Annotated in this window: 44 protein-coding genes and 1 tRNA gene (2 of these 45 only partly in view); 14 read left to right on the plus strand and 31 right to left on the minus strand. The window is 53.9% G+C overall.

Annotation, left to right across the window (positions count from 1 at the left end):
* Both F454_RS0102400 and F454_RS0102405 read left to right on the plus strand, forming a co-directional pair.
* Positions 1 to 946: the 3' portion of a hypothetical protein gene (locus F454_RS0102400; RefSeq protein WP_156817097.1), read on the plus strand. The gene continues 167 nt to the left of window position 1, outside the view; only the last 946 of its 1,113 coding nucleotides appear in the window; the start codon falls outside the window, past its left edge; its stop codon occupies positions 944 to 946.
* 94 nt (positions 947 to 1,040) lie between these two features.
* Positions 1,041 to 2,333 carry a hypothetical protein gene (locus F454_RS0102405; RefSeq protein ID WP_018969023.1) on the plus strand — a complete coding sequence of 431 codons (1,293 nt, stop codon included), beginning with the start codon at positions 1,041 to 1,043 and terminating at the stop codon, positions 2,331 to 2,333.
* Between the two features lie 22 nt (positions 2,334 to 2,355).
* On the opposite strand, the gene F454_RS13885 is transcribed toward F454_RS0102405, so the two are convergent.
* The 7 genes from F454_RS13885 to F454_RS0102440 form a co-directional block, all read right to left on the minus strand.
* Complete coding sequence (locus F454_RS13885) at positions 2,356 to 2,922, minus strand: DUF4234 domain-containing protein (RefSeq protein ID WP_169334298.1); 567 nt, start codon at positions 2,920 to 2,922, stop codon at positions 2,356 to 2,358.
* Between the two features lie 22 nt (positions 2,923 to 2,944).
* On the minus strand, positions 2,945 to 3,478 hold the full coding sequence (locus F454_RS13890; protein ID WP_156817098.1) for a hypothetical protein: 534 nt from the start codon (positions 3,476 to 3,478) through the stop codon (positions 2,945 to 2,947).
* A 227-nt stretch (positions 3,479 to 3,705) separates the two neighbouring features.
* Complete coding sequence (locus F454_RS0102420) at positions 3,706 to 4,077, minus strand: hypothetical protein (RefSeq protein WP_018969026.1); 372 nt, start codon at positions 4,075 to 4,077, stop codon at positions 3,706 to 3,708.
* Positions 4,078 to 4,181: 104 nt separating this feature from the next.
* Complete coding sequence (locus F454_RS0102425; protein WP_018969027.1) at positions 4,182 to 6,143, minus strand: response regulator; 1,962 nt, start codon at positions 6,141 to 6,143, stop codon at positions 4,182 to 4,184.
* Between the two features lie 22 nt (positions 6,144 to 6,165).
* Positions 6,166 to 7,305: an FIST signal transduction protein gene (locus tag F454_RS0102430; RefSeq protein WP_018969028.1), complete on the minus strand. Its 1,140-nt coding sequence runs from the start codon at positions 7,303 to 7,305 to the stop codon at positions 6,166 to 6,168.
* Positions 7,306 to 7,488: 183 nt separating this feature from the next.
* Positions 7,489 to 7,920, minus strand: coding sequence for a septal ring lytic transglycosylase RlpA family protein (locus tag F454_RS0102435; protein ID WP_018969029.1), 432 nt, complete (start codon positions 7,918 to 7,920; stop codon positions 7,489 to 7,491).
* Between the two features lie 39 nt (positions 7,921 to 7,959).
* Positions 7,960 to 10,551: a DNA topoisomerase III gene (locus F454_RS0102440; protein ID WP_018969030.1), complete on the minus strand. Its 2,592-nt coding sequence runs from the start codon at positions 10,549 to 10,551 to the stop codon at positions 7,960 to 7,962.
* Positions 10,552 to 10,730: 179 nt separating this feature from the next.
* On the opposite strand from F454_RS0102440, the gene F454_RS0102445 reads away from it, so the two are divergent.
* Positions 10,731 to 12,431: a 4-alpha-glucanotransferase gene (locus F454_RS0102445; protein ID WP_018969031.1), complete on the plus strand. Its 1,701-nt coding sequence runs from the start codon at positions 10,731 to 10,733 to the stop codon at positions 12,429 to 12,431.
* Here the strand turns inward: F454_RS0102445 and ligA are convergent.
* The 8 genes from ligA to F454_RS15475 all read right to left on the minus strand — a co-directional run bounded on the left by ligA (position 12,428) and on the right by F454_RS15475 (position 19,892).
* Complete coding sequence (gene ligA, locus F454_RS0102450; protein WP_018969032.1) at positions 12,428 to 14,644, minus strand: NAD-dependent DNA ligase LigA; 2,217 nt, start codon at positions 14,642 to 14,644, stop codon at positions 12,428 to 12,430. The genes F454_RS0102445 and ligA overlap by 4 nt on opposite strands.
* A 171-nt stretch (positions 14,645 to 14,815) precedes the next feature.
* The gene (locus F454_RS0102455) at positions 14,816 to 15,346 is read right to left on the minus strand and encodes a DnaJ domain-containing protein (RefSeq protein WP_018969033.1); all 531 of its coding nucleotides are present in this window, start codon (positions 15,344 to 15,346) and stop codon (positions 14,816 to 14,818) included.
* Between the two features lie 23 nt (positions 15,347 to 15,369).
* Positions 15,370 to 16,167, minus strand: a complete 798-nt coding sequence (gene tcdA / locus F454_RS0102460; RefSeq protein WP_018969034.1) for a tRNA cyclic N6-threonylcarbamoyladenosine(37) synthase TcdA — start codon at positions 16,165 to 16,167, stop codon at positions 15,370 to 15,372.
* Positions 16,168 to 16,187: 20 nt separating this feature from the next.
* A complete protein-coding gene (locus F454_RS13895) occupies positions 16,188 to 17,210 on the minus strand; it encodes a class I SAM-dependent methyltransferase (RefSeq protein WP_018969035.1) in 1,023 nt (340 codons plus the stop codon).
* A 20-nt stretch (positions 17,211 to 17,230) separates the two neighbouring features.
* Positions 17,231 to 17,737 carry a hypothetical protein gene (locus F454_RS0102470; protein ID WP_018969036.1) on the minus strand — a complete coding sequence of 169 codons (507 nt, stop codon included), beginning with the start codon at positions 17,735 to 17,737 and terminating at the stop codon, positions 17,231 to 17,233.
* Entirely contained in the window at positions 17,734 to 18,663 is a 930-nt protein-coding gene (gene xerA / locus F454_RS0102475) for a site-specific tyrosine recombinase/integron integrase (protein ID WP_018969037.1), read from the minus strand. The genes F454_RS0102470 and xerA overlap by 4 nt, the downstream gene beginning before the upstream one ends.
* Positions 18,664 to 18,681: 18 nt before the next feature.
* On the minus strand, positions 18,682 to 19,107 hold the full coding sequence (locus tag F454_RS0102480; RefSeq protein WP_018969038.1) for a Fur family transcriptional regulator: 426 nt from the start codon (positions 19,105 to 19,107) through the stop codon (positions 18,682 to 18,684).
* A 59-nt stretch (positions 19,108 to 19,166) separates the two neighbouring features.
* Positions 19,167 to 19,892 carry a biosynthetic peptidoglycan transglycosylase gene (locus tag F454_RS15475; RefSeq protein ID WP_018969039.1) on the minus strand — a complete coding sequence of 242 codons (726 nt, stop codon included), beginning with the start codon at positions 19,890 to 19,892 and terminating at the stop codon, positions 19,167 to 19,169.
* Positions 19,893 to 20,050: 158 nt separating this feature from the next.
* On the opposite strand from F454_RS15475, the gene bioA reads away from it, so the two are divergent.
* Entirely contained in the window at positions 20,051 to 21,394 is a 1,344-nt protein-coding gene (bioA, locus tag F454_RS0102490; protein ID WP_018969040.1) for an adenosylmethionine--8-amino-7-oxononanoate transaminase, read from the plus strand.
* Between the two features lie 85 nt (positions 21,395 to 21,479).
* Positions 21,480 to 21,556, plus strand: a tRNA-Cys gene (locus tag F454_RS0102495).
* 554 nt (positions 21,557 to 22,110) lie between these two features.
* On the opposite strand, the gene F454_RS0102500 is transcribed toward F454_RS0102495, so the two are convergent.
* The 12 genes from F454_RS0102500 to F454_RS0102555 all read right to left on the minus strand — a co-directional run bounded on the left by F454_RS0102500 (position 22,111) and on the right by F454_RS0102555 (position 39,065).
* On the minus strand, positions 22,111 to 23,577 hold the full coding sequence (locus tag F454_RS0102500; protein WP_018969041.1) for a DUF2130 domain-containing protein: 1,467 nt from the start codon (positions 23,575 to 23,577) through the stop codon (positions 22,111 to 22,113).
* A gap of 115 nt (positions 23,578 to 23,692) precedes the next feature.
* A complete protein-coding gene (locus F454_RS0102505; RefSeq protein ID WP_018969042.1) occupies positions 23,693 to 24,361 on the minus strand; it encodes an HAD family hydrolase in 669 nt (222 codons plus the stop codon).
* A gap of 564 nt (positions 24,362 to 24,925) precedes the next feature.
* Positions 24,926 to 25,819 carry an HNH endonuclease gene (locus tag F454_RS0102510; RefSeq protein ID WP_018969043.1) on the minus strand — a complete coding sequence of 298 codons (894 nt, stop codon included), beginning with the start codon at positions 25,817 to 25,819 and terminating at the stop codon, positions 24,926 to 24,928.
* Positions 25,820 to 25,838: 19 nt separating this feature from the next.
* Positions 25,839 to 26,528, minus strand: coding sequence for a DUF6998 domain-containing protein (locus F454_RS0102515; RefSeq protein ID WP_018969044.1), 690 nt, complete (start codon positions 26,526 to 26,528; stop codon positions 25,839 to 25,841).
* A 26-nt stretch (positions 26,529 to 26,554) separates the two neighbouring features.
* Positions 26,555 to 27,499, minus strand: a complete 945-nt coding sequence (locus tag F454_RS0102520) for a nuclease-related domain-containing protein (RefSeq protein WP_018969045.1) — start codon at positions 27,497 to 27,499, stop codon at positions 26,555 to 26,557.
* Positions 27,500 to 27,723: 224 nt separating this feature from the next.
* Positions 27,724 to 30,669 carry a type I restriction endonuclease subunit R gene (locus F454_RS0102525; RefSeq protein ID WP_018969046.1) on the minus strand — a complete coding sequence of 982 codons (2,946 nt, stop codon included), beginning with the start codon at positions 30,667 to 30,669 and terminating at the stop codon, positions 27,724 to 27,726.
* Positions 30,670 to 30,707: 38 nt separating this feature from the next.
* On the minus strand, positions 30,708 to 31,718 hold the full coding sequence (locus F454_RS0102530; RefSeq protein WP_018969047.1) for a PDDEXK nuclease domain-containing protein: 1,011 nt from the start codon (positions 31,716 to 31,718) through the stop codon (positions 30,708 to 30,710).
* Between the two features lie 33 nt (positions 31,719 to 31,751).
* Positions 31,752 to 32,084: a type I restriction endonuclease gene (locus tag F454_RS0102535; protein WP_018969048.1), complete on the minus strand. Its 333-nt coding sequence runs from the start codon at positions 32,082 to 32,084 to the stop codon at positions 31,752 to 31,754.
* Between the two features lie 18 nt (positions 32,085 to 32,102).
* Positions 32,103 to 35,240 carry an RNA-directed DNA polymerase gene (locus tag F454_RS15480; RefSeq protein ID WP_018969049.1) on the minus strand — a complete coding sequence of 1,046 codons (3,138 nt, stop codon included), beginning with the start codon at positions 35,238 to 35,240 and terminating at the stop codon, positions 32,103 to 32,105.
* 24 nt (positions 35,241 to 35,264) lie between these two features.
* On the minus strand, positions 35,265 to 36,512 hold the full coding sequence (locus F454_RS13910) for a restriction endonuclease subunit S (protein ID WP_083912858.1): 1,248 nt from the start codon (positions 36,510 to 36,512) through the stop codon (positions 35,265 to 35,267).
* The gene (locus F454_RS0102550; protein WP_018969051.1) at positions 36,499 to 38,067 is read right to left on the minus strand and encodes a type I restriction-modification system subunit M; all 1,569 of its coding nucleotides are present in this window, start codon (positions 38,065 to 38,067) and stop codon (positions 36,499 to 36,501) included. Before F454_RS0102550 ends, F454_RS13910 begins: the two co-directional genes overlap by 14 nt.
* Before the next feature lie 410 nt (positions 38,068 to 38,477).
* The gene (locus F454_RS0102555) at positions 38,478 to 39,065 is read right to left on the minus strand and encodes an outer membrane protein (RefSeq protein ID WP_018969052.1); all 588 of its coding nucleotides are present in this window, start codon (positions 39,063 to 39,065) and stop codon (positions 38,478 to 38,480) included.
* 174 nt (positions 39,066 to 39,239) lie between these two features.
* On the opposite strand from F454_RS0102555, the gene F454_RS0102560 reads away from it, so the two are divergent.
* On the plus strand, positions 39,240 to 40,208 hold the full coding sequence (locus F454_RS0102560; protein ID WP_276199828.1) for a helix-turn-helix transcriptional regulator: 969 nt from the start codon (positions 39,240 to 39,242) through the stop codon (positions 40,206 to 40,208).
* Positions 40,209 to 40,904: 696 nt separating this feature from the next.
* Here F454_RS0102560 and F454_RS13915 read toward each other — a convergent pair.
* Positions 40,905 to 43,427, minus strand: a complete 2,523-nt coding sequence (locus F454_RS13915; protein ID WP_018969054.1) for a M16 family metallopeptidase — start codon at positions 43,425 to 43,427, stop codon at positions 40,905 to 40,907.
* 111 nt (positions 43,428 to 43,538) lie between these two features.
* Here F454_RS13915 and F454_RS0102570 point away from each other — a divergent pair, with 111 nt between their 5' ends.
* From F454_RS0102570 to gcvP, 8 genes are all read left to right on the plus strand, one after another.
* Positions 43,539 to 44,972 (plus strand): ABC transporter permease subunit, encoded by a 1,434-nt coding sequence (locus F454_RS0102570; protein WP_018969055.1) that lies wholly within the window; start codon positions 43,539 to 43,541, stop codon positions 44,970 to 44,972.
* Between the two features lie 7 nt (positions 44,973 to 44,979).
* Complete coding sequence (locus tag F454_RS15485; protein ID WP_018969056.1) at positions 44,980 to 46,575, plus strand: ABC transporter permease subunit; 1,596 nt, start codon at positions 44,980 to 44,982, stop codon at positions 46,573 to 46,575.
* A complete protein-coding gene (locus F454_RS13925; protein WP_018969057.1) occupies positions 46,572 to 48,752 on the plus strand; it encodes an extracellular solute-binding protein in 2,181 nt (726 codons plus the stop codon). The genes F454_RS15485 and F454_RS13925 overlap by 4 nt, the downstream gene beginning before the upstream one ends.
* Complete coding sequence (locus F454_RS0102585; protein WP_018969058.1) at positions 48,745 to 49,740, plus strand: ABC transporter ATP-binding protein; 996 nt, start codon at positions 48,745 to 48,747, stop codon at positions 49,738 to 49,740. Before F454_RS13925 ends, F454_RS0102585 begins: the two co-directional genes overlap by 8 nt.
* Positions 49,741 to 49,742: 2 nt before the next feature.
* Positions 49,743 to 50,750 (plus strand): ABC transporter ATP-binding protein, encoded by a 1,008-nt coding sequence (locus F454_RS0102590; protein ID WP_026292656.1) that lies wholly within the window; start codon positions 49,743 to 49,745, stop codon positions 50,748 to 50,750.
* Between the two features lie 193 nt (positions 50,751 to 50,943).
* On the plus strand, positions 50,944 to 52,032 hold the full coding sequence (gene gcvT / locus F454_RS0102595; protein WP_018969060.1) for a glycine cleavage system aminomethyltransferase GcvT: 1,089 nt from the start codon (positions 50,944 to 50,946) through the stop codon (positions 52,030 to 52,032).
* Positions 52,033 to 52,148: 116 nt separating this feature from the next.
* Positions 52,149 to 52,529: a glycine cleavage system protein GcvH gene (gene gcvH, locus F454_RS0102600; RefSeq protein ID WP_018969061.1), complete on the plus strand. Its 381-nt coding sequence runs from the start codon at positions 52,149 to 52,151 to the stop codon at positions 52,527 to 52,529.
* A 106-nt stretch (positions 52,530 to 52,635) separates the two neighbouring features.
* Positions 52,636 to 55,479: an aminomethyl-transferring glycine dehydrogenase gene (gene gcvP, locus F454_RS0102605; protein ID WP_018969062.1), complete on the plus strand. Its 2,844-nt coding sequence runs from the start codon at positions 52,636 to 52,638 to the stop codon at positions 55,477 to 55,479.
* A 90-nt stretch (positions 55,480 to 55,569) separates the two neighbouring features.
* Here the strand turns inward: gcvP and F454_RS0102610 are convergent, their stop codons facing one another.
* From F454_RS0102610 to F454_RS0102620, 3 genes are all read right to left on the minus strand, one after another.
* Positions 55,570 to 56,256, minus strand: a complete 687-nt coding sequence (locus tag F454_RS0102610; protein ID WP_169334303.1) for a PEP-CTERM sorting domain-containing protein — start codon at positions 56,254 to 56,256, stop codon at positions 55,570 to 55,572.
* 242 nt (positions 56,257 to 56,498) lie between these two features.
* Positions 56,499 to 57,200 carry a PEP-CTERM sorting domain-containing protein gene (locus F454_RS0102615; RefSeq protein ID WP_083912862.1) on the minus strand — a complete coding sequence of 234 codons (702 nt, stop codon included), beginning with the start codon at positions 57,198 to 57,200 and terminating at the stop codon, positions 56,499 to 56,501.
* A gap of 250 nt (positions 57,201 to 57,450) precedes the next feature.
* Positions 57,451 to 57,671, minus strand: the final stretch of a protein-coding gene (locus tag F454_RS0102620; RefSeq protein ID WP_018969065.1) for a hypothetical protein. The gene runs 490 nt beyond the window's last position; the window shows 221 of its 711 coding nt (coding positions 491-711); the start codon falls outside the window, past its right edge — the gene reads right to left on this strand; it ends in the stop codon at positions 57,451 to 57,453.

Consider the following 57,671-nt stretch of genomic DNA (forward strand, 5'->3'; position numbering starts at 1 on the left):
GCTGCTGATGATGCTGGGTGGTGAGAGTGTGGCGATACCGATGTTGTTGTTCATGATTCCATTTGTGGCAGTGGGGGTGGGGATGCTGTATTTCGGTATTCGCAAGATGCTGATGGAGTCGCTTTTGGTGGTTCATGCGAGCGAGGTCTGCCTGATTCAGAAAGTGTTTGGAAAGGTTAAGCAAAAGACCTTGAAACGAGGTAGCAAGATCTACGTAGAGCGCTATGTAGCCTACAGTCAGAATGAGCAACCTGTCTACGGACTGCACCTGCATACGCCGAATGGTGAGGAACTGAAGTTTGGTAGTCGCCTGAGCCGAGATGAGGTGGGCTGGATGCTGACTCAGCTGAGAGAGGAGCTAAGTGAGCCAGTGGATGCTCAGGCTCCTCAGGCCTCAGCTCCTGGGTACGCAGGGGCTGCGTTGCTGGAGGATCAAGCCCCCTTGGAGGAGATCGAGCACAAGGCACTCACCTTGAAAGCGCTGCCTAGCGGTGGCTTTCAACTGATGGTGAAGAACAAGCTCGGGCTGATGTTTTTACTCATTGGATTAACTTTCACTATGATCATGAGCTTGTTTGTGTTCGCCGACTCGCTGGGTATTGAGAATGCAGACCCGGTACCTGCGTTTCTGGCGGTCATTTTCTATATGGTGGGCATTGGCTTGATGATCGTGGGCTGGGGGAGGCTTGGCCGAATCAAGTATGTCGAATTTACAGATTACGCCGTCAAAATCCACCATACCAAGTTTGGCAACGCGCGAGGCTATCAGGAATATTCAAAGTCAGATTTTGATCAATGCCAGATGAGCCACAGCGGGAGTGTCAACAACCAGCCAAGATATCAAGTGTCCCTTTTGGGGGAGCACCACAAAGTTAAGTTGTTGCATTTTGAAACGATTCAACATGCTAGCCAAGTCGAGGCATGGGTGCAGCAATGGTTAGGCTGATGTTGAGGAGTTTAGAAAAATCTCAATCTTACCATTATAATTCATGTGCTGTTCTACCATTGACCCTTCGCAAGTCTTTTGTTGTTAGTGTTACATGCTAGATAGTCTCCAACAATTTGGTTATGATAGAGCATATGAATTGCTCAGAGCGAAGAGGGCGTATTGCCCTGAGTGCGGGGTGCTTTTGAACCTGCCTACGAAATTTCCTGGTGAAGCTGAGATGATTGTCTGTCACCACTGTAGCTGGCGTGGTGAGGCCTTGAGCTTGCTGGATTTTTTGGGTAATGAGAAAGAGCTCCGTGATCAGCCTGAGGGGTCGAAAATTCAGCGTAGAGATGAGGCAGACGGTTCCGTAGCTTGGTTGATGCCTGCGAGTAATCGAGCCAATGCCTTGTTGGTATTGGGCATCGGGTGGAGTAGCTTTGTAGGCTATTTGGTTTATGCCATGCACCACACGGGTGAACTACCAGACTCCGCATTGCCGTTTGCCATTCCGATTGCTGGGATTGGTCTGGTATTGGCATGTTTCGGCGTGCGCAAGATGTTGATGGAGTCGCTGATTGTGCTCAGCAATCAAGAGATTTGCTTGATTCAGCGGGTTTTTGGGAGAGTCAAACGCAAGCAGCTAGATCGTGAGGCTGAGTTGAAGGTTGAGCGTTATCTTGCCTATGCCTCGAATAATCGGCCGGTTTTCGGGGTCAGAGTGTATGATTCCAATGGCAGTGATTTAAAGTTCGGGGTGCGCTTGAGGAAGGATGAAGTGAGCTGGATGGTCTCGCAGCTCAAGAGTGCGCTGGCGCGGCAAAGCACGCAGGTGGCATCAAAGAAGCCCGTAGTAGACAAGCGCAGTACGACAGTACCTCAGGAGAAGCTGTCATTCCCTAAGGGGATTGACACGCGTGATCTCACGCTTCGAAACCTAGGAGATGGAGGCTTTAGTATTAGCTCCAAAGAAAAGCTCGCTGGGATGTTCCTCTGGGTGGCGCTGATCCTGGCGGTGATGGTGAGCCTTGTGTACTTTGCGAGTGACTTAGGTATGGAGGACGCGGATTCCATGTCGCCCATTGTCGCCTCGATTTTTTATTCCGCGTCATTCCTGTGCTTGATCGTTGGATTCATTCGGCTAGGGCGAAGGTATTATTTTGAGTTTTCCGGTGCTACGGTAAAGTCTAGCAGAAGCAAATTTGGCCGCAGCTATGGCGTCAGAGAATTTAGTAAATCTGATTTCCACAATTGCAGCATCACGCATTGCGGCCGGGTGAACAAAGAATCGCGCTACAGAGTGATGCTCGAGGGTGCAAACAGATCACTCATGCTGGCGCACTTTGAAACCTTCGAGCACGCCACAGAAATTGAGAGTCGCGTGCTCGAGTGGATGACGCGATGAGGCTGTGAAGATTCAGCTAGGATTAGGCCAAGGGAGGTGACGTGGTGGGTTCCGTGTCGAGGGGGGGCTGGGCAGGCTCAGCGGCATTGCGAGCAGCGAGCTGGTTCACCTTGTAGTTGAAATAGAAATACTGGAACAAGAAGGTCCAAAAACCATGAAACCACCGAGTGTTACCTTTAAACTTATGTGCTCCTATCAATTTGTTCATTCTATTTCGTGCTTTGAATGCCCAAATGACGAATAAAAGACTAAAGAGATTATTTAAAGTATTATACAATTGATCGATTTCAGAACTAACATCCATCAGTGAGTAGGGGATAAGAGCTACTGTTGATAGATAAGAGAAGGCGAGTATCGTCTTTGTGAATGTTTCAGAGAGGCGCTCTTGAGCCTCCAGGTGCGTGTTCAGAACCTCTGTTTGTTTGACCATGTAATGGGCTCCATAGATACCAAGGGTGATGGTGCTAAGAAATAAGAGTCTCCATGTACTTTGGCTCTTTAAGTCGGTGATTACATCATGAGATTCTGAGACTTCACTTGCTAGAGTCACGTCGGTCATTGGAGCTGCATAGAGGTCGTTGTCGTGCATATCATTTAGTTGATTGGTATTATTAGGTGATGGCATAGCATATGGCCGCAATCAGGCTGAGTAGAACGACAATGAGGACTACCCGGGTGAGCTTTGAGGTTTTGTACTTTACCTGAGGTGTGGTCTCAATGACTTCAGCATATTCAGGAGAAAAGACCATGGAACCCTTTTTTCCGCAGATCAGATACAGGATGTAGCCGTTGATTAATGTGCCAATGGGGAACCACAATAAGCCTAATCCAGCAACAATTGCAGCTGGAATTCTAACCCAGCGCTTCAACTTTCTGAGATTGATACCGATGAAACATTGCACAGTGGCGATCACAAAACAAATAAGCCCATAGATCAGCATTCCAGGCCTTAAATCATAGTCGATGCTTACAAGTTGTCCAATGGCGGTCATGCCCATGACACATGCTCCTAAAAGGTAAAGTAAACCCACTGACTTTATCGATGCTTCGTGCTTGATGTGTTCCTGACGAATGACTTCGTGAGTTTCCTGTTGCGTCGCACTGCTAAGGGCAGCTTCCGGCGTTTGATAGGGGTTTTTTGTCATCAATGAAACAGAGGAGTAAAGGTGAATAGGTATTAGTAATCCCATGGAAAGGTATCACAATGGGTGTGCTAACAGGATTTCAATTAGTTATCATTTAGTTATTTTTATGGATAGTATAAAAAATGATTCTTTTTTAGGTGACTGGGTATGGGGATTGATTGAGCCAGTCTTGTGGAAACGAAACGGCAGTGCCTCAGCGGCGGGGAGCTTGCTCGAAGTTTTCTCTGTTAGAGTGGAGCTGAGCATATTGCCCATCCCAGTGTGAGCGTGAGGATGAGGGAGAGAGACAGGCCGGAATAGAGGAGTGCTTTCCAAGCTTTTGCTTGGGTCTGAAACATGACGACTGAGTAGACGTTTAAGTAGGCTCCCAGTGTGTACATCATGTTCGCACCCAGACCGTAGATGATGCACGCGATGAAGAGCGGCAAGAACGGGGCTGAACTTAGGACCAAATAAAGAAAAAAACCACCACCAACGAGCCCCAGTAAGGTATTGTAGAGCATGCGCTTGCGTTCCCAGAATCGAATGATCTCCATTAGCTCATCTTTGATCTCGATGGGGGCACCCATTGCTTCGGGCGCTTTGTAGATATTTTCCATTAAGAAGATAGTATAACAAAGAACGGGGCGGTCATATGACATCATTCAAAATAATGATGGTCCACACGCGTTCTGATCTGCTGCAGATGGGCTCTTCCTTGTGTTTATTGTTCGTCCAAGATGCCTTTCGCTCGCTCTAATGCCTTGAAGAGTACTTCGGTGACGATGGGCTTGGTGAGGTAGTCGTCCATCCCGATCCTGTAGGCGCGCGCGCGCTCATCAGTGAGGGCGTTGGCGGTGAGGCCCATGATGAGTGGTTGTTTCGGGAGCTTGGCTTTACGAATGGCTTCAGTGGCTTGGTAGCCGTCCATGTGTGGCATTTGAATATCCATCAGGATCACATCGGGGTGGTGCTCTTGGACGTACTCGAAGGCGAGGGCTCCGTCCTCACAGAATTCGGCCTCGATCCCCATTCTTTTGAGCATCAATTGGACTAACCTTTGGTTGATTGGGTTGTCCTCAGCCACGAGGACGCTGTAGGGGTAGGAATCGAAGATGAGCTTCTGCTCGGGCGCTACTTTAGCTGGCTTCCCCTCGAATCCGAGATTGCTTAAGTGGGAGATCAGGTCGCTGTAGCGCAGTGGCTTCACGGTGCAAATGGTGCGTGGCAGGTTGATATTGTTGACCGGAACCGAGGAAATGAGAAGGGCCTTCATCTTTTGGTTGTGCTGCTCTGATTGGGTCATGAGCTTGTCGATCAATTCTTCACCGTGGATACCTGGCATTTCTTGGTCACTGATGAGAAGGTCGGGGAGACCGTCTTGCTCCACGCGGTCGATGAGATCTTGGAATTCTAGGAAGGTTTCAGGATGAGCATGCAATTGGTTGACGTAGCGTTTGAGAATTTTGAGGTTGGTTTCGTTGTCATCAATGATGAAGACCTTCTTGCCCTCGATCCACTCGAGCTTTTCGTTTGTTTTCTTGATCACATGCTCTGGCTCTACGGGCGGCAGGCTAAAGGTGAAACTAAACACCGACCCGACCCCTTGAGTGCTCTCAGCCCAGATCTCACCACCAAATTCTTCGACGATCCGTCGTGAGATCGCTAAGCCCAAGCCTGTACCCCCTTGGGTCCTTAGCTCAGCGGCTTTTGCCTGATAAAAGACCTGAAACAAGCTACCTAGCTCTGACTCGGGGATACCTGGGCCGGTGTCTCGGACGCGCACTAGCCACTCGCCTTTACGCTCGGCGAGCTTGTTACGACTTACTTCGACCACGATTTCACCAGTTTCGGTGAACTTCGAGGCATTTCCTAGCAAGTTGGTGATGACTTGGCGGAATCGAGTTTCATCTCCGAGGAAGTAATGATCACCCGGTTCCTGGAGATCGAAGAGCAGATTCACTTTCTTTTGTGAGACGATGTAGCGCAGCACATCGATGCAATCCTCGACGGCCTTGTTGATCGAAAAGGGTTGCTGTTCAAACACCATCTCACCAGCCTCGATCTTGCTATAGTCTAGAATACCATCAATGAGAGACAGGAGAGTCTCACCGCAGGTTTGGATGGTCTCCACGTACTCGCGTTGATCGTGGGTGAGCTTGGTGCCTTGCATCAGCTCAGCCATGCCGATCACGCCATTGAGTGGGGTGCGAATCTCGTGACTCATGGCGGCTAAAAAGCTAGATTTGGCAGCACTTGCAGCGTCTGCTTGGATTCTGAGCTCATCGGCAAGGGCGCGGCCTTCTTCGGTCTCATTGACCAGTGCCTGCCACGTTTCAGCGAGGTCTTCGAACTGGCCTATCAGGCCTGTGACTCCTCCGCCTGCAGATTCTCTACAGACGATTTTATCTGGGTAGGCGGCTACCAATTTGTCCATTTGCTCGCGCATCAATACGAGAGCCTTTTGCATGTCGCGGTTGACTAATTTGATCTGAGCGAGTGCTTCGTTGGCTTCTTCGGTGCTCTGGAAGAGTGCGCGATTGAGGCGTTCGTGCTGCAGCTCAAACTCGTCATAGCTACTGCTGACTTCTTTGATGAATTGTTCCCATTCGTCTTCGTTAGGCAGCTTTTTTGCCAAGCCCATGCGCTTGAGCTGCAGTCGAAGTAGGGGGTTAGGGCGATCCATGGACATCGGGCCGAGCGTTATGTTAGGATTCTTTGAAGAACACCACAGTCATGGTTTGGTTGTGTAGGTCATAGCCGACACCATTGCCGCTGGGGCCAATTTCCCCGTAGGAGTGGAAGCCACATAGAAATGCGTCTTCTGGCAGCACCTCACGCACGGCCTCGACTTCGAGGTCGGTGTAGCCACCCATGGCTAATTTACGGCCCACGCAGCTCACACAGAGTGCCGCTTGGGCCTGCCCCACGCCCTTGGCTGCCTTGGTGGCTGCTTCGCGTGCGCCATCTACCAGATAGTTATAGCTGGCATTCATGAGGCGCACGCTGCTGCCTTCGAGGATGTCGCCGGCAAAAGTGAGAGTGCCCTTGTCTTCATCCACCGCGAGTAGGGTGCGGATCACCGAGTCTTCCACGGCATCGTGGTGGACTTCTAACGGGTAGAGTAGTCCGGAGAATGGGAGGTTTTCTGCCTCCTCACCGAGGTAGGAAGAGTAGATTTTAAGCGCAGATTCTCCATCGAGCTCTTCGACCACATTGTGCTGAGACTTGGTGACTTTTCTGAAGGGACCGAATGGTTTCCAGCCAGAAACTGAAGCTGAGCTGGAATGGAACTGGCTGCCGTAAAAGCCGACCGCGACAATCGCATTGCTCATTGCCTTGCCCTCTGCAACGACCACGGTTTTGTTGAAGTCTGCGCCGTCGCCAGCCAGACCACCGGAGAAGTCGCACACGTCCTGGAGCGGCACGGCGAGGCCATCGACGAGCATGCTGCCGTTCACTGCCAGACCATCTGAGAAAATCATGACATAGCTGAGGTCCTCACCTTGAGCGTTCATTTGCTCGCCTATCTTTTGTCCACAGTCATGGGAGTTCTCGCTATCATCAACATTGAAGACATTGATCTGTACCTGAGTCTTATCCAAAGCAAGGTGGGTGAGCACGGCACAATCACCGAGCGCTTGATCGTCCGCCATCTCTCCGGCACTCGAGCAGCCAACGATGGAAGTGCCGCTCGGGTAGGCAGCGGAAACTCGCTGCATGAAGTCTTCATCTTCAATCCATTCACGTGGAGCAAAGAGGAGTAGAAGGTTGGCACTCTCTCCCATAGTGACAGTGGGAGCTATCGGTTCATGCTGTCCTGTGACAACAAGTTGATGGATGTTCATTGTTTCAGAAATACCAGAGCATTCTGTTAGCGTCTACAAGTATTTCATTGAACAGCAACACTTTGAGCTCTCGGCTAGGTGCCAGCAGGCAAGGGAGTCGCAGTGGCGCCTCCTTCTAGAAAGCCAGACTATTTAGTTTCCTAGACATTTTTGTAGGAAGGGCCATCGAGTTGGCTGGCGTGGCTACTTGACCGGAAGTGGCTGTAGCACCTCGACCTTGCAGGGGACAACACCGTCCACATGGAAGTCGAGGTCTTTGTTGTGTGAGACACCGACGGCCACATCGATGATGCGGCCTTTTTTGAAGGGGCCACGGTCGTTGATGCGGAGGATTTTAGACGTGTTGTTCTTGAGGTTGGTGACGCGCACCATGGTGCCCATGGGCAGTGTTTTATGGGCGGCGGTGTGTCCGTGATTGGTGAATGTTTCGCCACTGGCGGTGGCGGTGCCGCGGTTGGTCTTCACCGAGTACCACGACATCTTCCCATGTTCAGTGGAAGCGACGGTATAGACTTGTCCCTTGTATTCGACGCGCTCTTGCTTGTTGGTGAGTGCGCAGGAGCTAAGGTTCAGAGCAAGGGTGCATAGCCCAGCGGCCAACCAGATGGATTTCATGCGGCAATATACAATGGCATTGCTCTGGCGCAAGGGCGCTTATTCAGCCTTCTTGGGAGCTTTTTTTGCTGCTTTCTTAGCTGCCTTTTTTGCGGTTTTCTTGGCCGCCTTTTTGGCAGTCTTCTTCTTCGCTTCACGCGGTGGGAACTCGAAGGTCGGGCGCGCGTTGGCGAAGTCGTAGATCAGGAAGGCCTTGAACTTGCGTTTGGTGCGGTTGGAGACAAAGTCTTCCATCAGGGAGGACTTTTCGCCCTGGAACACCTTGAGGGCATCTTCACGTGAAATCTCTTGCTGAAGCAGCATTTTGGAGAGCTTCATACCGTTGGGAGCCTTCTTGTTTTTTGCTTCCGGCACGAAGTAGGATTTCTCTGTTTCGTAGACTTTGAGCGTCTTCTCATCGAATTCCATGTCACCGATGATCATGTCGTCGGTGAGGTCCTCCATATCCTCTTCATCGCGGTCGAAGACGAAGGCTACCTTGAACTTCTTGTCGATTTCGAGGCCTGCATCGAATGGGCGGTTGAAGCGTGACTTGAATCCGCTGAGTGGTCCGACGAATTTCTTGGTGAAGAGCTCGCGTGCTTCCTCTTCGCTGAGGAGGCGATTGGCAATGTATTTGGTGATTTTGAAGCCACAGTCTGGCTCGGTGCACTCGTAGGTTGCGTCTGTTTGCTTGAGGGTGGGCGCACCGCACTTTGGACAGGGTGCTTTGATTTCTGGGAAGACCTTGCTCTTGAGTTCGTTGGCGTAGCCTTTGGCTCGTTCCACGATGTCTTCGGTGTAGGAAATGATTTCCTTCATGAAGGTCGGACGATCGAGATTGCCTTGCTCCATCTGGCGCAGTTTGGATTCCCAATCTCCAGTCATTTCGGGTGAGGTGAGCCCATCCACTCCGATTTCGTGGAGTGTTTCGATAAGCTTGAGTCCGCTGGCACTGACGTGGATTTCTCGGCCGTCGCGTGCGATGTATTTTTGGCGGATGAGCGCTTCGATGGTGGCGGCGCGTGTGGCTGGTGTGCCGAGGCCGCGGTCGGCCATTGCTTCGCGCAGTTCTTCATCGTCGATGAGCTTGCCTGCACCTTCCATGGCGGAAAGCAAGGTTGCTTCGTTGTAGCGCGCTGGTGGCTTGGTTTCGTCCTGCTTCACCTCGATGTGTTCGAGCATCGCAGACTCACCTTCATCTACTGGGCAGAGCTCATCTTTACCTGCTGCGACTCCCACCTGGCGGCCGTAGACGGCAAGCCAGCCTGGCTCGACCAATACCTTGCCGGTGGTGAGGAAGGTGTCGCTGACTCCGTCGCTGTGGTTGATGGTGGTTTCGCGGCGTGTGTTCTCGAAAATAGCGTGCGGGAAAAACACCGCAAGAAAGCGCTTGGTGACGAGGTCAAAGATCTTTTGCTCCGGCTCGGATAGCTTGACGAAGCGACCGGTCGGGATGATCGCAAAGTGGTCTGAAATTTTGCTGTTATTGAAGACGCGCTTGGTGGGGATCAGGCGATTGTTCTTCTGAATGTCTTTGGCGTAGGGGGAGAGTGGGCTGTAGTCCTTGCCGATGGCATCCACGGTGTTGCTGACAGTGGCGACGTAGTCTTCGGGAAGGTAGCGCGAGTCAGTACGTGGGTAGGTGAGCATCTTGTGGCGCTCGTAGAGTGCTTGGGCAATCTTGAGTGTGTTGCCGGCAGAGAAGCCGAAGCGCGAGGATGCTTCACGCTGGAGGGTGGTGAGATCGTAGAGTTGTGGCGAGGCTTGTTTGGTTGGCTTCTTGGTCTCGGTGACGACGCCAGATTTGCCTTCACAGCGTGCCTGAATCGCTTCTGCATCAGCCAGTTCCCAGATGCGCTCCGCACGTGAGTGGGTATTCTTGGGGTCCTTCTTCCATTCGGTGTCGATCCAACGACCGGCATATTCGCCAGCAGAGACAGAAAAGTCTGCGTGGACTTCAGCGTAGGGTGTCGGTTCGAAGGCGCGGATTTCGAGTTCGCGCTTGGCTAGAATGGCCAAAGTCGGGGTCTGCACGCGTCCGGCAGAGGTGATGTTGAATCCACCGTGGCGCGAACGAAAGCAGGTGAGGGCACGCGTTGAGTTGAGTCCCACGAGCCAGTCCGACTCCGAGCGGCATTTTGCGGCTGCGGTGAGGTTTTGCATTTCCTCGTCTTCGCGCAGGCTATCCCAGGCATCGAGGATGGCTTGATTGGTCATGGAACGCATCCAGAGGCGCTTCACGGGCTTATCGATTTTGCCAAGTTCTAGAATGTATTTGAAGATGAGCTCACCCTCACGGCCGGCATCGCAGGCATTGACGACGGTGTCGATGTCCTTGCGGCGGGCGAGGCGCAGCACTTGCTTGAGGCGCGCTTCGTTGCTTTCGATGGGCTCCAGCGCGAAGGTCTTGGGGACAGCTGGGAGGACATCAAACTTCCATGGTAGGTTCTTGCCATTCGGGCCGGTAGGCATCTTGAGCTGCACCAAGTGACCCACTGCAGAGGTGATGACATGGGTGTCATTTTCAAAGTAATAGTCGCGACCTTTTCCTTTCTTATCAAATTTTTCCATGCCGGGTGCTTTGGCAAGAGAACGGGATAGGTCGGTTGCAACTGAGGGTTTCTCTGCAATGATTAGTGTCTTTGACATCTTAGTTCTGGAATTACGGCGCATTGGGCACTTTGGAAAGGCAAATTTTCACAATTGCATATAATATGCCAATTGCAGAACATTCTTACTCGGGTTCAATTCCATTTTGATCCACGATCGATTCTCGGCTGATTTGATCTTGCTTGAGACGCTAAAGTCGGCTTACTTGTTAGTTCTCAATGACTGATTCCTTGCACCCCGATCCACGTTCAGCGGGCATTTTATTTCCGGTATTCTCGATGCGCCGCAGTGGCGATCTTGGGATTGGGGACACGCGCTCGGTGAAACAATGCATCGATTGGTTTGCAGAGCACCAGGTTGGCTTTCTCCAGCTATTGCCGATCAATGCCACTGGTGGCGATCGCAGCCCGTACTCTGCGATTAGTTCGGTGGCGCTTGAGCCGATTTATCTGGATCTTGAACAGATCCCGGGGATCGGGCCAAAGACGATTTTGAAGGCGCGGGAGGCCTGCGGCGTGAGTGTCACATCGGCGTCGGTGAACTACAAGCGCGTGTGGGCGGTGAAGTCAAGCATGCTGCGCAGCGGCTTCGCTAGCTTCCAGAAGTCTCAGAAGGGTGCAAATCATTTTGCATCGTTTAAGCAATGTCACCAAGCTTGGCTTGAGGATTATTGCCTTTTTCGTTGGTTGATGGATGAGGCCGGTGGCTCCGAAGACTGGACCAGCTGGCCCAAGAGCTTCAATGCTCCAACCAAGGCCAGGCGCTACGTCAAGCGCTGCAGCGCGAAGCTGGACGGCGGAGTCGAGCAGGCTTTGGATTACTATGCCTGGGAGCAATGGCATTGCTTCCAACAATGGGAAGAGGTGCGCCAGCATGCCGATCGCAAGAATGTCAAACTCATGGGGGATGTGCCGATCGGAGTGAGTTACTCGAGCGCCGATGTCTTTTTTGAGCCGCAATGGTTCGACCTCGATTGGTGCGGTGGTGCTCCGCCAGAAACAAATTTCAAAGCTGATCCATTCACTGAGAAGTGGGGGCAGAACTGGGGGGTGCCAGTCTATCGCTGGGACGCGATCGAGAAGAGTGACTACCAATGGTGGCGCCAGAGGATTGGTGCCCTGACCAGCATTTTTCACCAATTTAGGATCGATCACATTCTCGGGTTTTATCGCATTTATGGATTCCCGTGGCACCCGAGCCGCAATCCCGAATTCCTGCCGATGTCACGTGCTCAAGCGGCAAAGGTCACCGGCGGTCCACTGCCTGGCTTTGTCCCGCGCGATGACGAATCGATCATCGATCGGGCAAAGAACCTCCTCGATGGCGATCGCTACATTCGGGCGGTGATGGAAGCCGCTGGCGACGGGGAAGTGATTGGTGAGGATCTGGGGATTGTACCAGAGTACGTGCGCCCCCATTTGCTAGAGCTGGGTGTGCCGGGCTTCAAGGTGGTGCACTGGGAGCTGCAGGGGAATGGCAAGGTGACCCCAGCAGACCAGCATCCCGAGTGTTCTTTTGCCTGTTACACCACCCATGACATGCCGCCATTGAAGACCCTCTGGGAGAGCAATCGCCACGAGGCCGAGGATGGCCCAGACAAGCGCAAGGCCACGGCCACCATGCGCGCCCTCACCGAATTCGCTGGCTTACCCAAGGTGCGCAAAGGCAAAGCGTATCCGATCTTTAGCAAAAAAGTGAAACGCGCGCTTGTGGATGCCTTGCTCAGCACGACTTGTCGCTACGCCTGCATCCAGATTGGCGAGCTTGTGGATAGTTGTGTGCAGGTGAATTTCCCCGGCACCGTGGGTGACCAAAATTGGACCTATCGCACCTACTGGAACTTGGATGATCGTTGTCGTGCCACTGAGGGGGCGATGGAGGAATTCGCAGCGCTTGTGGAGAAGCACGGCAGGGCCTAGGTCGGGTTTGCCTCTTTGAGCATGGCATTGAATGCTTCTTCGTCTAGGATCTTCACGCCGAGCTTTTCAGCTTTATCGGCCTTTGATCCAGCCTTGTCACCAGCGAGCAGGTAGTCAGTCTTCGCCGAGACGGAACCCACGACTTTCCCACCCTGAGCTTCGATGGTTTTTTTGAAGGTGGGGCGCGGCTGGCTGAGGGTGCCGGTGATGACAAAGCTGAGCCCGGTGAAGAGCTTGTCTTCGTCTCCCTCGTTCGGGACTGGGGCAAAGTTGTCTGCGACTGGCGCGATGCCCATTGCCTCGAGTTGGGCGATGGTGGCTTGGCCTTCGTTGCTTTGAAAGAAGCTCAGGATGCTAGCGGCAGCTACTGGCCCTAGGTTATCGTCGATCTGGTACTGCGCGAGCAGCGGGTGGTGTTCTTTCTTGCGTTTCGAGACTGAGAGCTCTGCAAAGTTTGGCAGATCAGCCAATGCCTGCATGATCGGGCTATCAGCAATGGCTTGGAGGCTTTGGTGGAGGCGCGCTATTTCAGTGGCTGCGGACTCGCCGATGTTGCGGATGCCGAGCGCGTAGAGCCACTTCGAGAGGGGCATGCGCTTTGCATTTTCGAGTCCATCGAGCAACTTGGAGGCGCGCTTGTCGCCTAGCAGGCGTGGCTCAAATGGGGTGCCTAGGTTGAGCGTGGAGAGTTGGTTCATGTCGAGCTTGAATAAGCCTAGCGGGCTATCGACAAACTTGCCATTCACCAGAGCCTCGGCCACCGAGCTGCCGAGCCCATCGATGTCTAGTGCCTTGCGCGATGCAAACTGGGAGAGGCGGGTCACCAATTGCGCGGGGCAGCTGATGTTGGTGCAGCGCCAGGCCACCATGCCTTCTTCTTGGCTCACTGGGCTGTCGCATGAGGGGCACTTGCCTGCGATCGCGTCGAACAAGGAATAGGCTGCCGAGTCGGCGGGGCGCTTTTCCGTGATGACTTTGACAATGGCTGGAATGATTTCGCCAGCTTTCTCGACGATCACAGTGTCGCCGATCCGCACGTCTTTGCGTTCGATTTCCTCTTGGTTGTGCAGTGTCGCGCGCGACACGGTGGTGCCAGAGACGTGCACTGGTTCAAGCTCGGCCACCGGGGTGAGCACGCCGGTGCGGCCAACTTGGATGGTGATGGATTTGAGAATGGTTTCCGCTTGTTCGGGGAGGAATTTGTAGGCGGCTGCCCAGCGCGGTGCGCGCGAGGTGTGGCCGAGTTGCTCTCGATCTGCGTAGTTGATCACCTTCACCACCGCGCCATCGGTGGCGTAGTCGAAGCCATGTCGCTCGGTGTTGAGCGTGGTCACGGCGTCGATCAAGCCTTCGAGGCTGTCGGTGAACTGAACCGGCTGGTTGCGTGGGATATTCAGAGTTTCGAGCAATTGGTGGAATGCTGTCTCAGCCTCTAGAGCGGGGCCTTCGTAAGCGCCAATGCCATGGGCGAGGAAGGCGAGTGGGCGCTTTGCCACTTCTTTGGAATCCAGTGATTTGAGTGAACCCGCCGTGGCATTGCGAGGGTTGGCAAAGACGGCCAAGCCCTTGGCATCGCGCTCGCGGTTCATCGCATCAAAGCCACTGATGGGCATGAAGATCTCGCCGCGTACCTCGAGTAAGGCGGGGGCGTCTCCCGGCAAAGTGAGTGGCACCGAGTGGATCGTGCGCACGTTTTGGGTGATGTCGTCGCCGCGCTTGCCATCGCCGCGGGTGGCCGCGTAATCGAGGGCGCCTTGGCGGTAAATCAATGTCACGGCCACGCCGTCGAGCTTTGGCTCCACCGTCACGGGAACCGCCTCGGTGCCGAGCAACTTTTGCAGGCGTTGGTAGAATGTGATGAGCTCGGCCTCGCGCGCCTCGCCGCCATCCATCTGATCGTCTGAGAGCTCAAAGACATCGTCGATCGAGAGCATCGGGACAAGGTGTTCTACTTGCTCAAAGGCATCGAGTGGCGGGGCGCCCACGCGTTGGGTTGGCGAATTCTTGTCAGCCCACTCGGGGTGTTGCTTTTCGAGGTCTTCGAGCTCGCGGAAGAACGAGTCGTACTCGCTGTCGGCGATTTCTGGTTTGGCCTCGTTGTAGTAGAGCTGGTTGTGGTAATCGAGTGTCTTCGCGAGTTCGAGCATGCGTGCCTGCGTGTCTTGCGGCTGCTTCTTTGGCTGGGAATCGGCGAAGTCAAAAAGATCATCCATGCCCCATGTTGTGACCCGATCCCGCTGCTTTGACAACTCGGAAGCAATCGAAAAATCAACTCAGCCCTGCACGATGCTGGGTGGGGCTTTCTTGCTGGCCGTTCGGATACGGTGGTGCGGCGCTTATTTGCAGTCGCAGTTGCTCGCATCGCTAGCCCATACCATCTGCTCTTAAAAGAGCGAACCGTAGAGCTGTTGCAGCTGTGCTCGCCACTTTTCCAGGAAGGCGAGGTTGCGCGCGATCTGCGATAGTTGTGCATCCTGGGTGGCCGAGCTCAGTTGCTCGAGTTGGGTCGACTCAGCGGATTCGATCGACTGGATCAAGCTGCTGATCTTGGTTTGCGTGGCCATCGACTCCGGCTCTAGCAGGGCCTTGGCTAGGGCGCTTTGCGCAGCATGTTTTTTGCGGATGAAGGCTTCGCTGCTCTGCACTAGGCTAGCGACTTCCATGAAGAGATCCATCAGTTCATTGCCTACGGTGCCGCGTGGGTCGTGTGGGATGCCGGCCACCGCTAGGTAGGCTTTGAGGCATTTTGCTGGTGATGATAGAATCTGATAGGCTTGGTTGAGTTCCTCGAAGTCGGCTTTGTTGCCCCCTTGGTCGGGGTGGTGCTTGGCAGCCAGCTCGTTGAAGCGCGCTTCGACTGTGGCGAGATCTGGGCTGGCGCTTGCGGGGATGTCGAAGGTGAGGAATGGATTCATGGGCTATTGGCAGGGCTGGGTGATTATTGGCTGAGCTTGTGCAGGGCACGCTCCACCGCAAAGAAGCCCACGGTGGCTGTCATGTGGGTGATCGATCCGTAGCCACTGGCACAGTTGAGGCGCATGTCGCGGCCGTCAGCTTCCTGAGGGCGCTCGGTTGAGACGCTGCCGTCGCATTGTGGGAACACTGCTTGCTCGGTGGAGAACACCGCCTCGATGCCAAACTTTTTGGGCTTTTTACTATCCCCTTTGGGGAAGCCGTACTGGCTGCGTAGCTTGCTGCGCACGTTGGCCAGCAAGGGATCGTTGGTCACGCGGCTGAGGTCCGCGTGTTGGATCAAGCTTGGGTTGCGCAATCCGCCGGCACCCCCGCAGCTGACCACGGGGATCTGGCGCTGGCGGCATTGAGCCAGCAGGTGAGTCTTTTCTTTGACGCGGTCGATGGCGTCTATCACGTAATCGTATCCTGGAGCAAAGAATTCCTCGGCATTGCGCTCGCTGTAGAATGCGATGTGGTTGACCACTTCGCAGTCCGGGTTGATCGCGCGGATTCGTTCTTCCATGGCATCGGTCTTTTGCTTGCCAATGGCACCATCGAGGGCGTGCAACTGGCGGTTGATGTTGGTCACGCAAATGTCATCGAGGTCGAGCAGGGTGATCTTGCCAATGCCTGAGCGCGCGAGTGCCTCTGCGGCCCATGAACCGACGCCACCGATACCCACCACCGCCACGTGTGACTCGGTGAAGCGCTCCAAGGCAGGCACCCCGTAGAGCCGGGCAATGCCGCCGAAGCGTTCGATCGATTGTGGGCTGAGTTTCATGTGCTTGGGTGGCGCTGCATTTACTTTCTAGCCATGAAGCATTTGAAGCCATCGCGCTCGGCTAGGAGGCGCTGGCTGCGAAACTCGTTGGCCATGAGGTCTTCATAAGGAAGGTGGAGGTTCGCCACAATGTAGAGCACGCCGCCGGGTTTGAGGATGCGAGCCGCTTCACGGATGAAGCTCTTGCCAAGGGCGAAACTTTGGTCCTGTGCATCGTGGAAGGGTGGGTTCATGATCACCCAATCGAAGGCGCGTTCGTGCATCGCGCCGGCAGTGACGTCGCACCACTTGTAGAGTGCGTTATCATGGCCTGCTAGGTTTTGTTGGGCGCAGTCGAGTGCACGTTGGTCGAGCTCGAAGAGTACCAACTCGCGGATGCGCTGGCGCGGAATTTCCAACACGGTCTTGCTGAGGAAGCCGTAGCCGGCCCCGAGGTCGGCACCCGAACCATAGAATGATTCTTTCTGTAAAAACTCTGCGAGGATCTTGGACCCGGTGTCCACCTTCTCTGCGGAGAAGATGCCCGGGGTGGTGACGAGTTCGGTGCCTTTCATCGGCTTTGGCTTGCTCAGGCTATGCCATTTGCGTGCGAGGCTGCGGTCATGCGGGCTGGAGCTATCGAAGATCCGGCACTTGGCCTTGCTGCATGTGTCGACCGCTTCGAAGAGCTTGGAGATGTCGCGTTTGAGGCGTGAGGCGCCCATGCGGTTTGGCACCACTGAGATCCAGCGCCCTTGTGGGGCGCGTTGTTGGCAGTACTTGCCGAGCTTGGTGAGATTCTCGGTGGCAAATTTGCTGGCGAAGTGGATGATGGTATCAAATTCTTGATCGCAGGCTTGCAGTGCTTGCTGTCCGGCTTCGGCCCAGTCTTGCTTGTCATTGGCGAGGTGGGTGATCACCTCGAGGCTTTGGTATTGGAGATGTTCGAGCCATGCGCCAGGCACCCCTTGGATGATGAGCAGGCGCCCGAGATCGCTGGGGATCTCATCCTGCTGGAAGTAATGCTTTAGGGCTTGGCTAGATTGTGTCGATGCTTGAGACATGGTAGTGCTGCGGCTCGGTACTATTCAAAATGCACCCCGCTGACCAGCCATTCTTTTTCAATTTTTTTGAATGTGAATGTGCCAGAGAAGTCGATGCTGTGGGGTTTTTTATTGCGGGTTTGGTAGTGCATGGTGAAGGCGACATCGACGCTGGCCTGGTGTTCATCGCGTTCCTTGATCTCGAGCTCTGGTTCGCTGATCTCGATCCAGTCAGCAGTTTCCATGATGAAGGTGAGGGCTGCTTTGGCTTGCTGCTGTGGGACCATGACCGGCTCGACTTGGGAGCGTGGGATGTGGAAGTTTGATTGGATGGGTGGGTAGCTTACCAGGAGGTTCTTACAGGTGAGGTCGATCAGGTCCTCGGCTTTGAAGGAGCGCTCGATGCGCCCGGTGCCATCCTCCATGCGAGCACAATCGATGAGCGCCGCGCTGCGGCGTAGAATCACGTTTTGTGGGAGAAACCACCAAATGGCGAAGCCAATGAGGGCGGCGATGAGGGCGAGGAGTATGCTGCGGCTGGTGCTCATGAGTCTTGGGGTTTCTTGGCTTTGTTGTGCGCGAGTGGGTGTGCGTGTTGGTAGGTCTCTTTCATCCGCGTCGTGCTCACGTGGGTGTAGATTTGGGTGGTCGAGAGCGAGGCGTGACCCAGCAGTTCTTGCACCGCACGGAGGTCCGCACCATTGTCGAGCAAGTGGGTGGCGAAGGAATGGCGCAGCTTGTGTGGGGTGACATGGATCGGGATGCTGGTTTGCTTGAGGTACTTGTGGAGCATCGAGCTAATCGAGCGCGTCGAGAGGGCGCGGCGGCTCTTGTTGATGAAGAGCGGGCCCTCGTGGACCCGAGCGGCCTGGCGGTAGCGCTGTAGCGCTTGCATGGCGTAGGAACCGATGGGGACCACGCGTTCCTTGCCGCCTTTTCCCATCACTCGGGAGATCCCTTCGTCGTAGAGTACGGCCTCCACGCGCAGCGCAGCGAGCTCGGAGATGCGCAGGCCCGTCGAGTAAAAGAGCTCGAGAATGGCGGCGTCTCGTAGGGGCATCCAGTCGGGGGCTTGTTTCGGTAGCTCGGCCTGCATCGGTGCTTCGAGGAGCTCGACGATCTGGCTTTGGTTGAGGATCGTGGGTAGCTTGCGCTCTTGCTTTGGGAGTTGTAGCTCGGCGATGGGGGACTTCTCGAGTCCGTGGCGGTGGACCAAGTACTTGTAGAACGAGCGCAGCGCAGAGAAGCGCAGGCGGATTGTGGAGCGCGCGATTTCCTGCTGCATGCAGTGGTAGAGGTAGCTGCGGAAGTGCTCGTTGGTGCAGGCCTTCCAACCAGCGAAGCCGCTGTCATCGAGGTAGCTTTTGCAGGCATTGAGCGCCTGTGAGTAGTTGCGCAGGGTGCGCTCAGAGCAAGACTTTTCCACCCGCATGAATTGCAGGAAACTATCGCTGAGTTGGTCGTCGCTGAGCATGAACGAAGGCGCGAAGGACTAACTACATTTCGGGCAAATGCCAAAAAACTCGAGTTCGTGGTAGAGCTTGGTGAAGCCGGTCTTGGTGGCGAGTTCCTTCTCTAGCTTGTGTACCGGGCAGGGGGCGTCGATCGCCTCGATTTTGCCACAGTCGGAGCAAATCAAAAAGTCTTGGTGGCGGCCTTCGAGCAAGAGGGTGAAGTACGCGGCGCGCTCGTGCAGGCCGAGGCGGCGCACGATTGCTTTATCCATGAGGCGTTGCAGCAGGCGAAAGACGGTGGCGCGGTCGCATTGCTCTGCGAGGTTCGGGTGTTCCGCTAGATCGGCGAGGGTCATGGGAGAGTGGCTTTCCAGCATTGTCTCAAGCAGCAATTCTAGGGCTTTGGTACGGCGTAGCCCAGCGTCGCGGCAGCGTTGGATAATACTCTCAGTGCTATGTTGCATTAGATTGAATGTGCAAGTGGATAAGCTAAATTGCAAGCTTGGAGCATTGCGCCGCGCGATTATCGTTTGGTGAGCTTGAGCGGGGGGGGGGAGCTCGTCTCTGTGAGCGGGTATTGGAAGGCGACGTGCATGCGTTCGAGTACCCAATCGCGGCGCTTCATCGCGCCTGCTGGGTTGCGCCTTGGGTTGTGGCGCGTTGGTGCCTGGGGCAGGCCAGCTAGCAAGGCCACCTCGTGGATGTCTAGCTCGTCGATCTCGCGGCGAAAGTAATGCCGAGCGGCGCTGCGTGGGCCGCGCGTGTTGTTGGCGTACTCGAGCTTGCTGAAGTAATACGCGAGGATGGTGTCCTTGTTGTAGCGCATTTCTAGGTGCCGAGCTGCGTAGGCTTCGATGACCTTGCTTTTGAGGTTGCGCGGTGGGTAGTTTCTGCTGAGTTTGATGCTTTGCTGGCTGATGGTGGAGGCACCGCTGACCATGCGCCCGGCGCCCCAGGAATCGAGCATGGCGCGGCCAATCGCGAGCGGGTCGATCCCGTGGTGGCGGTAGAAGCGTTTGTCCTCGGCCGCGAGCGTCGCTTCGATCATGAGTTGATTGATCCGTTGGTTGCTCACACCGGGGTAGTCGACGAGCTCGAGGTAGCCATCTTGTTGGGAATCTGAGCCCAGTTCTTTAAGTTCGGGAATCTCGAAAGCGAAGGGTAGAAGGTACCAATTCGCCGCCCAGCAGAGCACGCCAGCCACGGCTGCGATGCTGAATCCTTTTTTGGTGATGCGTGGGAGCTTCATGGCGGGCTGGGTGGAATCAGATTCTCACGTGCTTTGGAGTCAAAGCAGTCACCATTCTAACACGCATTGCTGGCGATGGGTAGTCTGAATGTGTGCCACGGGGGCGAGCGTGTCGGCTCGGTGTGTGTCGGCATCATTTCGGGGTTGCCGACACCGCGATGTGGGGATTAGATGCGGGCATGCGCGCGCAGGATGACAGCCACGACCACGACCATTGGGTAGCCTTGGACAAGGCGCATTGCTGGCATCCCTTCACCCCGCAGGACCTTTGGTGCGACCCACAGCACGACCCACTCATGTTGGTCAAGGGCGATGGTGTCTGGCTTGAAGACGATGCTGGTCATCGGTACATCGATGGCAATGCCTCGATCTGGACCAACATCCACGGCCACGCGCACCCGACCATCAACCAGGCGATCCAACAACAACTCAGCAAGGTAAGTCACAGCTCGTACTTAGGCTATGCGCATCCGCTGGCCTCCGAGCTCGCCTGTGAGCTGGCAGCCCAATTCCCTGACAGCTCATTGCAGCGTGTCTTTTATTCCGACAATGGTTCTACCGCTGTCGAGTGTGCGCTGAAGATGGCGATCCAGTACCGCATGCAGTGTGGTGAAGCACAGCGCGATACCTTTGTCGCCTTCATCGATGGCTACCATGGCGACACCATGGGGGCGGCCTCGCTCGGCGGTGTCGATGCCTTTTTTGCCCGTTTTCGCAAGTTTGGCTTCCCGGTGGAATTTGTGCGATCGCTGGAGGAACTCCGTGCGCTCGAGTGCCTTGGGCGGGTGGCTGGGGTGATCATTGAACCGCTGGTGCAGGGGGTGAATCAAGTGCATGTCTGGCCGGAGGGGATGCTCGCTGAGCTACGCGCGTTCACCTCGGAGCAGGGAATCCACCTCATTCTCGATGAAGTGATGACTGGCTTTGGCCGCACGGGCAAGATGTTCGCCTGCCAGCACGAAGAGGTTGTGCCGGACTTTCTCTGCCTCGCCAAGGGACTCACTGGGGGCTATCTGCCGCTGGCAGCCACCTTGGTGCGCGAAGAAATCTACGACGCCTTTCGTGGCGATCGCAGCCGCGCATTCTACTACGGGCATAGCTACACTGCCAACCCGCTGGGCTGCGCTGCCGCCCTCGCCAGCCTTCAGGTGTTCGCAGAGGAACAAACGCTCGAGCGCCTGCCTGCCAAGATCCAACAGCTCAGTGAAGCGTTGCAACAGCTGCAGCAAGCATCACCGTGGGTGCACAGCACCCGCCAGTGTGGGATGGTTGCCGGAGTCGAGCTGCGCGCGCGCGATGGCCAGGCATTCCCAGCGAACCGCAGGGTGGGCGATGCTGTTTGCTTAGCTGCCCGCCAGTACGGGCTACTCACGCGCCCGGTTCTCGATACCATCATCATCTTGCCACCGCTCAGCATCAACGCCGAAGAAATCCACCACATCTTCACTGCTATCACTCAAGCAATTAGCGATACCTTGGGCGATTCCGCAGAAATTCTTTAACATTGTATTGTTGACAGCCAGCACACATGCCGTTACCAAATCCCCGCGCTATGATGCTTCATGCTGAGTTGCGCACACTCCATATGGCGGAGTGCCCAAGTGGTCTAAGGGACCGGTTTGCAAAACCGATATTCACGAGTTCGAATCTCGTCTCCGCCTCCAATTTCTTAAAAAAGGTAGCCATTCGGCTACCTTTTTTATTTGGTGAGACGAGGTTCGAACCGAAGGGTTCGACTGCTGGACGTGCATCACGTTGCCTGTCTCACTTTGCGGAGGAGCAAAGTGCATCCTGTAGGTCCCGAGCAGAGCGAGAACAATCTCGTCTCCGCCTCCAATTTCTTAAAAAAGGTAGCCACGCGGCTACCTTTTTTATTTGGTGAGACGAGGTTCGAACCGAAGGGTTCGACTGCTGGACGTGGATCACGTTGCCTATCACACCTTGCGGAGGAGCAAAGTGCATCCTGCAGGTCCCGAGCAGAGCGAGAACAATCTCGTCTCCGCCTCCAATTTTAAGGTAGGGACGGTTTTCCAAACCGCCCGTCACCCACCGCCGAGCATGCATGCGCATCCACGCTAGTGCTTTTTCTGTTGGTGTTGGTAGGGGACTTTGCCGCTTTTGCTGAGGCGTGTTCACCCAGAACCATCTGCGATCATGAGGCCTTCGAGCTGACCTTGACCACCCGGGCTGCGCCCGCCATGTGCTGGCTCAGGCGCGCTTAGCCGTCGAGGCTGGCGTCACCCGTCGAATTTGCCGAACTTGCTTGGTCGAACTTCTCCTTCATCGTTGGATTCTTGCGGGTGAGTTTCTTCACCGTCACATCCTGTGCTTTGTCGTTGGCGAGGCGCAGGTTGTTCTCGGACTTGAGCAAGGCGTCGCGCGTCTTTTGCAGGTGGTTGATTGATTTATCGATCTCGCTGATGGCGGTGTGGAACTGGCGCGAGGCGAGGTCGTAGTTTCTTCCAAACTTGGTTTTAAAGTCTTCGAGGTCGGCCTCAAAGTTGGTGACGTCGATGTTCTGCGCCTTCACCAGAGCGAGCTCGTTCTTGTAGCTCAGGGCATTCATGGCAGCGTCGCGCAGCAAGGTGATCATGGGGATGAAGAACTGCGGGCGGATCACGTACATCTTCTCATAGCGGTACGACACATCGACGATCCCCGAGTTGTAGAGTTCGTTCTCAGGCTCTAGCAATGAGACCAAGATTGCGTACTCACAGCCTTTTTCTCTGCGGTCCTTATCCAGCTCTTTAAAGAAGTCTTCATTCTTCTTTTTGGTCGCGGTGGTGTCGTTCTCGTTCTTCATTTCGAACATGATAGACACCACCTCGGTGCCGACCGCGTCGACATCTTTGAAGATGAAGTCGCCCTTGCTGCCGGTGCGCGCATCGTTGTCCTTCTCAAAATAGGCACGTGGGAAGGCGGTGGCTCGTAGGCGGTTGAATTCTGTTTCGCAATGTTGTTCGAGGGTTTCGCCCACCATCTTGGTGGAGAGCTTGGCCTTGAAGTCCTTGAGGCGTTCGATCTCTTCGTCGCGGTCCTTGAGGCGGATTTCGTATTGCTCGGTGATCGCTTTTTCCGCCACCTGCTTTTCCAGCTCAGCTTGATCGAGGCTGTGCTTGAGTGTGTCGCGTTGTTTCTCTACGGCACCCACGGCCTCGGTGATGGCGAGCTTCTGGCTGATCTCTTTGGCCTGCAATTGGCCCTTCAAGTCTTGAATCAAGGCCTGGTGCTTCTGCAGCTCTGACTGCAGAGTGGCGCTGACCTGTTGCTCGGTGAGCGCGACGGCATTGGCCTTATCCATCGCCGCTTGCTCGGTGCTGTGTTGCGATGCTTGCTGCGCTTGTTTCAGCTGGTTGAGTAGGGCGTCGCGCTCCTTTTCTACCGCCGTCACGGCTGCGTTGACCGCGAGCTCTTGCTTGGTTTTTCCAGCCTCTGACTGGGCCTGCAGCTGCGCCTGCAGTTCCTTGATCGTCGCTTCCTTCTGCTGGGTTTCGCTCATGAGTTCGCTGCTGAGCTTCGCCTTCGCTAGCTCCACCGCGTCGTGCTTTTCCTTGGCCGCTAGCTCGAGTCGTTCGTGTAACTGAGCATCGAATTCCGAGTCGCGAACTTGCTTGAGGATGTCGGCATAGCCGGTCTCATCAATTTTGAAGGCTTTGCCACAATGCGGGCATGAGATGTTGTTCATAGTAATGTGTCTACTGGGTGGGTCAGAAATGTTCTAGCGCATCGGGTGGGACAAGCACAGGGCGTGCCCCATGAAATTAAGCATTCTTCCGCCCCGATCGCCTGAGCCGATGCTCTTAGCCACGGGGGCTCGTCAGCCAGTCGGCCACAGCGCCAAGGTCCTTGAACTCGGGGATCCAGCTGAGCTCCTCCGGCAGCTCGGTGGTGAACTCACAGCGCAGGCGCACCGGGTGAGCGCCTGAGTCGATCGCCGCGTGTTGGTTGTAGATCCGGTCGTCTACCAGAATCGTCTCCTCTGGATTGAGGTCGTACTTCTTGTAGCACTCACGCAGGCTATCAGCCTTGGCGGTATCGTGCATGAAGGCTCCGTGTTGCACGCACTCGATGGTGAGGAAGTCGGTGACCGGTGCCAAGACATCATTGAGGTACGCCGTCTTGGCTTCCACATCGAAAGTCGCCGACATCGTGAATTGCTTGAAGCCCGCCGCGTCGAGGCGCTTGAGAGTTTCAATCACGCCCGGGTAGAGCGGACGATCGCGGAAGAATGCCTGGTCGGCGCAAAAGTCGCGGTCCATCTCGCTACCGAGCTCAGGGTGGGTCTTGAGTTCGAGCGAACCGTATTCGGGAATGATCGGTAGAACCTCTGGCAATTGTTCCCACTTCAGCCCCTCATAACGCTCGCGGTAGTTCGGGTGCTTCGTTAGGAAGTTGAAATACGCGTGATTGAGGTTGGCAAGGACACCATCGACGTCCCAGAAAATGTTTTTGATTTGAGAAGGAACCATGGCCGAAGTCTCTCTGACACCCCAGCCCTTGGTCAAGGTTCATCGTTCCCAAGGTGGGGCTGTCTGTCCCCAGACGACCGCAGAGCTCTGTCCAAGTGATAGAAATCATGAAATCACGTGCAAAAGCGGTGAGTGGTTCAGAAATTAGGTCTGAAAATATATTAACAACTAACAAGTTAGAACGTGGTTGTGTGGTGGTGGGGAGGTGGAGTGGTTGTGTTTGCTTGCTTGCTCGCTGTTGCACTGCGTGGCTCGCTCGTGCTGCACGCGTTGCGTTGCGCGCTGTTGTGTCAGCTTGCTTTGCTCGCTGGCTTGGCTGGGCCTGCGCTGATCGATAAAGTCTCGCGTTGCTGGCCTGTATCGATCTTCAATCCACAGTCGAGTGGGCCAGAGGCACTATACGCAATCAGTTATGCGAAGTCGCGGGAACAAACATGCGGGAACAAACATGCGGGAACAAACATGCGGGAACAAACATGCGGGAACAAACATGCGGGAACAAACATGCGGGAACAAACATGCGGGAACAAACATGCGGGAACAACGTTGCGGGAGCCAGGGGCTCTACACGTGATACGCGACGAGTTTCTCGAATCGGTACTCTAGTGCGCGTTGGCTGGGGTAGAATGCTTCGTCCTTGGGGAGGAGGAGGTCCTTGCCCTGCAGAGCCAGTAGCTCGGACTCGGCGGGCGAGCGGCGCGCATCGAAGGCGTGGCTCACGTGCCATGTCAGGTCGGGCCCTGGGCTGATAAGCCCGCGATCCATGATCCAGTGGTGGTGTTTGCAGAGGGCGATTCCATTACTTGGGTGGTCGTTGAATTCATCGGCAAAGGGGATGAGGTGGGCGGCGTCGATGAAACTCACATTGAGCTTGGGGATTTTGATCCGCATGCCACAGGCGGCACAGCAATCATCATAGAGCTCAGCAATTTTACGTTTGAATGCCGCGCCGCGTGCTGGTTTGTGCGCTTGCGCAGCCGATGGTAGGGGAGTTGGCAGGCTGGCCAATGCAAGTAGCGCTTGGCGGTGCTCTGGGAAGTAGCGAGATATCAGGAGCTCTCGTACTTCTGCGCGTTTGTTCGCGGTGTTGATGTGTTGCTGGATCGCTTTGGATAGCAGGGCAGTCACGTTGCCGAGATCTTTTCTGCGTGGCCGATCACTCAGCGGCGCTGCGGAAGCCTGAAGCACAGGGTTCCAGAATCCCTCCGAGCGCAGGTAAAAAAACGGGTTCTCTGGCGTGTCGCTGTCGTTGCGCTGTTTCACCACTTCAAAGCGTTCCGTGAAGAGGCTGAGCAGTTCTTGGTTCCATGGAATGGCAGCGCAGTCTGCGACACCAAGATCAATCATCTCAAGTGCCGCCAAGAGCATGAGGGGCTTGTGTGGGCGCTCATGGCGCTCAGGCCCGCTGCCGATACAGTCGACCTTGAGGTTGTAGAGTATATCCGTGAAATTTTGCATGGTGGATGAGCGGGCGGAGCTACTCCTGCACTAGGCTCTTGAGGTGCTGGATGAGGCGCGAGCCTAGCTGGCGTGTGTTGTAGGGATTGTCGTTGGAGTTGAGGATGGGAATCCCGAGTTCGTGGCAAATTTTTCGAAGAGTGGGCTTCGCGATTGGTATTTGCTCGTTGTTGTTGAATACGAGGATGGTGCCAGATTCTAACTCGCGGATGGTGGTGTCATGGTATTTTGCCTCGGCCACTACTTGCTGGCTTTCAATCGGGCGGGTGGTCTTGGTCGGCTGGCGCAGTTTCGCTAAGCTGGCATTTCGCTTCCCGTGTGCATTGGGTGCCGAGAGATAGCGATCGGCTTCTTCAATTGAACAATCGAGCAAGGTGTCGATCTGCATTTCCTCTGTGTTTAGGTGGAAGATCATGATGCGATCCACCTGATCGAGAGTGTTGGCATTGAAGCTCATGTGCCCACCAGATCCGCTTTGGGTTGTCGTCTTCACCGAAATTCGAGCACCACCAGATGATACAACATCGTAGCCTGCTTGATTGGTCTCGGGTGCCATCTGCCCACCGGTCATGAGTGCGGCATAGAGCTCGCCAATACGCCCCACCAGGTGGCGTTGCTCAGCGAGCGCTACTCCCCAGGAAAGCTCGCGTTCGAGCCAGTTCATGGCTTCGCCTAAGGATTGGATGACTTGGATTTGTGATAGTGCCATAATGATGATCGTCTTGTAAATATAGGTTATCTCGCACCTTCGATGTCGCGGCATTTGTCTTCGATTCTTGTAGCGATGGCTTTTATTTCACTGGTGTTGAGACGTCTGCCTTTACCAAGGGAGGGGAGGCGCTCTGCTATTTTAGTGGCGCTCTGGACGCCGAGTTTGTGCCAGTGTTTCGAGCGAATCCACCACCCTGGGTAGACCACGATTGGGCGGATTTCTTTTTCGGTGATACCTGGTATGTTAAGCCAGCGATAGAATTGCTCCGACTGCCTCAATGCTTGTTTGATTGGCTTTTCATCAATCGATCCATCCGGGAAACGCAGAGAGGTGGTCTCGCGTGATGTGCCTTCCACGGCAATCTCATGCGCCTCCAATTCATTTACTGGTGACTTGAGCGACTTTCTCTTCGCCTTGGTTTCAATAATAAAGATCCCTTCTGGACCGATCGCGATGTGGTCGATGTTGAAGTTGCTAGTCTCGCCACCGGGACGCATGTCGAACAGGAAGTCATGGTAAACATAGTAACCTTTCCTCAGCAGGGGCGTGAGCTCGGCCCCCACGCAGCGCTCGCCGTCGAAACCTAGACTGTAGTTCATCAAGTCTTTGCGCGCTTTCATTAGCTTCTTCCATTCTCCCAAAGCAAGACCCCAGCCAAGACTGCACGCCACTATCATAGCGGCTACGATCTGTGTTAGAGGCGCTTTAGAGATTATTATCAAGAACAGGCCTGGGGCGATCAGAAAGAATGCTAGCTTTGATAGAATGTCGTTGATCTGATCTTGGAACTCAATGATTTTAAGCCGCAAGGACTCACCAGGAGGACGTAGTAGCTTGTCCGCAAATGGTGAGCGGCTGTGTTGTTTTTCTTCGGTCACGACAAGCTTCAAGCGCCGGAGCATGAACACAGAGGGGAGTGCAATCAGTGCGATTCCTAGGGGGAAGGTGATGATAGTTGATTCGGGCATGGGGTATGTGAATGAAAGATGAATTTAAGGGCGCCTATTGAGGCGAAAATGCCAATTGCCTATCATATCTACAGGTTAACATCTAATAAGTTAGAGCATGGATGTTGTTATGTGTGTGTGTGGTTGTGGGGTGGAGTTTGTGTTTATCAAGTGGATGGATGTCGCTGTGCTGATCCATGCACTTGTCGGCCAGCTTCTTTTTTTAACTTTTTGGTAAGCTTCTTTTAAGCGGCGACGCCTTGGATGAAGGTTTTGACGTAGTCGATGACTTTGGTGAGGACGCGTTCTCGGGTGGGTTTGCGCTCGGAGAGTTTGAGTTTGCGCTCGATGATATCGACGATGTCGGGGTTTGAGAGGGGTTCTTTGCCCGTGTAGACGTAGCGTTCGATCACTTTGGCGAGTTTGTCCTCATTGAGTTCTTCTTCTTTGACCAGCTCGTCGAATGCTTTGCGCCTTTGTTGTTCCCAATACTCTTCAAAAGATTCTGGGATTTGGGCTGCGTCTTTGATGTCTGGGAGGTTCGACTCGATGAACTGTTCGATGAGTTCCTTTTTGGTGCGTAACTCTGGATCTCCAGCGAGGGCTTCGAGAATGCGTTTCTTGATGGCTTTCTGTTCGGCTTCCTCAGCGTCGTATAGTTGGGCGAGGAGTTGGAGGATGTACTGGACGTTGATAACGTCCTTGTGGATGAGTTCTAGCTCGAAGTCGACGTCGTCGAGGATCGAGACTTTTTCTTTCTCGGTGTCCGATTTGACTTTGTCGTAGAGGTCGAGGTAGGCGCTCTTGAAGTCAGCGTAGTCTTGAGCGTCGATGCCTAGTTCGTCTTGGTCGAACTCGGCGTAGGTTTCGAGAATGTTCATCAAGCGCATCAGCTCACGGAAGGCTTTGACGAAAAGGAGTTCGGCTTCTTCGTCTGCAAGGTCTTTGACGTCGTCTGGCTTTGCACAGATTTCTCTGAGGTCGTTTGCTGCTTCGTTAAAGAGGTCGACGAACTGGTCGTAAGGAGGGATGAAGATTTCTTCCTTGGCGTCGACGTTAGAGAAGAGCTTGAGCGCTTCGTCGGTGCGTTTCTTGAGGTTGCGGAATACCACGATGTTGCCCTGTGACTTCACCTCATTGAGAATGCGGTTGGTGCGGGAGTATGCTTGAATGAGTCCGTGGTAGCGTAGGTTCTTGTCGACGTAGAGCGTATTGAGCGTCTTGGAGTCGAAGCCAGTGAGGAACATGTTCACTACTAACAAGATATCGACCTTGCGCGACTTCACTTTCTTGGCGATGTCTTGGTAATAGCCGTAGAAGGACTTGGTGTCTCTGGTCGAGTAGTTCGTGCCGAACATCCCGTTGTAGTCGGTGATAAAGCTATCGAGGTGTTCTCTGGTGTGTTTGTTGCCAGTATCACCACCAATGATTTCACCGCCCTCATCGAGAATGCCGTCGGCGTCCTTGTCGTCTTCGTTGGCTGCGTAGCTGAAGATGGTGGCGACTTTGAGATTGTGTTTTCCTTCCGCCTTCTTTTGAGCGAAGAGCTGGTAGTATTGGATCAGAACGTCGACTGAGCTGACACAGAACATCGCGGTGAACTGCGGGTGCTTGGTCTTGGCTTTGTGGCGGTCGAGAATGTAGTCGGTGATCTTTTCGAGGCGAGCGGGGGAGTCCATCAGCTCCTTGGTGTCGATCCCTTCGACCTCGATGTCGACGTTGTTAGGTGACTCAGCCTTTTGTTTGTAGCGTCCTACATATTCGACGGAGAACTTGAGGACATTCTCGTCCTTGATCGCATCGGTGATGACGTAGGAGTGGAGCTTTTTGTGGAACAGGTCTTTGGTGGTGCGCTTCACGCCACCTGCTGTAGTCTTGGGCACGACTTTGTATGGGACTTCGTCTTCCGCCACCCTTGATAACTGGGCTGTGTTTTGATGGTGGGCTCTGGACTTTTTGCTGACGGAAGCATTCTCGGCAAAGATCGGGGTTCCAGTGAAGCCAAACATCTGGTGATTGTTGAAGAACTCGACAATGCGATGGTGGGTGTCGCCGAACTGGGAGCGATGGCACTCGTCGAAAATGAAGATGATCTTCTTGCCGCGGAATGGCTCCATCTTGGCAAGGTGCTGAGGCTTGCTGATGGCGGTGTTGAGTTTCTGGAGCGTGGTGACGATGAGCTTGGTGTCATCGGTAAATTGCTCAACGAGCTTGCTGGTGTTGTCGGTGCTATCGACGCTACCCTTGGAGAAGCTGTTGAATTCTTTGATCGTCTGATAGTCGAGATCTTTGCGGTCGACGCAGAAAACTACCTTATGCACGTCTGTATGCCCTGTGAGGATCTGCGACGCCTTAAATGATGTGAGAGTCTTACCCGAACCCGTGGTGTGCCATATATAGCCATTCTTGTCCGTTTCTGGTGGGTTCTGCACTCGATCAATGATCGCTTCAGTGGCGTAGAACTGATAGGGACGCAGCACCATCAGAATCTTGTCGGTCTCATTCAGCACAATGTACTGGCTGAGCATCTTGGCGAGATGGCTGCGATCGAGGAATGTCTCGGTGAATGCCTCTAACTCGCGGATCGTTTTGTTGTCTTCCTGTGCCCAGAAGAATGTTTGTTTGAACGATTGCTGACGGTTGTTGGCGTAGTACTTGGTGTTTACTCCGTTAGAGATCACGAAGATCTGAATGAAGTTAAACAAGCCAGAGCCAGCCCAGTAGCTGTGCTTTTGGTAACGATTGGTTTGGTTGAATGCCTCTTTCAGCTCCAGCCCTCGGCGTTTGAGTTCGATCTGCACCAGTGGCAGACCATTGACCAAGAGGGTGACATCGTAGCGGTTCTTGTAACTGCCTTCCATGGTCACTTGCTGGGTGACTTGGAAGAGGTTACGCTCTAGTTGGTTCTCATTGAGAAAGTCGAGATAGACCGTTTCTCCGTCCTCACGCTCAAGCGCCATACGATCACGCAGGATTTTTGCTTTTTCGAATACGGCATTGGAGCGCGTAAGGTGGTTCATGACCTTGCCGAACTCGGTGTCGGTGAGAGTTACGCCATTGAAGTCTTCGAGCTGCGTCTTGAGGTTAGCTAACAGACTAGCTTCGTCGATCACCGCCACCTTTTCGTACCCTTGTGTTAGGAGGTGGGCTACGAGTGCATTTTCTAGTTTCTGCTCTGATTGGGGTGGCATGGCGGTGGAATGCTGAATGTTGAGTTTTGAATGATAAATTATTCGAGGAGACGGCGTTCTCGTTCGAGCTCGGCGATGAGCTCTTCCTCGGAAGGGAGGATGGTGCGGTATTTGGAGGCAAAGAGTTGCTCGCTTTCTTTGAGCACGGAGTATTGCACCATGGTTTCATCTTTGTCGGCACAGAGAATGATGCCGATAGTTGGATTGTCATCTTCTCCACGTTTTAGGTCATCAAACATACGGACATACATGTCCATTTGACCGATGTCTTGGTGGGTGAGTTTGGTAGTTTTTAGATCGACGACGACAAAGCACTTCAGAAGGTAGTTATAGAAAACGAGATCGAGGTAGAAGTGGCTTGTCTCCGTGCTGATTCGCATCTGTCGGGCTACGAATGAAAATCCGCCACCGAGTTCGAGGAGAAACTTCTGCAGGTCATTGATCAGGGCTGTCTCCAGTTCTCTTTCCTGTAAACTGGGCTCTTCTGGAAGCTTAAGAAATTCTAGCACGTAAGGATCTTTTAGAATGTTAAGCGCTGAGCTTTGAGTGCTGAGGGTATTATTCTCTGAGTCCTCTGTTGATTTCTTAGTAGAAAGAAGGCGCTGGTAGGTGTGGGGCTGGATCTGTCTTTCTAGAGTCCGCGTGCTCCAGTTTTCCCTGCTACATTGTTCGATATAGTAGGCTCTGGCGGCTGCATCGTCGACACGCATGATGCTGCGGTGGTGCGTCCAGCTTAAATTGCTACGCAGTGCGTAGCAGTTTGAACCATCGGGATAGATTAGGTAAAACTGGCGGAAGTTTCGAAGGTTGGCGTAGGAGAAGCCTTTGCCAAATTCCTTGTTGAGTTGTTTCGATAGTTCCTTGAGTAAACCTGAGCCATATTCAGCCTGAGCTGAACCTCCTTGCTCCTCCTCAACAATACGTTTGCCTATCTGCCAATACGCTTCAACCATCGCGGTGTTCACCGTCTGGGCAACCTGCGTGCGCGCCTGATTGAGAATCTGACGAACCTCGGTGAAGAATGGGGTGCTGGGTAATTGCTGACTCACTTTTTTTAATAGTTAGTTGTGAAGAATGAATGGTTAATTCTTATACGGAGTGACTTCGAAGAGGTTGCGCTCTAGCTGGTTCTCATCGAGGAAATCGAGATAGACTGTTTCTCCATCCTCTCGCTCAAGCGCCATCCAATCACGCAGGATCTTGGCTTTCTCAAAGACTGCATTGGAGCGGGTGAGATGGTTCATCACCTTGCCGAACTCGGAGTCTGTCAGTGTGACGCCATTGAAGGCTTCGAGCTGAGTCTTGAGGTTAGCTAACAAACTCGCTTCGTCTTCGACTTTGACGCGCTCATGGCCTTGGGCGACGAGTTGATCGACGAGTTCATTTTCGAGGGTTTGTTCGGATTGTGTGGGCATCGTAAGTATTAGATTACTTTAAGCCTTGGGATATTTCCTTGAGGGATTAATTTCAAAACCGTCAGGAACGGGTTTGAACGGTTCTTTGGGTGAACGGTGGTGCGTTTGGAATTTTCTGAGCGCGGTGATGTCGACTTCTCCTACGACTAAGTAATCGTCAACCCCACCCTTTAGTCTAATCACATCTTGATCGTAACGTTCCTTAGCTGGTTTTCGAATTCGGCTGTCTCCGTATTTTCGGTTGTTACACTGGACAATATAGGTGTGGATGTCAGAAGCTGACGACTCAACTAAAGAGTTAAAGCTTTCTGTGTCTTGATTCCATTGAGGGATGAAAAGCGTATCGATTTCTCCACGTAGACTGGCTCGATATTCTATATTACTGAATTCTGAACAGATAAGTAGAGAGAACCTAAATTCTCCATGAACAAGGATAGGCGGGGTCTTCCAAGATCGTTTGGGCAGCACCTGTTTGTTAGCAAGTTCATAAAGTTGACGCTCTTCATGGATAGCGGCACTTTTTTTATCCTGTCTGTAGATGGAAAAAGCTGCAAATTCATCGTTGTGAGTAGGTAGCGAAACCCACACTTGATTATTAACGACACTAGGGTTTTGCGGTTTTGGTGGCTCGTAGTTGTCGTCAGCAGGTTGTTCAGAATCTACGTTTTGCTGTATTTCACTGTGAGAGCCATTTGGATGGATGTATTCAACTCCTGCAATGAGTGAAATACCAGCTCGGTTAAACTTCATAGCCAAGGGAATAAACCATGAGGGTTTGAGTGATAGCTCTGGGAAAATTACATAGTCAGGCTTTGTAGGATTATTGAGAATGAGTTTAGCGAGGTGGCAGAGTCTATGAAATCTGCTTTTGTCAGGGTCTTTAGAATCAAAAACAGAAGCTTCCCAGCTCTTATCTTCGGTAAGCCAACTGGTAATACCGACCATCAGCTTGCCGCTTTTAGTCCCCTTTTTATTGGGGAATTTAATATAGCGACCTTCTTTCTCTGGGTCTCTTGTCGGGAGGTCTTCGGGGTGAATTGAATAACCACGTTGAGAAAGTAAAATTGCTGAATATTTTTCCTTGTGTTGTTTGTTGAAGGGATCGGGATGTAGTAAATGTAGTTCGTGTAGGTGGAATGGTCTTGTGGGGAAGAGAAATCCGCAGGGGAGAAGAGTGACTTCCTTTTTCGTGTCTTCACCTTCTTCATTTGAAGCGTCTTTTTTTGGATTTATGTTCAAAAATCTCAAGAGGCAATGGACGCCAATCGAGATCTCAGAGCGATCTAGCATATTTTCAATAGGTGTATAGCTGTGCTGTTCATGCGCTCTCGGATAAGTGTCGTATCCACGTAGTTCTTCGGGTAAGTAGGAATTTCGATATGGAATGTTACCTAGGTCGTATGCAAATAAATTGTATGGGAGATTCGTTCTGAATTGAGCGAATATAAATCTATGAGATAGGGTTTCACCTTCCCAGAAAAGCTCAGCTAATACTGGATGCTCCCATGTTTCGTCTTCACAAAAGATATCTCTTAATGTTCCAAGCCTATTTTTAGAAGAGGCTGCTAAGAAGGTTTCAAAAATTTGATTTTTCAGCACTTGATGCCATTTTCCCTCTATACCTTTAGGGACGGGACATGTAGAATTAGGAGGCTGTTTAAGTTCGATACTACTCAATCGGCTAATTTCGTTAAGAGTGTCTGCAAGGCGAAGGAGCATCTGTTTTATTTCAGCATAGTCTTCATTTACTATGCCAAGTGTAAGAACCCGTGGGAGGTATGAGACAAAGTCGATGAGGTTGCAAGGGGTGACGATAAGTTCGGTGAATGCCTTAATGAATGCGCTACGTTGCTCCGACCAAGCAGACGGAGGCATGGCTCTCCCGTAGGCTTCATAATCACGCAATTGAATGGCAAACTTGCTTTTCCTCGTGGTGGCTTTGTCCGCATCTCTGAGAGTAGTGACGTTGTCACCATTTCCAGAAAGAACGTCAGTGAGATCAGTTGGAATCTGATCTGAATCCTCTGGAACTTCTGGCATTCCTCTCCACTCACTACTATTTTTTGCAAAATTTTCTTCAATTTTCTGAAGCAGAGCTGTTCCACTCAATCCATGGAGGTTAAATATTTTGTTCTTCTCATTCTCAAAGTAGATAGAGGAGCTCTTCAAGTAGGATGTTACTACTCTTATTAGTTCCGAGCCTTGACTACTTTTCTCCCGTCTCAAGAGTCCCTTGGAGCCTCGATGAAGCCGCTTCCAGAGGTTTACCTTGGACTCCGCCTTTTCGCTAGGTAGAATGAGAATGATGTCATCCACGTATCTACCATAATGGAGAGGGTTCAGCTCCTGGAGTATAACCTCATCCAGCTCTTTTAGAGCTAAATTAGCAATAACGTTAGATGCTGATAGTCCGACTGGAAGCCCTTTTTGGAATGGAGTCTCTTGGCTCCATTTAGCTAATTGATTGATGAAATAGGTGTGCAATTTCAGAGTCTCACCGCGTGGAGGGAATTTAAATTGCTTCAGAAACTCTTGATCAAGCATGAACGAGACGTCCAAGCTGTGGTAATAAGAACTAACATCCGCTGTGATCGCAGTAATCCGCTTTTTACTCTCTAGGCTCTCCTTCATACAGGAAACCCCGTCGCTCCTCCAATTCTGGTAGGGGGTGAGGTAGTGATTAAAGTTCCCGAGTGAGAGGTGGTTTAGCTCACCAATTGTTTCGTTACCGACAGGTTTCTTTCTTCTCAAACGGTTACCGTATACCGATTCCGAAAGCTCTTTGTCGAATTCGTTGCCCACTTTTTGAATCCATAGTGAGGATAAAACGTGGAAGTCAATTGGTAGCGACTCCATAACCCTTAGCTTCAATGTGGGGCTGCATTCTTCAGAGAGGCTAGACCAACGATCCCATGAATCCGAGCTAAAGGTATCAGTAGAGTCGTAGTTTAGCTCAATAGCAGCAGGGAAAGCAGTCCAGCTCCCCTCAGTAAAATCAAATTCCTCATTGTCGATCTTTTCAAGTAGAGCATTAAGGTTCTTCAAGAGGTCACTTTCATAGCGCATGAGATCTTCTCGGCGCGAAATAGTTGAATAGAAGATATCTACCTTAGCTTTTCTATAGGCTATTGTGAGGTCTTTAAGAGTGATTTTCATGAGGGAAGGGTAATAGAGATAAGCCTAAACAAACATCTGCTGGAGCAGACCTTTTTTGAAGGTTTGGGTTTGGGTGATTTGTTGGGTGACTTGCTCGATTTTGGTGTCGAGGGTGCTGAGGAAATTGGCGATTTCTGTTTGTTCGGGGAGTGACGGGACTACTAACTTAATTTTTAGGAGGTCTTTGGTATAAATCGCCGCAACACTCGTTGTTCCTGTAGCTAGACGCTTTAAGCTTTTCAGTCCTGTGTAGGAGTTTAGCCAGTAATTCATGAAATAATTGTTCTCGAATTCTATTCTCATGAGGTTGGAATTGTAATACGCCTTTGGAAGCTCATCTCGCCAAATAGCAACTTTACCAACGAGATCTAGGGTATTTCTCGTATTAAAGAAGAGGTCACCTTTTTTGATTCTGTCCGTATCGTTGATGACTTCTCCATCTTCGATGTATTCTAGTTTGTTGAGTTTGATGGAGCCGCGCCCAAGGTTACCCATTTTTATGAGTGGCTGATTTGTTGGAGTTTCTGAATTGGCGTAATTCCCTCCGAGCTTGAAGTTGAGAAGGTAGTCCCCGAGTTTCTTTTCTTGCCAGTCTGGGTAGTTGTTGCCGTTTTTGTCTTTGAAGCGGAGTTGTTGGGAGAAGAGGCGTTGCATGACGCCTTTTTTGTAGTCTTGGAGGAGGGATTTCTTGCGCTGGAGTTGCTCGATGCGCGCGTCCACTGAGCTTAAGAATGCCGCGATCTTCTCTTGTTCGGGGAGGGTGGGGAGATGTATTCGTAATGATTTTAGCTCATCGGTGTCTAGTTTGCCTGCGCCAATACCTGTACCGACAACCTTATTTAGAAGTCGGTGTTCTTGCGATTTGAACCATTGGAACAGGAACTTGTTAGTAATGTTCTTGTTCGACCTAAGAGCTTTGACATCTTGATTAAAAGCAACATTTCTTTGGGCAATACCAACAGGAATACAATTCCATAACATGCTACCTCTTACTAAGATTAGTATATCCCCCTGTATAGCTTCGCGTGAGCCATTTTTGAGACCATCCATAGAAATCCAAGTTGGAGAGTCACCGTAACTATTACCCCTCATTGAGGCGGCGCTTATCCAAGGGATTTCTGGTTTCCAGTATGCAGGATTAGCTTTTGGAGGTGTCCCACCCGATGAGAAAGATACAAGCTGATTAAGCTCCTTTGAAGAGGCTAGACCGAAACCCTTAAACCGCAACTTCGGCATTAATTTCTGTTCCTTGCTCATCTTAGAACGGAGCATTGATGTTGAGTTCTTGGCAGAAGCTGGCGATAGTGGCGTTGGTCGCTGCCATTTCGGATTCTAATGCCTTGAGCTCTTCGCTGACTGCATCGAGGTCGACGGGTTCTTCTTCTTCGAAGGTGTCGACGTAGCGGGGGATGTTGAGGTTGTAGTCATTTTCCTCGATCTCTGAGAGTGGGGCGAGGTAGCTGAACTTGTCGATGGTTTCACGGTTGGTGTAGGTGTCGACAATTTTGCTGATGTCCTCGGGGCGTAGTTGGTTTTGGTTGCCGACCTTTTCAAAATGTTGTGAAGCATCGATGAAGAGGACATCGTCGCTGCTGCGTTGCTTTTTCAAAACAAGAATGCAGGTAGGAATACCCGTGCCGAAGAAGATGTTGGTGGGGAGACCGATGACGGCATCGAGGTAGTTGCGCTCGGCGATGAGGTATTTTCTAATGACTCCTTCGGCAGCTCCACGGAAGAGAACACCGTGAGGAAGGACACATGCCATGGTACCATTGTCATCGAGGTGGTGGATCATGTGCTGGACGAAGGCGAAGTCAGCCTTTGTCTTGGGAGCGAGCTTGCCGTAGTCAGAGAAGCGTTCGTCGGATTCGTGGATGGTGCTGGCTGACCATTTGGCTGAGAAGGGTGGATTGGCGACGATGGCTTCGAAGCGAAGGTCAGCGTGTTGTGGCGCTGGGTTTTCTAGCGTGTCCTCATTGCGTAGGTCGAAGCGGGAATAGTGCACGTCATGGAGGATCATGTTCATCCGTGCGAGGTTGTAGGTAGTGGGATTCATTTCCTGCCCATAGTAGCCAGAGACCTCATCGACTTCCTTGGCGACACGGAGGAGGAGGGAGCCAGAACCACAAGTGGGATCGTAGACGTCCTTGAGCGAGGTTTTGCCGACGGTGACGATCTTGGCGAGGATGGTGGAGACTTGCTGCGGGGTGTAGAACTCTCCCGCTTTTTTTCCTGCTCCCGAGGCGAATTGACCAATGAGGTATTCGTAAGCGTCACCTAGGACATCGGAGTCGGCATCGCCGAGCTTGAAGTCGATGGCATCGAGATGGGTGAAAACCTTGGCAATCAGCTCGTTTCTGGCATTGACCGTTTTGCCGAGCTTGGAGGAATCGAGGTCGATCTCTTCGAAGAGGGCTTCGAAGTCTTCCTCGGAATCGGAGCCTTGGGTGGAGTTCTCGATGTGCTTGAGGACTTTGCCTAGGTCTTCGAGGATGAAGTTGTCGGATTGCTTCGCGCCTTTCTGAGCGAGCGTGTGGAAGAGTTCGGACGGGTAGAGGAAGTAGCCGAGATTGGCGACGGATTCTTCTTCGATGGCGTCGAGCATTTCTTTGCCATCGGCAGAGGTTTCATCGATAGCGCTGAATTCTTTGATGTCTTCTTCGGTGAGCAACTCATTTGCATAGAGGTGCATTTTCTCCGAGAGGTACTTGTAGAAGATGAAGCCTAGGATGTAGTCGCGGAATTCGTCCGCTCCCATTTTGCCGCGCAGGGTGTTGGCGATGTTCCAAAGCTGGGATTCGAGTTGCTTCTTTTGGTCTTCTGACATGGTGGGAAGTGATAAGTTGAAAGTGTGAAGTGATAAGGGTAAGAGTGGTGTGTGGCCATTCTGTCTGCGAGATTGGTGCTAGCTCGTTGTGGTGGATGGACTTAGCTGGGAATGTGCTTGGTGGGAGGGGCGGGCCTGGAGGGTGTGAGGCGGCTGCATTGCTATGATTTCGGTTAGGATGATCCATAGCTTTAAGCAAAGAGGGTGCCAGATGGCAAAAGTATAATGATAATAGATTGATACGCTTGTTAGATTATGCGGCGTTTGACATGTGTTGTGGTGATGGATGTGCTTGTGTTGGAAGGAGCGGCAATGGCGGGTGGAGGTGCTAGGCTGTGGCCATGGCACCTCCACCCGCTGGGTGTTATGAATGGGGGGGCTCGGTGGTGAGCCTGTGCCGGATAGCGGTGTTAGAATGTGTAGGTGAGTCCTAGCTCGGCGCCGACCATGATGGTGTTGGGGTCGAGGTCGAGGCCGGAGAATTCGAGTTGGTTGAGGTGGAAGAAGCGGCAGCCGATGTTGCCGAGCCAGTTGTCGCTGAGCTTGTGTTCGATGCCGATGGTGGCATCGGCGTAGAAGGAGTTGTCGTTGTCGCTGCCTGAGCCGCTGTATCCGAGGTAGGAGCCGGAGAGCTCGCCGCGGGAGAAGGCACCGCCGATGCCGACGGATCCGTAGAGGCTGGTGGATTCTGCGATCGGCACGTAGTGGGCGAGGTAGCCACCGAGGGTGAAGGTGTCGAGCTTGGCATCAAGATTGAGCAAGCTGCTGCGGTAATCCTCTGAGCGGTGTGCGTAGCCGATCTGGAGGCCGACGGAGGTGCGGTCGTTGACCATGGCTCCGGTGCGGATGATGGCGTAGGGGGTTTCTTCTTCGAAGAAGTAGCCACCGCCGATCTGGAACTCGCCCATGATTTCTTGTTGCTCGTACTCGCCTTTGGCGTGTGCGAGTGGGATGAGTGCGAGGGCGGTGAGGGTGCTAATGTGTGTCAGTAGTTTCATATCGCCTCTAGATGTAGCGGGTGGGGTGGGACAAACTCTGGGTATGGCTCAAAGATTGTTCAGTTAGATTGCAGAAATATTATTGGTTAAGATAAATTAATAAGTTGTGTGATTTGTGGGTTGAGGTGAGTGGGGGGATCGGGTATGGGATGGTGTATGGCGAGAGTGCAAAGTATGGGGAGGCCGGCCTTGGCGCGGTTTCAGGTGATTTTAAGTATGTTGAAGGAGGGGGGCTATCCGAATGCGAACACGATGGCACAGCGGATCGAGGTGAGTGCGAAGACGGTGCGGCGTGACCTTGACACGATGCGTGATCGGCTGGGGGTTGATATCGAGTATGTGGCATCACAGCACGGCTATGTGCTGGGGGACAATCATTCGGACTTGCCTTTGTTTGACCTGGAGGTGGGGGATCTGGCTGCCTTGTATCTGGCGAGCCAGTCCTTGAAGGGGAATTCGCGCTTGAATGATGTACTGCAGCATTCGTTTCAGAAGCTGGCGGGGCAGTTCGAGGGGAAGTTGCGCCTGAACTGGCAGGAATTTGATGAGATGTTTGCGGTGCGTCCGAGTGGTGAGGTGCCGGTGGACCCTGCCTTGTTTGAGAAGATGTCGCGCGCGGTGCTGGAGTGCTACCAGGTGCGCTTTGGCTATCGCAAGCCGGAGTGCCTGAAGTCTGAGCAACGCGTGGTGGAGCCGTACTTTGTGGGGGAGCTGAAGGGGGGCTTCTACATGGTGGGCTACGACCGGGAGCGCGAGGGGATGCGTACCTTTGCGATGCAGCGGATTATTGGGCTGCAGTACGCTGGGGCGGGCTTTGTGCGCGACCCTGATTTTTCGATTGATCGTTACTTTGGCGGGGCGGTGGGTGCTTTCACTCCGGTGGCGGGAGCTGAGGAGGAAGAGGCGGTGATCGAGTGTCGCGGCTGGCTGGCACGCGTGGTGCAGGAGCGCCAGTGGCATCCGTCGCAAAGCACGCGGGTGCTGGATGACTACGGGCAAGTGGTGGAGCTGCGGATGCGCCTACGCGACTGGCGCGAGATGCTGAGCTTGGTGCTCAGCTGGGGGCGTGTGGCGAAGGTGATCGAGCCCCCCAGGCTGGTGGAGATGGTGAAGGCTGAGCTGGAGGCGATGCGTCGCGTGTAGGGCCTGTGATTTGATCGCGTGTAGGGCCTGTGTCCCACGCGATTTGCTAGGAGGACGTTGTGGTGCGGCCGCCTGGCGACAGACCGTCCTACCCTGGGTGGCTGATTATTCAAGGCCTGCGGCTCAGGCGATTTGCTTGGGGGGCGTTATCGTGCGGGCGGGTTGGGTGAGACAACACACCATGCCATCAAGCCAAACCAGGCTATCAAGCGAGCGTGCGAGTGCTTGAGGGCATGGGCGCAGCCGCCGCAAGGCGGTAAGCCAACAGGCGAGGCTCCCAAGTCTGAAACCACAGCTTACCTCAGAACAACAACAATATTTACGTTCTAACTTATTAGGTGTTAACCTTTATCAATCGTCCCATTTAGGGCCTGTGCCCACGCGATCTGTTTTGTGAGATTGCACCGAGTGTAGGAGAGACAAGACACCATTCCATCAAGCCAAATCATGCCATCAAGTGAGCGTGCGAGTGCTTGAGGGTATGGGTGCAGCCGCCGCAAGGCGGTAAGCCAACAGGCGAGGCCCCCAAGCCTGAAACCACCGCTTACCTCAGAACAACAACAACATCTACGTTCTAACATATTAGATGTTAAACTTAATTAATCGTCCCATTTAGGACCTGTAGCCATACGATCTTGAGATGCCGTTGCAGTGCGGCCGCCTGGGGGCAGAAGGCCTTGGCTTTGTGGGGGCTGATTATTCGGCTGCTTCTGGGGTGACGACGACGATGGTGGCTTGTTGCTGGCCGAAGTATTTGTGAGCGGCTGCTTTGATTTGTTCGGTGGTGACGGCTTTGATGTGTTCACCTGCTTGGCGGTGGCGCGTGGGGCTGAAGCCGATGACAGTATCGACGGCGCAGAGTTTGGCCATGGCGGCGTTGGATTGATTGGCTAGGGACTGGCTGGCGAGCCAGGAGTTTTTGACGGAGTCGAGCGTTTCTGGGTCCATGCCGTGGCTGGCGATCTGGTCGATGGCTTTGAGGAGCTCGGTCTGTGCGAGCTCGAGTTGCTCTGGTGAGGTGCCGAGGTAGAAGCCGAAGAAGCCGGTGTTGTGGCCGTGGAACTGGGTGGCGCTGCAGTAGTAGGCGAGGCCGAGCTCTTCGCGGATCTTGGTGAAGAGTGGGCCTGCCATGTCGGAGCACCAGCTGTGGAGGAGGTCGAGGGCGAAGATATCGTCGCTATGGACTGAGGCGCCTGGGTAGCCGACGGTGAGGACCGCTTGTTGCTTGTCGAGGTGCAGGGTGTTGTTGCTAGGTTCTGCTAGCGTTTGTTGGGGTGCATCGATCTTCGCGCCCTCGCGGATCTGGCTGAGGTGTTTCTCGGCGATGGCGATGGTGGCAGGGATGTCGATGTCGCCGAAGATGGCGATTTGGGTGTTGTGCGCGGTGTAGTAGAGTGCGTGGTGCGCGGTGAGGGCGAGGCGGTCGATCTTGGCGAGTGATTCCTCGCTGCCGAGTTGGTTGATGCCGTAGCCGTGGCTGCCGAACATGTTGGAGCGCAGGGTCTTGAAGGCGAGTGAGGCTGGGTCTTCGTTTTGTTCTTGGAGGGAGCTGAGGAGGGATTGTTTTTCGAAGTCGATGTGTTCTTGGTGGAAGACTGGATTGGCGTAGCAATCGGCGAAGATTTCGAGGACTTTGTCGAGGTCTGAGCTGAGGCAGCTGGCGGCGAGGGCTCCGGTGTTGTTGCCGGCTCCGGCGCCGATCTTGGCGCCGAGTTCCTCGGTCTGGGTGGCGATTTCTGCGCCTGTGCGCGAGGTGGTGCCCTTGCTGAGGAGGCAGGAAAGGAGGGTGCTGATGCCAGCGCTTTCGGGGGTCTCGACGCTGAGGCCTGAGAGGTTGGCCGCCTGGATCGACACCATGGGGATGCGGGAGTCGGCGCAGAGGTGCAGCTGCAGGCCGTTGCTGAGGGTGTGGCTGACGATTTCTTTGTCTTGGGACTGGGTGCTGCTCTGGGCCTGGGCTTCTACTGAGTCGAGGGGGTCGAGCGAGGTCTCGGTGAGGGTGGTGTCGCTGAGGAGGTAGTGCTCGCAGACGCGGCGGATGTCGGCCTCAGTGACCTTGTCGACGGCGCTGATGAAGTCTTTGGTGAAGTTGAGCGAGCGCGCTTCGTGCCAGTTGCTGGCGAGGTCGCTGGCACGGCCGGAGGCGGTGGTGAGTGTTTTGAACTGGGCGACCATGCAGTTGCGCTTGGCCTTGGCGAGTTCGGTGTCGAGCTGTGAGGCTAACAATTGTTGGATCTCTTGCTTGATGGCGGCTGTTAGTTCGTCACGTTGTTGGTGTGGGACTTCTGCTGAGACGCTGAAGAGGCCGACTGGCTGGTGGGTGATCCAAGCCCAGCAGGAGATTTCCTGGCAGAGGCCGCGTTGCTCGCGGAGGTTCTGATAGAGGCGGGATGATCTGCCGCCGCCGAGGATGGTGGAGAGGAGCTCGAGCGCGGCGGCGTCTGGGTGGCTGAGGCCGGGGGTCTGCCAGGCGAGTGTGAGCTTGGAGACGGGCACGGCGAAGGTGTCGCGCTGGGTGCGCTTGCCCAGCTGTGGGGCTTCGTGGTCGACTTGGACCTGCTGGGTGAAGCTGCGTGGGATGCTGCCGACGAGGGACTCGAGCTCTGCGAGGATGGCTTGTTTGTCAAAGTCACCAGCGATGGAGAGGAAGGTGTTGTCGGTGGTGTAGCGCGCCTTGTGGTAGGCTACCATGTCGGCGTGGGTGATTTGGTTGAAGAGTTCGAGGTGGCCGATGACCGGCTGGGCGCGTCCGTCGCTGGCGAGTGCGGTGGCGAAGAGCTGGCGCGAGGCGCGGCCGTCTGGGTTGTCTAGACCCATGTCGATTTCGCGGCGGATGACGTCTTTTTCTTTTTCAAATTCCTCGATTGGGAAGCTTGGTTTGAAGACCATTTCGGTGACAGCTTTGAGGAAGGTGTTGGCGGATTCCTTGGGGCCGTCGATGTAGTAGACGGTGCGGTCGAAGGTGGTGTAGGCATTCCACTGGCCGCCAGCTGCCTGGACGGTTTGTGAGAGTGATTCGCTGGTGAAGGATTCGGTGCCTTTGAAGACCATGTGTTCTAGCAGGTGTGAGATGCCTGCGCCCATCCATTGGCCTTCGTGAATGCTGCCGGTGTTGACCCATACCTGGGTGGAGATGACGGGGGCGGCGGGGTCGGAGTCGAGGATGATGGTGAGTCCGTTGGAGAGGGTGTGGATGGTGGCCTTGGTATCTGGGAACATGGTGAGATGGTAGATGTGGAAATGAGAAGTGATTGGTTTTTGCAGCTTTGAGGGGAGATGGGAAGGGTGAATGTCGGCTACTGAAGAAAATCTTCATGGGGATCTTGATTTATGGAATGTGCTGACTTACTCCTTAGTGAGCTCTTGGTATTCCTGCTCGTTTTTCGGGGGTGGCTCGGAGTGGATCGATTTATGCAAGCTTACTTCATTCGACGTTTTTTACTGATGTTTCCTACCTTGTTAGGGATCACGGTGATGGTGTTTACAGTGACGCGTTTTGTGCCTGGTGGCCCGATGGATCGGGCGCTGCAGGAGATGTCTGCGGCGGCTGAGGGCTCGAGTGCCTCGCAGGACAATAAGGGCAGTGGCTCGCTGAATGAGGAGCAGATTGAGGCGCTGGAGGAGCAGTACAACTGGGACCAGCCGATTCCGGTGGCCTACCTGCAGTGGCTCGGGCTGATGCCGCAGGAGACGCTGAAGGTGAAGCGCGAGTTCGCTTCGGAGCCCAAGCAGACGCTGGCAGCGGGCGAAAGCGACCCGCATCAGACGACGAAGCTTGTGTTGTTAGGTTCTGGTAGAGAGGTGGAAGTGAGCCGTGATGGAGGCGTTGTGCGGCATGCGGTCTATGTGGATAGTGGCGAGCCGATCACGGATGACGGCTGGGTGGCGCGGATAGAATCGCCGGCTGACCGAGGCGAGCGCAAGGCGCGGCGTGCTGGCAGGGAGGCGACTGAGGCGGATGCGCAGGGGTATCGCTACCGAGCCTTGGTGTATCGCGAGGAATTTTCTGGGATTGTGCAGGGTGATTTGGGGCGCTCTGATCGCTACGGTGATCGGGTGATTGATATGGTGATCGAGCGGGTGCCGATCGCCTTGTATTTTGGTGTGTTATCGACGCTGATTATTTACGGGGTGTGTATCCCACTGGGGGTGGCGAAGGCGATTGGGCATCGATCATTCTTTGATAATGTGTCATCGATTGTGATTTTCATTGGTTATTCGATCCCTGGGTTTGCTTTGGGGGCGGTGTTGTTGGTGTATTTGGGTGCGCGGATGGAGTTGTTCCCGCTATCGGGGCTGACGAGTCCTGAGTTTGCTGAGTTGAGTTTTTGGGGGCAGGTGAAGGACCTGGCCTGGCACACGGTATTGCCATTGCTGTGTTATGTGATCAGTGGCTTTGCGATGCTGACAATGATGATGAAGAACAACCTGATGGACAATCTATCGGCGGACTATGTGCGTACGGCGATGGCGAAGGGTGTGAGCTTTCAGCGCGCGGTGCTGGGGCATGCGTTTCGCAATTCCTTCATCCCGATCGCGACCTCGCTGGGGAGCTTGATCACCTTGTTTGTGGGTGGGAGCATGCTGGTGGAGAAGGTGTTTGATATTCAGGGCTTTGGCATGTTGCAGTTTCAGGCGATCGCGGATAAAGATTACAACGTGATATTGGGCACCCTAACGATTAGCGCGTTTTTGATGCTGTTGGGGAATATTTTATCAGACATCATTGTGGCGATGGTGGATCCGAGGATTAAATTTACGTAGGCGAGGGATGTTGAGGCAATTTGGAATAGCGGCTTTGGCTGCGTCGGTGATTGGCAGTGTGGGGGAGATGCTTGCGCTGCAGCTGCCGACCCTGCGTTGGCCGTTCAACACGGCGCGCGAGATGCCCATGCTTTCTGCTGAGGCGCCGGGGCTGCCTGACTTTTTGTTGGTGGACGGGCATTTTCTGTGGTTTGGCTGGGTGTTTTACGTGGTGTTGGCGGTGTTGGGTTTGTGTTTGATGCGCCGCTATCCAGCGGGCGCAGTGATGCCTCCGCTGACGCAGCGACGCTGGGAGCGATTTAGGTCGGTGCGTCGTGGCTATTGGTCATTGATTGTGTTGCTAGGGATCATGTTGATCGCGGGGCTGGATCAGGCGGTGGTGGGCAAGCGCCCTTTGGTGGCGCAGTACGAGGGAGCCTGGAGTTTTCCAGCCTTTGAACGGCGGATTTACACGGGTGCCGACTTTGGTGTGGAGGGCGATCGTGCGGCGGCTGAGGCTGACTACCGGGCGCTGCGAAAGCGTTTTGAAGGGAGCAACAACTGGCTCTTGATGCCGCTGGTGCCCTTCGATTCTACTGGGGATACGGTGACGCATAACATGGTGGATCTGGAGCTGCGCGATGGCAGGCTGATGGGGCCTCACGGGGGGCGTTACGATGGCTTGGCCTCGTTTGTGTACGCGGGGGATGCGAGCCGCGAGCATGTGCGCTTTCGCTACCGCGACGGGCTACGACAAGGGGAGGCCGAGGGGCGTGACCCCGAGGGCAAGCGTTGTTTTTCCGGGAACTATGTGGATGGCGAGCTGGTGCGCTACGAACTGGACTATGGGGATGCTGGGCTGGAGGCGTTCATGGCGCTGAGCGACCAACAATTTCGCAAGATTTACTACAACCCGGCGCCGCCCTTGGCAGCTGCGGGGCACTACCTAGGGACCAACTCGAGTGGCAATGACATTGTGGCGTACCTGTATGGTGGGCTGCAGGTGAATATCAAGGCGGTATTGATATACGTGCCGATCGTCTATGTGATTGGGGTGACGGTTGGTTTGTTGATGGGGCTGTACGGCGGGAGTTTTGATTTGTTGGTGCAGCGATTGATCGAGGTGTTTTCGAACATTCCCTTTCTGTTTGTGGTGATTATTTTCAGCAGCATGGTGCCGGTGAAAATGAAGGGGCTAGGCATTATTTTGTTCATCTTGGTGTTGTTTGGCTGGATGGGGATGACGAGTCTGATGCGCACGGCGGCGCTGAAGGAAAAAGCGCGTGATTATGTGGCGGCGGCGCGGGTGTCGGGGGCGTCGACATGGCGTGTGGTGTTCGTGCACATCCTGCCGAACACGGTATCGATCTTGGTGACCTTGATTCCGTTCAGTGTTTCGGGGATTGTGTTGTCACTGACCTCACTGGATTATTTAGGATTTGGATTGCCCGAGAGTTATGCGACTTGGGGGCGCTTGTTGAATGACGGACTGACGAAGCTATCGTCGCCATGGATTGTGAGCTCGGCGTTCGTGACCTTGGTGCTGACTTTGGTGTTGGTGACCTTTGTCGGTGAGGCGGTGCGTGAAGCCTATGACCCTAAGAAATTTACCTTGTACAAATGATGAGAGCGATGAGCAATGCGATGGATGGTGTCACTGCACGGCTGCGAGGCTGGTGCTCACGCGTCGTGCTCGTGCTGGTGGCGCTGGGCTCGGTGGCATTGGTCGGGTGTCAGCGGGATGAGGCGGATGCATCCGCTTACACGCTCGGCTTTGAGGACTGGATGCCACGCTACAATCAATACATTGAAGAATGGCTGGTGGAGCAGGTGACGCAGTCAGAGCAACGCAAGCAAGCGCTGCAACAGGAACTGAACGACGCCAGCGATGACGCGGTGCAGACTAGGCTGCAGGGCGAGCTTGAGTCGGTGGAGCGCGAGCTGGCGAAACTTGAGTTTCGCCAGGAGATTGGTGAATACTTCTCGGTGAAGTCTGAGGCTGATCTGCCGCAGGGGCTGGACTGGCAAGATGGCAAGGGGGTGCCCGAGATGGGGGATCCGCGGGCGATCAAAGGTGGCACGCTGAACCGTGACATCCGCAGTTTTCCGGCGACGGTGCGACGCTTTGGCAAGAATGCGAACCATTCATTTCGCGGCGAGCTCTACGACAACATTGGCATGGGGCTGGTTGGGCGTCACCCGATCACCGAAGAGTTTTTTGGTATCTTGGCGGAGTCCTGGGCGATCTCTGAGGACGGGCGCACGGTGTACTACAAGCTGCGCAAGGAAGCGACCTACTCTGACGGTGTGCCGGTGGTGGCTCGCGATTACCTGGTGTTTTCCTACCTGCGTCTATCGGACAATGTGAAGGCGCCTTTCTTTAAGAGCTACCTGCGCGAGCAATATGCAAATTTCACAAGCTACGGGGATCACGCCTTGTCGGTGACCTTGCCTGAGGCGAAGCCGTTGATGCCTTTGTTTGCCTCGGTGTCGCCGGCGCCTTCGCATTTCTACCAGGAATACGGTCCAGACTTTGTGCAGCGCTATCAATGGCGGGTGGAGCCTACGACGGGCGCTTACACGGTGCGCGAGGGTGACATTCAAAAGGGACGTTCGATCAAGCTGAGCCGGGTGAAGGACTGGTGGGCGAAGGATCTCCCGCAGCTGAAGTATGGCTACAACGTCGATTACATCATCTATCATGTGATTCAGGATGACTCCAAATCCTTTGAGTTGTTTCGAGTCGGGAAGTTGGATTACTACCCGGTTTCGCAGCCTGAGCTGTGGTATGAGAAGACTGAGATTGAGCCGGTATTTCAGGGGTACATCGAGAAGGCGACGTTTTATAACATCTACCCGCGCGTGCCTCGGGGGTTCTACCTGAATGTGATCAAGGCGCCACTGGACGACCTGGATGTGCGTGTTGGCTTTGCCTATGCGATGCATGTGCAGAAGGTGATCGATGCCTTGTTTCGCGGGGATTACGATCGACTGGAGAGCTTTAGCGAAGGGTATGGGAGCTTTACCAATGACGCGATCCGAGCGCGTAGGTTTTCGATCGGCAAGGCGCGCGAGCACTTTGCGCAGGCGGGCTACACCACGGCGGGGAGCGATGGCATTCTGCGCAATGCGGCGGGTGAGCGGCTGGAGATTGAGGTGACATTCCCGAATGTGGCATTCTTGCCCAAGATGATGGCGATCTTTAGAGAAGAGGCGCACAAGTGTGGCTTGGATTTGGTCTTGGATGGTCAGGAGGCCACGCTGTCGTACAAGAAGACGATGGAGAAGCTGCATATGGTGAACTTTGGTGGTTGGGGGGTGACCCCGCCCTTCCCGCGCTACCACCAATTTTTTCACTCGAGCAATGCCTTTGGTGACGATGGTAAGCCACGGGCGCAGACGAATAATTTGAATAGCTATGCAGACCCACGCATGGATCATGTGAGCATGACGGTGCGCAATGCCCGCACGGAGGATGAGCTGCGTGAGGCCGCGCTAGAGGCGCAGCAGATTGTGCACGACGAGGTCTTGTTTGTGCCGACCTATGTGAGCCCCTACCGTCGCGTCGCCTACTGGCGATGGCTGCAGTGGCCGAACTCCGAGTGGATGGAATTTGCAGACCCGAAGACCTATGACCCGCTGGAGTCGTACTATTATTGGATCGACGACTCGGTGAAACAAGAGACGCTGAAGGCGAAGCGCACGGGGCAGGTGTTCCCTGAGCAAATCCATGTCTTTGATCGCTACCGCAATGGGATTGTGCGCGATGAAGCTGCTAGAGAGGAAGGTGCCGATGAGTGATTTGAACAAGGACGCGATCCTGGAAGTGCGGGATTTGGCGGTGGAATTTGAGAGCCCCCAGGGATGGGTGCGTGCGGTGGATGGCGTGAGCCTGAGTGTGGCACCTGGCAAGACACTTGGAATCGTGGGCGAATCCGGCTGTGGCAAGTCGGTGACGGCGATGTCGGTGGTGGATCTTCTACCCAAGCCGATGGGCCGCGTGGCCCAGGGCGAGGTGGTGTTCAAGGGGCGCGACCTACGCGGCCTGAGCAATAAAGAACTCTACAAGGTGCGCGGTGCGGAGGTGAGCTACATTTTCCAAGAGCCAATGACCGCGCTGAACCCGGTGCACAAAATCGGTAAGCAAATTTCTGAGGTGCTCCTACTACACACCAAGATGACCAAGGCGGAGGCCTGGGACGCTTCGGTTGAGATGTTAGGATCTGTTGGGATTCCCGCACCTGAGCAACGTGCCAATGAATACCCGCACCAATTGTCAGGTGGGATGCGGCAGCGTGTGGTGATCGCGATGGCGTTGGTTGCCCAGCCGGATTTGTTGATTGCGGATGAGCCGACGACCGCATTGGACGTGACGGTGCAGGCGGAGATTCTGGATTTGATCAAGTCCTTGCAGGCTGAGCACGGGATGGCGGTGATCATGATCACCCACGATCTAGGGGTGATTGCCGAGACCTGTGATGAGGTGGTGGTGATGTATGCGGGGCGCGTGGTGGAACGTGGCGCGGTGCGCGATCTATTTAAGGAGCCTAGACATGCCTACACCAAGGCTTTGCTGGCATCGATTCCGAGTTTGGACCATCCAGGGAAGTCGGTGCTGCCAACGATCCCCGGGACCGTGGCGGCGATTGATGATTTTGTGAGTGGTTGTCGATTCTGTCAGCGACTCGGCCGTGAGAACCAGAGCCCTGAGCGTCCTCCGATGGTGGAGCTAAGTGCTGGGCACTGGGTTGAGGATTGTCCACAGTGCCACGAGAAGGGAAGTGAGTGACCATGTCTAAATTGCTAGAAGTTGAGAATTTGAAGATGCACTTTCCCGTGAAGGGTGGGGTGCTGATGCGCCAGCGCGGGCTGGTGAAGGCGGTGGATGGCGTGAGCTTCTTCATCCGTCCCGGCGAGACCTTGGGCTTGGTGGGGGAATCAGGCTGCGGCAAGAGCACGCTGGGTAAAGCGATTGTGAGGCTCTACGACCCGAGCGCTGGCAAGGTGGTGTTTGACGGGCAGGATATTACCAAGTTGGGGCAAGGTTCGCTGCGGCCGCTGCGCCAGGGATTTCAGATGATGTTTCAGGATCCTGCAGAGTCGCTGAACTCGCGTTTTTCGGTAGCTCAGGTGATTCGTGAGCCATTAGATATTCAGAAGCTGGGTTCGGTGGCGGATCGCGATGCTAAGGTGCGCGAGCTGGTAGAAGCGGTGGGGCTGCCAGCGTCATCGGTGGATAAGTACCCGAGCGAGCTCTCTGGCGGGCAACGCCAACGTGTGGGCGTGGCGCGTGCGATTGCGCTGAACCCACGCTTGATCGTGTTGGACGAGCCGGTGTCGGCATTGGATGTCTCGGTGCAGAGCCAGGTGCTCAACCTGCTAGTCGAGCTTCAGGAAAAGTTAGATCTAGCGTATCTCTTCATTGCGCACGATTTGGCGGTGGTGAAGCATATCTCGGACCGTGTGGCCGTGATGTATTTGGGTAAGATTGTGGAGGTCGCAAGTTCTGAGGAAATTTACAAGAATCCGAAGCATGCGTACACCAAGGCCTTGCTCTCGGCGATTCCTCAGACGGACCCTGAGCGCCAAGGGCAGCGGATCAAGTTAGAGGGCGAGGTGCCATCGCCGATTGACCCGCCAGCGGGCTCGGCATTTGGTCACCGGATCAAGCATCCACGCTACGAGGAGACCATTGGCATGGATCTGGCCTTGGTGGAGATCGCACCCGACCATTGGGTGGCTGCGGATCCATGTTGTCTGAGTGAGGAGGATTGGGAGAAGGCCCAAGAATTGATGTAGTCGTAGCACGATTACGTCGTCAGTGGCGATGGGCATAGCAGCCCCGTCAAAGAGGATCACATCGCCTTTGGCGATGGTTGTGATTGCTGTCTTGTGATGTTGGCATGCGATCACTCGCTTTACCCATTAGCGTGCTGCGTCATCTGCTGTCTTCAGATTGACATCTGCTGCGAGGGTACGCATATTCTGCTATATGTCAGAAACTAGTTTGCAGCACTCTCCGTTAGAGGCATCACATCAAGCTTTGGGGGCGAAAATGGTGCCCTTTGCGGGGTGGAATATGCCGGTGCAATATAGCAGCATCATGGATGAGCACCTGGCGGTGCGCGAGGCTGCTGGGGTCTTTGATATCTCGCACATGGGACAGGTGTTCGTGCGTGGTGCTGGGGCTGAACAATGGCTCAATGGCATGCTTAGTAATGATGTGGAGGCGCTTGCTGTGGGGCAGGCCCAGTATACTTTTCTGCTGAATGAGGCGGGTGGTGTGATCGATGATTTGATCCTGTATCGGGTGGCGGAAGGCGATGTGTTTTTGGTGGTGAATGCCTCGAAGCTTGAGGAAGATATGGAGTGGTTGCAGAGGCATTTGAAGCCGGGTTTGACCCTGAGTGATGAGAGTGAGTCGTGGGCTGGCATGGCGGTGCAGGGGCCGGAGAGCTCCGCCCTCTACTACAAGGTGCTGGGCGAGCGCAGATTGCCTGAACGCAATGGGATTGAGTCCTGGGGGGAGTCGTCAGGCAAGGTGATGGTGTGCCGTACAGGCTACACTGGAGAGGATGGGTTTGAGTTATTTTGCCCTGCTAGTGAGGGGGAGGCGTTGTTCCAGAGATTCATTGATGCGGGGGCAAAGCCATGTGGCTTGGGGGCTCGGGATACCTTGCGTCTGGAGCTGTGCTATCCCTTGAATGGCAATGATTTGAATCAGGAACGCAGCCCCTTGCAGGCGGGGCTTGGGTTCTTCTGCGCCTTGGAAACAGATTTTATTGGGGTGGAAGTGCTGCGGCAACAGAAGGCGCTGGGGCTCGATAAACGGCTCGTGGCGCTACAGTATGTGGGCAAGGGACCACCCCCGCGAGCCCAGTACTCAGTCCACACTCAGGAGGGCGAGCAGCTCGGTGTGCTGAGTAGTGGGGCGATGTCTCCCACGCTGAAGCAGGGGATCGCGATGGCCTACCTGCCGGCCAAGTACGGTGCGCCGGGCACGCTAGTGGATGTGGATGTGCGCGGCCGACGGTATCCCGCAGAAGTCGTGAAAAAACCGTTCTATCGGCCGCAGTCATAGGGCATAGTCTCCGCGCGTTGCATTTGGTGAAAACAATGATTCTCAACATGTGTTAGGTCTGCTAACTTGCTAGTGCTGAGTACCACTCATGCCCTAACATATTCTAATTGATTACTATGAGTATCCCTGACAAATTTCGTTACACCTCTGACCATGAATGGGTTCATCTGGAAGATGGAGTGGCCACGGTTGGCATCACCCACCATGCCCAAGATGAGCTTACCGACATCGTATTTGTCGAGCTGCCTGAGCTGGCACGGGATTGTGCTGAAGGTGACCCGGTGGCTGTGGTCGAGTCGGTGAAGGCTGCCTCAGACATTTACGCGCCTCTCGCTGGGGAAATTGTGGAGGTGAATGAAGAGCTGGAGGCGGACCCCGCACTAGTGAATACGGACCCGCATGGTGCTGGCTGGATCTTTAAGATCAAGCTTAGTGATGTTAGTGCCTACGATGGCCTGATGGATGCTAGTGGCTATGCTGAGCTGACAAGCGCTTAGGCTGCCTGGGCTAGGGGCCTGCTCCACCAAGTGATGGATGCCATGTTGAGGCATGGGATCGTGGGTGGTGCTTTTATCTGCTAGAGCAAGATTACAACAAACGAATATGTCTGAATTGAACGACTTTTGTAGCCGCCATGTCGGGGTGCACGACGAGACCCGTCAGGAGATGATTGAGGCGCTGGGCTACGAGCGCATTGTGGAGTTGATCGAGGATGCAGTTCCTGCGGAAATCAGGGATGATCGGCAGATGCATTTGCCGGCCGCGATGAGTGAGACGGATGCGCTGGACTTGTTGAAGATGTTGATGGCTCAAAATGAGCTGGTGAAGCCGATGATCGGGCAGGGATACTATGGCACCAAGGTACCAGCTGTGATTCAACGGAATGTTTTAGAAAATCCAGGGTGGTACACGGCGTACACGCCATATCAGGCGGAGATTGCCCAAGGGAGGCTCGAGGCTTTGTTTCATTTTCAGTCGATGGTGACGGAGTTGACCGGCTTAGATATTGCGAATTCATCCTTGCTTGACGAGGCGACTGCGGCGGCTGAGGCCGTGGCTCTTGCTCGGTCCTCAAAACCACGAGGCACCACGGTGTTTGTGTCAGACAAGGTCTTTGTGCAGACGATTGATGTGGTGAAAAACCGCTGCGAGCCACTGGGTATTGAAGTGTTGGTGGGGGACTGGAAGAGTGTGGATCCCAGCGCGATCGATGGCTTGATCGCGACCTTGGTGCAGTACCCGGATGCGGATGGTAGCGTGGAGGATTACGCTGCCTTTCATCAACAAGTGCATGCGGCGAAGGCCAAGGCGATCGTGGCGGCTGACATTCTTGCTCTTACGGTGCTGACTCCACCGGGGGAGTTTGGTGCGGATATCGCGGTGGGGAGCACCCAGCGCTTTGGCGTGCCACTCGGTTTTGGTGGGCCACACGCCGCATACATTGCCTGTACAGACGCTCTGAAGCGTAAGCTCCCAGGCAGGGTGGTCGGGCTCTCGGTGGACGCGCAAGGGAAGAAGGCTTACCGCCTTGCCATGCAGACACGCGAGCAACACATTCGCCGCGACAAAGCGACTTCTAATATCTGCACCGCGCAGGTTTTACTGGCGGTGATGGCATCGATGTATGCGATCTATCACGGCCCGAATGGCCTGCGCAATATTGCCTATAATGTGCATTACATGACATTGGTGTTTGCGAGTTCGGTTGCTGCTCATGGGTATCGATTGGTGAATGAGAGCTTTTTTGACACGCTAACGCTTGAGGCACCTGGGCAGGCAGAGGATTTGGTGGAGCAGGCATTGGCGGCTGGATTTAACTTGCGACGGATGGGGCCGGATTGCTTGGGATTGAGTTTTGATGAGTGCACGAGCAAGGATGATGTGATGGGGCTATTAGCGATCTTTGGCGTCGATGAGCCAGTGATGCCGCCTGAAGAAGCTCTAGCGTGGGATGAAGTGTGTGAGCGCCGCAGTGATTTCTGCACTGATCCAGTCTTTCATTGTTACCATTCGGAGACTGAGATGCTGCGTTTTTTGGCGCGTTTGGAGAAGCGTGACTTGGCCTTGAACGAGTCCATGATTCCCTTGGGGTCCTGCACGATGAAGTTGAATGCGAGTGCCGAGATGATGCCATTGACCTGGCCAGAAGTGGCGGACATGCATCCATTCGCTCCGGAGGATCAAACCCATGGGTACCTGGACATGTTGGACAGCCTATCGGAATGGCTGGCTGAGATCACTGGCTTTGCAGCAGTTTCGCTGCAGCCGAATGCTGGTTCGCAAGGTGAGTATGCTGGGCTTTTGGCGATCCGCCGCTACCATCAATCCCGCGGCGACGCGCAGCGTTTGGATTGTTTGATTCCTACCTCGGCGCACGGTACCAATCCAGCATCTGCGGTGATGGCTGGCTTCAAGGTGGTGCCTGTGGCTTGTGATGAAGAGGGCAACATCGATGTGGCTGATTTGAAGGCGAAGGCGGAAGCTTCTGGTGCAATGTTAGCTTGTTTGATGGTGACCTATCCATCGACGCATGGCGTGTATGAGGCGACGATTAAAGATATTTGTGAGACGATCCACTCGCTGGGGGGGCAGGTGTATATGGATGGCGCGAATATGAATGCGCAAGTCGGCTTGACGAGTCCGGGTACGATTGGGGCGGACGTTTGCCACCTCAACCTGCATAAGACTTTTTGTATCCCGCACGGTGGTGGCGGGCCTGGCGTGGGTCCGATAGGTGTGGCTGAGCAACTGGTGCCATTCCTACCTGGTCATCACCGGATGGAGCCGCGCGATGGGGCGGTGTGTGCCGCGGCATATGGCTCTGCTTCGATCAATGTGATTTCCTGGATGTACATTGTGATGATGGGGGCTGAGGGGCTCAGTGAAGCAAGCAAGATCGCGATTCTGAATGCGAATTATATGGCACTACGCCTGCGCGAGCATTTCCCTATCTTGTACACTGGGAATCGTGGATTGGTGGCGCACGAGTGCATCATCGACATTCGGCCCTTGAGCGAGGCTGCTGGTATCAGCGTGGAAGATGTGGCCAAGCGACTGATTGATTATGGATTTCACGCGCCTACGATGTCATGGCCGGTGGCTGGCACCTTGATGATTGAGCCTACAGAGTCAGAGTCCAAACGGGAGATTGATCGATTCTGTGATGCGTTGATTTCGATTCATGGTGAGATTCAGGAGATCATTCAGGGCCAAGCAGATGCCGAGGATAACGTGCTCAAGCACGCACCGCATACTGCCGAGCTTGTGAGCTCTGATGCTTGGCCTTATCGCTACTCACGTGAGAAGGCAGCGTATCCGATGGCGGCGCTGCGCGAGCATAAGTTCTGGCCTCATGTGGGGCGCATCGACAATGTGTACGGCGACCGCAACTTGGTTTGCTCCTGTGTTGGGATGGAGGCATTTGCCGCCAGCCAGAGTGGGGAGTAGCGAGGATCGCGCAACAAAAAAGCCACTCAGGAATGTGTATTCCCGAGTGGCTTCACCCATTTACCCCTGACTTGCAGGAAGAATTATTACTTAGCGCTTGCGGCGCACGAGGAAGGTTAGACCTCCAAGTCCGAGAAGTGCGGTAGCTGTTGGTTCTGGCACGGCAGCAGTGGTGACGGTAAGTTGTGCGTCTGTAGAGCCAGCTGTCCAACCTCCTGATGCGTTACCATAAATGTAGCCATCATTTGCTGTGGCTGTGTATGGGCGGGTGGAATCTGAGCCACCGCGTAGACCAAGGAAAACGTAGTCGCCTTCGGACCAGTTAGTTTGAAGGTAGGAGACTAGAGCTGCCTGGCCACCCGCATCGAGGCTTTTAGCACCTGCGGATCCGCCAGCGAATCCTGTCATGATGCTGGTACCAGTTGCTTCATAGTCACTGGCTACGATGTCTGATGTGGAAGAGGTGCGGATGACCACGAGGTCTACCAAGTTAAAGGTAGGTGAGAAGTTGGTCTGGGTGACTGAAAAGTCTGCGTCTGTGATGCTAGCGCCAGTCCCAGCGCCATTCATTTGGAATGCGATGACTGGGTGAAAGTCAACGGTTCCATTGCTGCCCAAGAAGAGGAAAGTATCAATGGTGGTGTCGCCAGTGCCGCTTCGATCAGTATCATCTGTGCGAGCTGCGTTCACATCATCGAGGTTGAGAGTCGCTGCCTGAATATGCCCAATCAATGCGATCATTGGGATGACTGCTAGGATGCATCTTTTTAATTTCATGTAGTGTTTGGAGTTGTTAGTTGTATTACAGCTTCTCGCTGCGCCCTCAATATGCACAGTGTCCATAATTACTCAAGTAAATACACTACTGTTGATTTCTTTTTAATATAGGGTGTTTGACTGATTCTGGGGGGCGCTGCAGCTCGCTAGAGCGAGAAGCAGCGAACAAAAAGCCACTCAGGAATATCCAATCCCGAGTGGCTTCACCTATTAACCCCTACCTTGCAGGGTAAAATGACTGCTTAGCGCTTGCGGCGCACGAGGAAGGCAACGCCAGCGAGTCCGAGGAGTGCGGTGGAGCTAGGCTCCGGCACCGCTGTGACTTCGAGCGCGACGTTGATAAAGTTGTAGCCGTTGGTTCCTGATCCGTTTCCTGGGTCAACATAAGTAGGGTCTGCGTAGCTTGTGGAGCCATTCTTTCGCAGGATAAAGTAAACGTAGTCGTCTTCTGACCAATTGTTTTGGAGGTAGGTGAGCATGGTAGACTCCGCTGAGGCGTCCAAAGATTTTGCTCCATTCACCCCGTCGCCAAAGTTTGACATGATCATCGTGCCAGTGGCGTGGAATTGGCTCCCGTCGAAGGTCACGGTTGTGTTTGTGCCGAGTGCAACCAATTCGACATTGGTGAACTGTGGTGCATCACCTGCACCGATCGAGCTCGCGAACATGTCTGAGGTGAAAGCTACATCGGTGATGTCGGATCCATTGCTGGCTCCCGTCATTTGGAAAGCATATGCTTGGTGGAAAGACCACTCTGTGGTTGCTCCGCCAAGTGCGTCGTAGCGACCAACGAAACTACCGCTACCATTCACAAAGTCACCAAGACCATCTTGGTCGAGGTCGAAGATGTTAGAGTTGGTCATACTAAGAATAGTTGCAGATTGGCTTGCGCTGCAAAGTCCGAATAGTACGGCGCCGATGGTGCTAATTGATTGTTTATTCATGTAGTGATTGGAGTTATTTGTTGTGATAATGAGGAATGGAATGTCCTCGTATCACTCTGGTAACTAAATGAATATGAGAGATCAATTAAAATTGGATATTCTTAAGTTGGAGTAAACTTGCCATAATTAGCTCTACATGAATGAGTTATGGTTATTGTTGTGAATAATGTGAGATTAGTTGGTACGATTGAGTGTGTTTAGATCTCAATGTGCACAAGCCTACTTGTGTAGATCGAGTGTTAAAGTGTTACTATTGAGTGTGAATCTTCAAATTTGAGATTTTGAGTAACACGGGGTCATCGATCTCTGAACTTGTGGGAGCGATGTCAGAGCTGGTGGTGACACTGAGTGTGGCGTCGCAGGATTTGGGTCCCCACTGGATGCTAGAGTTGCCGTAGGTGTATCCATTGAGCTCGGCGGGATCGAAGAATGGGGGCTTCTTGGCAGTGCTTCTGAGAGTGAAGAACAGGT

The organism is Rubritalea marina DSM 17716, from assembly GCF_000378105.1.
GTDB classification, from domain to species: domain Bacteria; phylum Verrucomicrobiota; class Verrucomicrobiia; order Verrucomicrobiales; family Akkermansiaceae; genus Rubritalea; species Rubritalea marina.

Excerpts from the sequence above, each read along its gene's own strand:
- F454_RS0102405 (WP_018969023.1), top strand. The coding sequence starts at position 1,041 with ATGCTAGATAGTCTCCAACAATTTGGTTATGATAGAGCATATGAATTG.
- F454_RS13885 (WP_169334298.1), bottom strand. The coding sequence starts at position 2,922 with ATGCACGACAACGACCTCTATGCAGCTCCAATGACCGACGTGACTCTA.
- F454_RS13890 (WP_156817098.1), bottom strand. The coding sequence starts at position 3,478 with ATGACAAAAAACCCCTATCAAACGCCGGAAGCTGCCCTTAGCAGTGCG.
- F454_RS0102420 (WP_018969026.1), bottom strand. The coding sequence starts at position 4,077 with ATGGAAAATATCTACAAAGCGCCCGAAGCAATGGGTGCCCCCATCGAG.
- F454_RS0102425 (WP_018969027.1), bottom strand. The coding sequence starts at position 6,143 with ATGGATCGCCCTAACCCCCTACTTCGACTGCAGCTCAAGCGCATGGGC.
- F454_RS0102430 (WP_018969028.1), bottom strand. The coding sequence starts at position 7,305 with ATGAACATCCATCAACTTGTTGTCACAGGACAGCATGAACCGATAGCT.
- F454_RS0102435 (WP_018969029.1), bottom strand. The coding sequence starts at position 7,920 with ATGAAATCCATCTGGTTGGCCGCTGGGCTATGCACCCTTGCTCTGAAC.
- F454_RS0102440 (WP_018969030.1), bottom strand. The coding sequence starts at position 10,551 with ATGTCAAAGACACTAATCATTGCAGAGAAACCCTCAGTTGCAACCGAC.
- F454_RS0102445 (WP_018969031.1), top strand. The coding sequence starts at position 10,731 with ATGACTGATTCCTTGCACCCCGATCCACGTTCAGCGGGCATTTTATTT.
- ligA (WP_018969032.1), bottom strand. The coding sequence starts at position 14,644 with ATGGATGATCTTTTTGACTTCGCCGATTCCCAGCCAAAGAAGCAGCCG.
- F454_RS0102455 (WP_018969033.1), bottom strand. The coding sequence starts at position 15,346 with ATGAATCCATTCCTCACCTTCGACATCCCCGCAAGCGCCAGCCCAGAT.
- tcdA (WP_018969034.1), bottom strand. The coding sequence starts at position 16,167 with ATGAAACTCAGCCCACAATCGATCGAACGCTTCGGCGGCATTGCCCGG.
- F454_RS13895 (WP_018969035.1), bottom strand. The coding sequence starts at position 17,210 with ATGTCTCAAGCATCGACACAATCTAGCCAAGCCCTAAAGCATTACTTC.
- F454_RS0102470 (WP_018969036.1), bottom strand. The coding sequence starts at position 17,737 with ATGAGCACCAGCCGCAGCATACTCCTCGCCCTCATCGCCGCCCTCATT.
- xerA (WP_018969037.1), bottom strand. The coding sequence starts at position 18,663 with ATGCTCAGCGACGACCAACTCAGCGATAGTTTCCTGCAATTCATGCGG.
- F454_RS0102480 (WP_018969038.1), bottom strand. The coding sequence starts at position 19,107 with ATGCAACATAGCACTGAGAGTATTATCCAACGCTGCCGCGACGCTGGG.
- F454_RS15475 (WP_018969039.1), bottom strand. The coding sequence starts at position 19,892 with ATGAAGCTCCCACGCATCACCAAAAAAGGATTCAGCATCGCAGCCGTG.
- bioA (WP_018969040.1), top strand. The coding sequence starts at position 20,051 with ATGTGGGGATTAGATGCGGGCATGCGCGCGCAGGATGACAGCCACGAC.
- F454_RS0102500 (WP_018969041.1), bottom strand. The coding sequence starts at position 23,577 with ATGAACAACATCTCATGCCCGCATTGTGGCAAAGCCTTCAAAATTGAT.
- F454_RS0102505 (WP_018969042.1), bottom strand. The coding sequence starts at position 24,361 with ATGGTTCCTTCTCAAATCAAAAACATTTTCTGGGACGTCGATGGTGTC.
- F454_RS0102510 (WP_018969043.1), bottom strand. The coding sequence starts at position 25,819 with ATGCAAAATTTCACGGATATACTCTACAACCTCAAGGTCGACTGTATC.
- F454_RS0102515 (WP_018969044.1), bottom strand. The coding sequence starts at position 26,528 with ATGGCACTATCACAAATCCAAGTCATCCAATCCTTAGGCGAAGCCATG.
- F454_RS0102520 (WP_018969045.1), bottom strand. The coding sequence starts at position 27,499 with ATGCCCGAATCAACTATCATCACCTTCCCCCTAGGAATCGCACTGATT.
- F454_RS0102525 (WP_018969046.1), bottom strand. The coding sequence starts at position 30,669 with ATGCCACCCCAATCAGAGCAGAAACTAGAAAATGCACTCGTAGCCCAC.
- F454_RS0102535 (WP_018969048.1), bottom strand. The coding sequence starts at position 32,084 with ATGCCCACACAATCCGAACAAACCCTCGAAAATGAACTCGTCGATCAA.
- F454_RS15480 (WP_018969049.1), bottom strand. The coding sequence starts at position 35,240 with ATGAAAATCACTCTTAAAGACCTCACAATAGCCTATAGAAAAGCTAAG.
- F454_RS13910 (WP_083912858.1), bottom strand. The coding sequence starts at position 36,512 with ATGCTCCGTTCTAAGATGAGCAAGGAACAGAAATTAATGCCGAAGTTG.
- F454_RS0102550 (WP_018969051.1), bottom strand. The coding sequence starts at position 38,067 with ATGTCAGAAGACCAAAAGAAGCAACTCGAATCCCAGCTTTGGAACATC.
- F454_RS0102555 (WP_018969052.1), bottom strand. The coding sequence starts at position 39,065 with ATGAAACTACTGACACACATTAGCACCCTCACCGCCCTCGCACTCATC.
- F454_RS0102560 (WP_276199828.1), top strand. The coding sequence starts at position 39,240 with ATGGGGAGGCCGGCCTTGGCGCGGTTTCAGGTGATTTTAAGTATGTTG.
- F454_RS13915 (WP_018969054.1), bottom strand. The coding sequence starts at position 43,427 with ATGTTCCCAGATACCAAGGCCACCATCCACACCCTCTCCAACGGACTC.
- F454_RS0102570 (WP_018969055.1), top strand. The coding sequence starts at position 43,539 with ATGGAATGTGCTGACTTACTCCTTAGTGAGCTCTTGGTATTCCTGCTC.
- F454_RS15485 (WP_018969056.1), top strand. The coding sequence starts at position 44,980 with ATGTTGAGGCAATTTGGAATAGCGGCTTTGGCTGCGTCGGTGATTGGC.
- F454_RS13925 (WP_018969057.1), top strand. The coding sequence starts at position 46,572 with ATGATGAGAGCGATGAGCAATGCGATGGATGGTGTCACTGCACGGCTG.
- F454_RS0102585 (WP_018969058.1), top strand. The coding sequence starts at position 48,745 with ATGAGTGATTTGAACAAGGACGCGATCCTGGAAGTGCGGGATTTGGCG.
- F454_RS0102590 (WP_026292656.1), top strand. The coding sequence starts at position 49,743 with ATGTCTAAATTGCTAGAAGTTGAGAATTTGAAGATGCACTTTCCCGTG.
- gcvT (WP_018969060.1), top strand. The coding sequence starts at position 50,944 with ATGTCAGAAACTAGTTTGCAGCACTCTCCGTTAGAGGCATCACATCAA.
- gcvH (WP_018969061.1), top strand. The coding sequence starts at position 52,149 with ATGAGTATCCCTGACAAATTTCGTTACACCTCTGACCATGAATGGGTT.
- gcvP (WP_018969062.1), top strand. The coding sequence starts at position 52,636 with ATGTCTGAATTGAACGACTTTTGTAGCCGCCATGTCGGGGTGCACGAC.
- F454_RS0102610 (WP_169334303.1), bottom strand. The coding sequence starts at position 56,256 with ATGAAATTAAAAAGATGCATCCTAGCAGTCATCCCAATGATCGCATTG.
- F454_RS0102615 (WP_083912862.1), bottom strand. The coding sequence starts at position 57,200 with ATGAATAAACAATCAATTAGCACCATCGGCGCCGTACTATTCGGACTT.